Source organism: Streptomyces sp. NPDC048111 (assembly GCF_043202815.1).
Classification (GTDB): Bacteria; Actinomycetota; Actinomycetes; order Streptomycetales; family Streptomycetaceae; genus Streptomyces.
Genome location: NZ_JBIDBD010000004.1, coordinates 44,895 through 92,328, shown reverse-complemented (window position 1 = coordinate 92,328; position 47,434 = coordinate 44,895). Strand labels below are relative to the sequence as shown.

General features: G+C 73.2%; 33 protein-coding genes and 1 pseudogene. 8 read left to right on the top strand and 26 right to left on the bottom strand.

Annotated elements, in window-relative coordinates; genetic code table 11:
• Positions 1-116 precede the first annotated feature (116 nt).
• Complete coding sequence (locus tag ACGF3I_RS10645; protein ID WP_393130281.1) at positions 117-2,234, bottom strand: type IIA DNA topoisomerase subunit B; 2,118 nt, start codon at positions 2,232-2,234, stop codon at positions 117-119.
• Positions 2,235-2,668: 434 nt separating this feature from the next.
• Between ACGF3I_RS10645 and ACGF3I_RS10640 the strand changes: the two genes are divergently transcribed.
• The gene (locus ACGF3I_RS10640) at positions 2,669-2,899 is read left to right on the top strand and encodes a hypothetical protein (RefSeq protein ID WP_053725523.1); all 231 of its coding nucleotides are present in this window, start codon (positions 2,669-2,671) and stop codon (positions 2,897-2,899) included.
• 125 nt (positions 2,900-3,024) lie between these two features.
• Here the strand turns inward: ACGF3I_RS10640 and ACGF3I_RS10635 are convergent, their stop codons facing one another.
• The 7 genes and pseudogenes from ACGF3I_RS10635 to ACGF3I_RS10605 all read right to left on the bottom strand — a co-directional run bounded on the left by ACGF3I_RS10635 (position 3,025) and on the right by ACGF3I_RS10605 (position 14,146).
• The gene (locus ACGF3I_RS10635) at positions 3,025-3,843 is read right to left on the bottom strand and encodes a serine protease (protein WP_393130280.1); all 819 of its coding nucleotides are present in this window, start codon (positions 3,841-3,843) and stop codon (positions 3,025-3,027) included.
• Between the two features lie 131 nt (positions 3,844-3,974).
• A complete protein-coding gene (locus ACGF3I_RS10630; RefSeq protein ID WP_393130279.1) occupies positions 3,975-5,528 on the bottom strand; it encodes an RNA polymerase sigma factor in 1,554 nt (517 codons plus the stop codon).
• Positions 5,529-5,895: 367 nt separating this feature from the next.
• Entirely contained in the window at positions 5,896-6,780 is an 885-nt protein-coding gene (locus ACGF3I_RS10625; protein WP_393130278.1) for a FadR/GntR family transcriptional regulator, read from the bottom strand.
• 160 nt (positions 6,781-6,940) lie between these two features.
• On the bottom strand, positions 6,941-8,710 hold the full coding sequence (locus ACGF3I_RS10620; RefSeq protein WP_393130277.1) for an ATP-binding cassette domain-containing protein: 1,770 nt from the start codon (positions 8,708-8,710) through the stop codon (positions 6,941-6,943).
• Between the two features lie 590 nt (positions 8,711-9,300).
• Positions 9,301-10,065: an NUDIX domain-containing protein gene (locus ACGF3I_RS10615; RefSeq protein ID WP_393130276.1), complete on the bottom strand. Its 765-nt coding sequence runs from the start codon at positions 10,063-10,065 to the stop codon at positions 9,301-9,303.
• 117 nt (positions 10,066-10,182) lie between these two features.
• Positions 10,183-12,213 (bottom strand): glycogen debranching N-terminal domain-containing protein, encoded by a 2,031-nt coding sequence (locus ACGF3I_RS10610; protein ID WP_393130275.1) that lies wholly within the window; start codon positions 12,211-12,213, stop codon positions 10,183-10,185.
• A 206-nt stretch (positions 12,214-12,419) separates the two neighbouring features.
• Positions 12,420-14,146: pseudogene (locus tag ACGF3I_RS10605) on the bottom strand (DUF4192 family protein).
• 260 nt (positions 14,147-14,406) lie between these two features.
• Between ACGF3I_RS10605 and ACGF3I_RS10600 the strand changes: the two are divergent.
• Positions 14,407-16,578: a RecQ family ATP-dependent DNA helicase gene (locus ACGF3I_RS10600; protein WP_393130274.1), complete on the top strand. Its 2,172-nt coding sequence runs from the start codon at positions 14,407-14,409 to the stop codon at positions 16,576-16,578.
• A 255-nt stretch (positions 16,579-16,833) separates the two neighbouring features.
• A complete protein-coding gene (locus ACGF3I_RS10595) occupies positions 16,834-17,472 on the top strand; it encodes a hypothetical protein (RefSeq protein WP_393130273.1) in 639 nt (212 codons plus the stop codon).
• A gap of 157 nt (positions 17,473-17,629) precedes the next feature.
• Here the strand turns inward: ACGF3I_RS10595 and ACGF3I_RS10590 are convergent, their stop codons facing one another.
• From ACGF3I_RS10590 to ACGF3I_RS10570, 5 genes are all read right to left on the bottom strand, one after another.
• A complete protein-coding gene (locus tag ACGF3I_RS10590; RefSeq protein WP_393130272.1) occupies positions 17,630-18,247 on the bottom strand; it encodes a hypothetical protein in 618 nt (205 codons plus the stop codon).
• 223 nt (positions 18,248-18,470) lie between these two features.
• Positions 18,471-19,181: a ribonuclease HII gene (locus tag ACGF3I_RS10585; protein WP_393130271.1), complete on the bottom strand. Its 711-nt coding sequence runs from the start codon at positions 19,179-19,181 to the stop codon at positions 18,471-18,473.
• A 78-nt stretch (positions 19,182-19,259) separates the two neighbouring features.
• A complete protein-coding gene (locus tag ACGF3I_RS10580; RefSeq protein WP_393130270.1) occupies positions 19,260-20,180 on the bottom strand; it encodes an ADP-ribosylglycohydrolase family protein in 921 nt (306 codons plus the stop codon).
• Positions 20,181-20,192: 12 nt separating this feature from the next.
• Entirely contained in the window at positions 20,193-20,852 is a 660-nt protein-coding gene (locus ACGF3I_RS10575) for a histidine phosphatase family protein (RefSeq protein WP_393130269.1), read from the bottom strand.
• An 84-nt stretch (positions 20,853-20,936) separates the two neighbouring features.
• Complete coding sequence (locus ACGF3I_RS10570) at positions 20,937-21,542, bottom strand: YdbC family protein (RefSeq protein ID WP_393130268.1); 606 nt, start codon at positions 21,540-21,542, stop codon at positions 20,937-20,939.
• A 255-nt stretch (positions 21,543-21,797) separates the two neighbouring features.
• On the opposite strand from ACGF3I_RS10570, the gene ACGF3I_RS10565 reads away from it, so the two are divergent.
• On the top strand, positions 21,798-22,331 hold the full coding sequence (locus ACGF3I_RS10565) for a TerD family protein (RefSeq protein ID WP_393130267.1): 534 nt from the start codon (positions 21,798-21,800) through the stop codon (positions 22,329-22,331).
• A 190-nt stretch (positions 22,332-22,521) separates the two neighbouring features.
• Here ACGF3I_RS10565 and ACGF3I_RS10560 read toward each other — a convergent pair whose 3' ends face one another.
• Both ACGF3I_RS10560 and nrdR read right to left on the bottom strand, forming a co-directional pair.
• Positions 22,522-25,416 carry a vitamin B12-dependent ribonucleotide reductase gene (locus ACGF3I_RS10560; protein WP_393130266.1) on the bottom strand — a complete coding sequence of 965 codons (2,895 nt, stop codon included), beginning with the start codon at positions 25,414-25,416 and terminating at the stop codon, positions 22,522-22,524.
• Between the two features lie 153 nt (positions 25,417-25,569).
• Complete coding sequence (gene nrdR, locus ACGF3I_RS10555) at positions 25,570-26,091, bottom strand: transcriptional regulator NrdR (RefSeq protein ID WP_393130265.1); 522 nt, start codon at positions 26,089-26,091, stop codon at positions 25,570-25,572.
• Between the two features lie 556 nt (positions 26,092-26,647).
• On the opposite strand from nrdR, the gene lexA reads away from it, so the two are divergent.
• Positions 26,648-27,439 (top strand): transcriptional repressor LexA, encoded by a 792-nt coding sequence (lexA, locus tag ACGF3I_RS10550; protein ID WP_393130264.1) that lies wholly within the window; start codon positions 26,648-26,650, stop codon positions 27,437-27,439.
• A gap of 105 nt (positions 27,440-27,544) precedes the next feature.
• Here the strand turns inward: lexA and ACGF3I_RS10545 are convergent, their stop codons facing one another.
• From ACGF3I_RS10545 to ACGF3I_RS10525, 5 genes are all read right to left on the bottom strand, one after another.
• Positions 27,545-29,515, bottom strand: a complete 1,971-nt coding sequence (locus ACGF3I_RS10545) for an ATP-dependent DNA helicase (protein ID WP_393130263.1) — start codon at positions 29,513-29,515, stop codon at positions 27,545-27,547.
• Positions 29,516-29,552: 37 nt separating this feature from the next.
• The gene (locus tag ACGF3I_RS10540) at positions 29,553-31,430 is read right to left on the bottom strand and encodes an IucA/IucC family protein (protein ID WP_393130616.1); all 1,878 of its coding nucleotides are present in this window, start codon (positions 31,428-31,430) and stop codon (positions 29,553-29,555) included.
• A gap of 94 nt (positions 31,431-31,524) precedes the next feature.
• Positions 31,525-32,265: a GNAT family N-acetyltransferase gene (locus tag ACGF3I_RS10535; protein WP_393130262.1), complete on the bottom strand. Its 741-nt coding sequence runs from the start codon at positions 32,263-32,265 to the stop codon at positions 31,525-31,527.
• Between the two features lie 30 nt (positions 32,266-32,295).
• Entirely contained in the window at positions 32,296-34,155 is a 1,860-nt protein-coding gene (locus ACGF3I_RS10530; protein ID WP_393130261.1) for an IucA/IucC family protein, read from the bottom strand.
• Between the two features lie 37 nt (positions 34,156-34,192).
• Positions 34,193-35,602, bottom strand: coding sequence for a diaminobutyrate--2-oxoglutarate transaminase family protein (locus ACGF3I_RS10525; RefSeq protein WP_393130260.1), 1,410 nt, complete (start codon positions 35,600-35,602; stop codon positions 34,193-34,195).
• 380 nt (positions 35,603-35,982) lie between these two features.
• Here ACGF3I_RS10525 and ACGF3I_RS10520 point away from each other — a divergent pair, with 380 nt between their 5' ends.
• Both ACGF3I_RS10520 and ACGF3I_RS10515 read left to right on the top strand, forming a co-directional pair.
• Positions 35,983-37,206 (top strand): trypsin-like serine peptidase, encoded by a 1,224-nt coding sequence (locus tag ACGF3I_RS10520; protein ID WP_393130259.1) that lies wholly within the window; start codon positions 35,983-35,985, stop codon positions 37,204-37,206.
• A 174-nt stretch (positions 37,207-37,380) separates the two neighbouring features.
• Positions 37,381-38,544, top strand: coding sequence for a trypsin-like serine peptidase (locus ACGF3I_RS10515; protein ID WP_393130258.1), 1,164 nt, complete (start codon positions 37,381-37,383; stop codon positions 38,542-38,544).
• A gap of 117 nt (positions 38,545-38,661) precedes the next feature.
• On the opposite strand, the gene hflX is transcribed toward ACGF3I_RS10515, so the two are convergent.
• The 6 genes from hflX to miaA form a co-directional block, all read right to left on the bottom strand.
• Complete coding sequence (gene hflX, locus ACGF3I_RS10510; protein ID WP_393130257.1) at positions 38,662-40,164, bottom strand: GTPase HflX; 1,503 nt, start codon at positions 40,162-40,164, stop codon at positions 38,662-38,664.
• 212 nt (positions 40,165-40,376) lie between these two features.
• On the bottom strand, positions 40,377-41,846 hold the full coding sequence (locus tag ACGF3I_RS10505; protein WP_393130256.1) for a M1 family metallopeptidase: 1,470 nt from the start codon (positions 41,844-41,846) through the stop codon (positions 40,377-40,379).
• Between the two features lie 84 nt (positions 41,847-41,930).
• Entirely contained in the window at positions 41,931-44,015 is a 2,085-nt protein-coding gene (locus tag ACGF3I_RS10500) for a RelA/SpoT family protein (protein WP_393130255.1), read from the bottom strand.
• Between the two features lie 220 nt (positions 44,016-44,235).
• A complete protein-coding gene (dapF, locus tag ACGF3I_RS10495; RefSeq protein WP_393130254.1) occupies positions 44,236-45,099 on the bottom strand; it encodes a diaminopimelate epimerase in 864 nt (287 codons plus the stop codon).
• Positions 45,100-45,160: 61 nt separating this feature from the next.
• Positions 45,161-45,748, bottom strand: coding sequence for a hypothetical protein (locus ACGF3I_RS10490; protein WP_393130253.1), 588 nt, complete (start codon positions 45,746-45,748; stop codon positions 45,161-45,163).
• Positions 45,749-45,849: 101 nt separating this feature from the next.
• Positions 45,850-46,788, bottom strand: coding sequence for a tRNA (adenosine(37)-N6)-dimethylallyltransferase MiaA (gene miaA, locus ACGF3I_RS10485; RefSeq protein ID WP_393130252.1), 939 nt, complete (start codon positions 46,786-46,788; stop codon positions 45,850-45,852).
• 197 nt (positions 46,789-46,985) lie between these two features.
• Here miaA and ACGF3I_RS10480 point away from each other — a divergent pair, with 197 nt between their 5' ends.
• Positions 46,986-47,243: a hypothetical protein gene (locus ACGF3I_RS10480; protein WP_393130251.1), complete on the top strand. Its 258-nt coding sequence runs from the start codon at positions 46,986-46,988 to the stop codon at positions 47,241-47,243.
• The last annotated feature ends 191 nt before the right edge of the window (positions 47,244-47,434 follow it).

Below are 47,434 nucleotides of genomic sequence, written 5' to 3'. Positions count from 1 at the left end.
TCTGGGCCTGGGGGCCTGGGGTGCCCCCGGGGGGGTGTTGCCGCCCCCCCGCGGGGGGGGCGCCGCCGGCCGCCGGCCCGCGGACTGTCCGCGGCCCGGCGTCCGTCAGGCCGGCGTCACGCGTCGATGCGCGAGCGGTCCAGGGTGGCGGCGGAGCTGGTGATGAACTCCTTGCGGGGCGCCACCTCGTTGCCCATCAGCAGGTCGAAGACCTGCTCGGAGGCCTCCAGGTCGCCGATGTTGATGCGGCGCAGCGTCCGGAACCGGGGGTCCATCGTGGTCTCGGCCAGCTGGTCGGCGTCCATCTCGCCCAGGCCCTTGTAGCGCTGGATGGTGTCCTTGTAGCGGATGTTCTTGCGCTGGAACTCGAGCAGGGTGCTGCGCAGCTCGTTGTCCGAGTACGTGTACACGTACTTGTCCTGGCCCTTCTTGGGCTGGACCAGCTCGATGCGGTGCAGCGGGGGCACGGCCGCGAAGACCCGGCCCGCCTCGACCATCGGGCGCATGTAGCGCTGGAAGAGGGTCAGCAGCAGGATGCGGATGTGGGCGCCGTCGACATCGGCGTCGACGAGCAGCACGATCTTTCCGTACCGCGCGGCGTCGATGTCGAACGTCCGTCCCGACCCGGCTCCTATGACCTGGATGATCGCGCCGCACTCGGCGTTCTTCAGCATGTCGGAGACCGACGCCTTCTGAACGTTGAGGATCTTGCCGCGGATCGGCAGGAGGGCCTGGAACTCCGAGTTCCGGGCGAGCTTGGCGGTGCCGAGCGCCGAGTCCCCCTCGACGATGAACAGCTCGCTGCGCTCGACGTCGTCACTGCGGCAGTCCGCCAGCTTGGCGGGCAGCGAGGAGGACTCCAGCGCGGTCTTGCGGCGCTGCGCCTCCTTGTGCTGGCGGGCGGCGATGCGGGTGCGGGCGGCGGCCACGATCTTGTCGAGGACCGCGCGGGCCTGCGCCTTGGCGTCCCGCTTGGTGGAGGTCAGGAACTCCTTGAGCTCCTTGGCCACCACGTTCGCGACGATGCGGTTGGCGGCCGAGGTGCCGAGGACCTCCTTGGTCTGGCCCTCGAACTGCGGCTCGGCGAGGCGGACGGTGACGACCGCGGTCAGCCCTTCCAGGGCGTCGTCCTTGACGACGTCGTCCTCGGCGACGCGCAGCATCTTCGTGGCGCGCAGGACCTCGTTGACGGTCTTGGTGACCGAGCGCTCGAAGCCGGTGACATGGGTGCCGCCCTTGGGGGTGGCGATGATGTTGACGAACGACTTCAGGTTGGTGTCGTAGCCGGTGCCCCAGCGCAGCGCGATGTCCACGCCGAGTTCGCGGGTGACCTCGGTCGGCGTCATGTGGCCGCGGTCGTCGAGGACCGGGACGGTCTCCTTGAAGGTGCCCGAGCCGGACAGGCGCAGTACGTCGTTGACGGCCTTGTCCTCGGCCAGGTACTCGCAGAACTCGCTGATCCCGCCGTCGAAGCGGAAGGTCTCCTCGGTCTTGCCCTCGCCGTCGAGACCCCGCTCGTCGCGCACCACGATGGTCAGGCCCGGCACCAGGAAGGCCGTCTGGCGGGCCCGCTGGTAGAGCGTGTCCAGGGAGAGCTTGGCGTCCTTGAGGAAGATCTGCCGGTCGGCCCAGTAGCGGATGCGGGTGCCGGTGCGGCCCTTGGGCACGCGCTTGCCCTTGCGCAGCCCGCTCCCGGGGTCGAAGGGCGCGTCGGGCCCCTGCTCGGTGAAGATGCCGGGCACCCCGCGACGGAAGCTGATCGAGTGGGTGGTGGCGCGGTCGACCTCGACGTCGAGGCGGGCCGAGAGCGCGTTCACCACGGAGGCGCCCACGCCGTGCAGACCGCCGGAGGCGGCGTAGGAGCCGCCGCCGAACTTGCCGCCGGCGTGCAGCTTGGTCATGACGACCTCGACGCCGGAAAGACCCGTCTTGGGCTCGACGTCGACGGGGATGCCCCGCCCGTTGTCACGCACCTCGACGGAGGAGTCGTCGTGCAGGATCACTTCGATGTGGTCGCAGTGGCCGCCCAGGGCCTCGTCGACGGAGTTGTCGATGATCTCCCAGAGGCAGTGCATCAGTCCGCGGCTGTCCGTGGACCCGATGTACATGCCGGGTCGCTTGCGGACGGCCTCCAGGCCTTCGAGCACGAGCAGATGCCGAGCGGTGTAGTTGGAGCCGTCGCGGTCTGCCCCGCTCAGCAGCGCAGTGGACGGAACGGACGTCTCGGCGCTCACGCAGTTCGCTCCTCGCTGAATTTCAATGACGCCCCTGATGGGTAAGGGGCCGGCGTCGGTCGCCGGTCAGAGGGTACCGAGGCCTGGTAGAGCCGTTGTAACGCCACCCTCGCGAAACCTCATGCTAGTCCAGCGTCGCAAACATGTTCGATCCCTCGTGGGGGTGACGCGGATGTCACGTTCCCATTCAGGCATGAACCATTTAGGCTCCGGGCACGTCCTCATGAACAACCGGCAACCCCGCCGGGAGGGCCAAACAAGACAAGCAACGCGAAACCCGTAAAGCTCCGCAATACGGCTCATTCGCCGCCAACCGGCAGCAGACAGCCACCTTGACCAAGAACTTTCGAGGAAAAGCCACGAGCGGGAACGTTTTCGGCCTGGTTGGATGTTGACCCTGGTACGACAGCTCGTCGAGCTAGAGAAGAGGCGACGTGACTACTGTTCTGACCCCCGCGAGCCCCCTGACGGCCGCCGACCGTTGCGACCGCTGCGGCGCACAGGCCTACCTTCGCGTAGTCCTGACCAGCGGCGGCGAACTGCTCTTCTGCGCTCATCACGGACGCAAGTTCGAGCCGGAACTGAAGAAGATCGCCGCTGACATACAGGACGAGACGGACCGCCTCACGGCGGTGCCCGAGTCCGCAGGCGACGAGGATCGCTGAGACCTCGCATCACGACGAGCCAGGGCCGGTCCAGGACCGGCGACGGGCGGCCACTCCCCGTGCAGGGGGAGTGGCCGCCCGTTCTCATGTCCGCGGACCCGGCACGGCCCGGCCCGCGCAGACGCTCAGGCCGTGGCGCCGCCGGGCCGTGCGATGGCCGACACCCGGCTGTAGACCCCCGGGTAGGCGCGCTGTCCGCACCCGTTCCCCCAGGACACCAGGCCGATGAGCCGCCCCTGGAACACCAGCGGCCCGCCACTGTCGCCCTGACAGGCGTCGTGGCCGCCCCTGGGATCGCCCGCGCACAGCATCGTGGCCGCCAGGTAGGGCCCGTCCGAGTTCGGCGGGTAGGCGCGCACACAGGCCTGATCGGAGAGCACGGTGACGGGCGCCGCCCGCAGCGCCGTCGGATAGCTTCCGCCGCCCGAGGTGTCGCCCCAGCCGTAGACCGTGGCCTGGGCGCCGTCCGCGTACCCGGCGTCGCCCGCCCCGGCCACCGGGATGGCGTACGAGGCGGGCAGCGGCCGGGCCAGGGTCAGCTCCGCCAGATCGCCCGCGTTGGTCTTCGGGTCGTAGCCGGGGTTGGTCCAGGCCGCGCTCACCGGGATCTCCTGGCCCTCGTTCGAGACGAGGTCGGTGCGCCCGGCGATGACCACCAGGTCCCGCGCATGGGCCACGTCCGTGCCCAGGACGTCGCTGCGCAGGCAGTGCGCCGCGGTCAGGACCGTGGTCGGCGCGATCACCACGCCCCCGCAGAACTGGCCCGCCCGCGTACCCCCGAACCGGTCACGGCTCGAGAGGGCCACCACCCAGGGACTGTCCGAGATCTTGACGGCGTGCCCACCGATGACGATCTCTTCGGCGGCTGCGGGCAGCGGCGCCCCCAGGGCAACGACCACAAGGGCCGCGGCCCCCGCGGCGGCCAGGGCGATGGAGGGACGCATACGGTCTCCTGACTCTCGGTGACACAGGCACACCCAGCGTCATTCAGCACGTCCTGCACCGCACCCGCGCAACGCGGAAGGGCCCGGCCTCCCCGAAGGAGACCGGGCCCTCGTGCGACGCGGACCGCGACCTAGTCGAGGTAGTCGCGCAGCACCTGCGAACGCGACGGGTGGCGCAGCTTCGACATGGTCTTGGACTCGATCTGGCGGATCCGCTCACGGGTCACGCCATAGACCTTGCCGATCTCGTCCAGCGTCTTGGGCTGGCCGTCGGTGAGGCCGAAGCGCATGGAGACCACGCCCGCCTCGCGCTCCGACAGGGTGTCGAGCACCGAGTGCAGCTGCTCCTGGAGGAGCGTGAAGCTGACCGCGTCGGCCGGGACGACCGCCTCGGAGTCCTCGATGAGGTCACCGAACTCGCTGTCGCCGTCCTCACCGAGGGGGGTGTGCAGCGAGATCGGCTCACGGCCGTACTTCTGGACCTCGATGACCTTCTCCGGGGTCATGTCGAGTTCCTTGGCCAGCTCCTCCGGGGTGGGCTCGCGGCCCAGGTCCTGGAGCATCTGGCGCTGGACGCGCGCGAGCTTGTTGATGACCTCGACCATGTGCACCGGGATACGGATGGTGCGGGCCTGGTCGGCCATGGCGCGGGTGATCGCCTGACGGATCCACCAGGTGGCGTACGTGGAGAACTTGTAGCCCTTGGTGTAGTCGAACTTCTCGACCGCGCGGATCAGACCGAGGTTGCCCTCCTGGATGAGGTCCAGGAAGAGCATGCCGCGGCCGGTGTAACGCTTGGCCAGCGAGACCACCAGACGGAGGTTGGCCTCCAGGAGGTGGTTCTTGGCGCGGCGGCCGTCCTCGGCGATGATCTCCAGCTCGCGCTTGAGCTTCGGCGCCAGCTTGTCCGCGTTGGCCAGCTTGTCCTCGGCGAACAGACCGGCCTCGATGCGCTTGGCGAGCTCGACCTCCTGCTCGGCGTTGAGCAGCGGGACCTTGCCGATCTGCTTGAGGTAGTCCTTGACCGGGTCCGCGGTGGCTCCGGCGACGGCGACCTGCTGGGCCGGAGCGTCGTCCTCGTCCTCGTCGGACAGGACGAAGCCCTTGCTCTCGCCCTCGGGCTCCTCGTCGTCGCCCTTGCCGGGCGCGGCGTCCTCAAGAAGCTCGTCGCCCTCGACGGCCTCGTCGTCGTCGCCCTTCTTGGCGGCGGTCTTCTTCGCCGCGGTCTTCTTGGCCACCGTCTTCTTGGCGGCGGTCTTCTTCACGGCCGCCTTCTTGGCGACGGCCTTCTTTGGGGCGTCGTCGGCCTCATCGGCCGGCACGTCCACGGAGTCGGCCGGGGTCGCGGAGGCGGCGACGGCCCTGGTGGTGGTCACGGTCGTCTTGGCCGCGACCGTCTTGGTGGCGGTGCGCTTCGCCGGGCTCTTCGCTGCGACGCTCTTACGGGTGCGCTTCGGTGATTCCGCGGCACTGACCATCAGCGTCACACCCTCTTCCTCGAGGATCTGGTTGAGGCTGCGCAGAACATTCTTCCACTGGGTCGGCGGAATTTGGTCGGCTTCGAAGGCCCGACGCACGTCGTCGCCGGCGATCTGTCCATCAGCCTTTCCCCGCTCGATGAGCGCCATCACAGACTCGGACTCGGCGATCTCCGGCGGGAGCGTACGGGATGTGCTGGCCGACACGAACAACCTCTCGAAACGATGGAAAACGGCTTCCGGCCCCGCCCAGGATCGGGCCGGAGCCGACGACCACGGCTGGGGATGTGCCGGGGGCGCGGGCTGAACCTCGGAGCTGCACAGCGCCGCACAGGGTCGCTGTATTCCTTCCTCGGCTGTACCTCTTAAGTCATCGCATGGCTCCGAGGAGTGTTACGCGCAATCTTCGTGGCCCGAGTCACACCCCAAAGGCGACCAACGGGTCACAGGGGACAGATACCCCCGTATGGAAGCCCGCCGGACCCGGAGTCGGCCGGACCCGGAGCCGGCCGGAGCCGGAAGCCCGCCGGACCCCTCGCGGGATCCGGCGGCGCGGTGTCGCCGCGGGCTCGCGTCAGTGCTCGCGGGGGGCGGGGACGACCCGCTCCACCTCCGGGTGCACGGTGAGCAGTTGCCGCATGGCCGCCTCGGCCGCCATGGCGTCGCCGCCGGCGAGGGCGTCCACGATCCGCCCGTGGTGCGCGAGGGAGCCGTCCGAGGGGCGGTCACAGCCGGTGATCGGGGAGCCGGAGACCTGGAGGGCGGCCGAGACGATGCCGGAGAGGTGCTCCAGCATCCGGTTGCCGGCGAGCTGGATCAGCAGGGAGTGGAATTCGGCATCGGCGCGGGAGAACGTGATCGAGTCGCCCTGGGCGAGGGCGTGCCCCATGATCTCCACCATGTCGCCGAGGCGCTGCTGGACGTCGTCGCGGCCGTGGCCGGCGGCCAGCCGGGCGGCCAGCGGCTCGATGGTCCAGCGCAGCTCGGCCAGCTCCCGGCGCTGGTCGTCGCGCTGGGGCCCGAAGGCGCGCCATTCGATGATGTCGGGGTCGAGCAGGTTCCAGTCGCTGACCGGACGGACCCGGGTGCCGACGTTCGGCCGCGCACTGACAAGACCCTTGGCTTCGAGCACGCGCAGCGACTCGCGGACGACCGTGCGGGACACCTCGAATCGCTGGCCGATCTCCTCGGGGACGAGCGGACGGTCCGCGCCGAGGTCGCCGGAGACGATCATCTGGCCGAGCTGCTGGACGAGTTGACCGTGCAGCCCCCGGCCGCGGCTGCCCGCCGCGCGCCGGCCCACCCGGCCCAGTTCCGCATCTCCGCCGTCCCAGCCGACGGCGCCGAGCCGGCCGGAGGGGCGCGCCTCCCCGTAGGGGTAGCGGTCGAGTTCGCCCGGAGCCGCGTGGCCGGCGTCGGCGGAGCGGGCGGTCATCATGGTGTGCGCAAGGGTGCTCATGCACCCTTTGTCGGCGGGACTCCGGTGGCCCTTGAGGTCTTTGGTGAAAAGCACACGAAAGGGTGATCACCGCCACCCACGCAATTGACGCTTTATCGGAAAGAAGCGGGCATTCCCAAGGGAGTTGTGGACAGAAGCCCCCTCGCCGCCCGCCGACGCCTCACCAACGGGCCCTGTGGCGCAGCCCGGTGAACAGATAGGCGCAGATCAGGACGGTGAGCGACAGCGCGAGCGCGGCTCCGACCGGTTCGGCGACCAAGTGCAGTGCCGCGACCAGCCAGTGGTCCAGTGCGTGCGGCCAGCGCACCCAGGCCAGGTCGCGCAGCCGGTCGGGCAGCCCGGCCACGGAACGCACCGCGTGCCCGGCCACGGCCTTCCTCAGCAGCGGTACGACGACGACGGGCACGGCGAGCACCGCGGCGAGGCCGGCCGCGGTGGCCCGGAAGATCCCGGCGGCCAGCAGTCCGGCCCAGGCGCACCCGACCGTGAGCCCGGCCCAGCCCGCGCCCAGGCCGAGCCATTCGCGCGGGGGCCCCGTGACGCCGGCTCCGTAGACCAGGCGCAGGCCCTGGAAGTCGACGGCGACCGCCGCGGCCGCGAGCAGCAGGGCCGCCGCTCCGCTCACGAGCAGCTTGGCGAGGAGCAGCCCGAGCCGGCGCGGGACGGTGCCGCGGTCGGCGGCGAGCGCCGGGTAGCGGTACTCGTCGCCGAAGGCGAGCGCGCCGAACAGGCCGGCGCCGAGCGCCGCGGGCGGCAGGGGCAGCAGAGCGGGCCAGGCGGCCAGGAGCCGAGGCGCCGGGACCTGTCCGGAGCGCGCGAGCAGCACGGCGAGCAGGGCCGATGAGGCCACAACTGCCGCCGCCAGCAGGAAGGTTGAGCGTACGCCGAGGAATCTGCGCAGCTCGTAGCGCAGGGGGCGCAGGGGGGTGCGGGCCGGGCGGCGGGCGAGGGGAAGCGGGTGGGAACCCTCGGGCCGGCCGGGCCGTTCCTGGGAGGGGACGGTGGCGATCGGGGCGGTGTCGTCCTCGGCCCGGGCGCCGGGGGCCGCGATGTCCGGGCCGGTGTCGCCGACCTCGTCGGCGAGCCGGTGCAGCAGCACGCCGTTGCGGAAAGCCGTCTCCCCCACCTCCGCACAGCTGCTGCCGTACACGGACAGGTGGTTGCCGTCCTCGGCAACCACCTCCACCGAGCGCTGGGCCGCGCGCGCCTCGCGGCTCACCAGCGCGCCCAGGCGGGCGGCGTGCGGGGTGGCCACGGCGACGCGCGGACGCAGCCGGGTGCGGGCGAACGCGGTGGCGTCCTGGTCGGCGACGAGCCGGCCGCCGTCGATGGTGACCACGCGATCGGCGACGCGGGCCGCCTCCTTGGGGTCGCCGAAGGTGCACAGGACGGTGCCGCCGTGGTCGGCGTAGCCACGCAGGAGCCCGTGGAGCCAGGCGTTCTCGCGGGGAGAGAGCCCCTCGGCCGGTTCGTCGAGCAGGAGGGTGTGCGGGTCGCCGAGCAGGGCAGCCGCGAGGCCCAGCCGCCGGTCCATGCCGAGCGAGAGCGTGCCGAGCCGCTGGTCGGCTACGCCGGAGAGGCCGACCACTTCGAGCATCTCCTGCGCCCGCGACACCGGGACCCCGGCCACCGCGCACATCAGCTTGAGCTGTCCCCGGGTGGTGCGGGCGGGGTGGCCCGGCACGTCGCCGAGCAGGGTGCCCACCTCGCGTGCGGGGTGGGCGAGTTCGTGCAGCGGGCGGCCCCGGAAGTAGGTGATGCCCCGGCCCGGTTCGAGTTCGAGCATGAGGCGCAGGGCCGTCGTACGGCCCGAGCCCGGCTCCCCGAGCAGGGCGGTGAGCTGCCCGGGTCTCGCCTCGAAGGTGAGGTCGTCGACGGCCGGCGGAAGGTCTCCGCGGGGGGCGCTGGTGAGTCCGATTGCCTGGAGCATCGCTTCTCTCGCGGTAGATGAGACCGCTCGGCGGCAGGGGCGGGTGCTCCAGCAAGATAACGCGACATTTAGGACTTTTCTGGCAGCGCGGGTGCGATGTCCGGTCCGGTGTCGGCCTCTTGAAGCACAGGGCGGCTTCACCTGAGGCCACACCCGGGGCGGCCTCGCCGGAGGTCGAGCCGAGGGCCACCCGGCCCAGCTCATGCTCGGCGCGGCCGGCATACGACCTCGGGCACGGCCATCGCGCTCGGGTTCGGCCTCCTGGAGGCGGGCGGTCCGATCCCGCCCTTGTCCGGCCGCGGGCCGCGCTGGGGCGTCGTTCGCCCCCAGGACGTCCGGACGCCAACTCCGCATCGGAGTAAGGCCGTTGGGGCTCGTGCGGCGCCGGGCCCGGGCCGCCGCGCAGGCCCCGCCTTGCCGCGTCAGCCCTCGGGCCATCGCCTCACACCCCGGAACCCATCGCCCCAGGCGCACTGTGGCGGGACGCGGCACGGCCGCACGCGGCACCGCAGGGCAGGGCAGGGCAGGGCAGGGCAGGGCGCGCCGTGGCAGGACGCGGCAGCGCAGGACGCGCCACAGGCCAGAACGCCTCAGACCTCGGGGCGCAGCATCGGCGGGTTCAGCAGGGTCGCGCCGCCGGCGCGGAAGAGCTGGGCGGGGCGGCCGCCCTGGCGGGTCGTGGTGCCGCCGGCCGGGACCAGGAAGCCCGGGGTGCCGGTCACCTTGCGATGGAAGTTGCGCGGGTCGAGGGCGACGCCCCACACCGCCTCGTACACCCGGCGCAGCTCACCGACCGTGAACTCGGCCGGGCAGAAGGCCGTGGCGAGCGAGGAGTACTCGATCTTCGACCGGGCGCGTTCCACGCCGTCCGCCAGGATGCGGGCGTGGTCGAAGGCGAGCGGGGCGGGTGGTTCGCCGTCGCGCCCGAAGCCGCCCTCCTGGCCGAGCAGGTCCTCGACCGGGGCCCAGCGCGCGCTGTGCGCGTCGCCGCCGGCGCGCGGGGCCGGCAGGTCGGGCGCCAGGGCGAGATGGGCGACGCTCACCACGCGCATCCGGGGATCACGCCGCGGGTCGCCGTACGTGGCGAGCTGTTCGAGGTGGGCGCCGTTGGCGGGCGCCGGGGCGGACGGGTCCGACGCGCAGAGCCCCGTCTCCTCACCGAGTTCGCGGGCCGCGGCCATGGAGAGGTCCTCGTCGTCGCGGACGAATCCGCCGGGCAGCGCCCAGCGCCCCTGGAACGGGGGCTCCCCGCGGCGCACCACGAGCGCGCAGAGCGCGTGGCGGCGCACGGTCAGCACGACCAGGTCGACGGTCACGGCGAAGGGCGGAAAGGCCGACGGGTCGTAGGGCGACATGCCGCGATCATAGTCGTCTGCCTGACGATAAACACTCCCTTCGACACCCTCCGGCACTTCTTCTTCTCCCGCCTCCCGGGGCCGCCCGCGCCGCCGTGTCCCGGGCACCCCTCCCGCTCAGCCTCCCAACTGCAGCCCCTCGGCGGCCTGCTCGACCATCGCGACCCCGAGCCTGCTGACCCGCACCGTGAACGGCTCCCCCGCCACGCTCAGCCCCGCGAGCCGGACCGCGCCCAGCGGGGCCGACCGCATCGGGTCGAGCGCCACCGTTCCGGCGGGGGCGTCGGGGCGGATCCCGGCCAGGGCGGTCAGCAGCTGGACACCGGAGGCCGCCGCCACCGCGGCCGGGCGGCACGCGGCCGGGTGCGGCACCGGCACGCTGTCCGCGGTGCGCTGCTCCCCCGCGTACATCTCGGGCAGCCGGTGTCCGAAGGCGTCCGCGGCGGCCAGGACCCCGCGCAGCAGGGCGACAGCCTCCTTCTCGTACCCGGCGGCGGCCAGACCCGCCACGGCCACCGCGCTCTCGTGCACCCGCACCGCCCCGGCCCGGTGCCCGAACGGGTTGTGCCCCGGTTCTTTGACGGCCAGGCCGCGCAGCCCCCACCCGGAGTCCATCGCGGGACTGCCCAGGAGGCGGGCCAGCTGCTCGGTCTGCACCTTGTCGAGCAGTCCCGGAGCGAGGCACCCGCCGCCCAGGAGCCCGGTGTCGAGCAGGTGGGCCGCGCCGGCGCCGAGCAGCGGCACCGGGCGCCCGTCGGCGGTACGGGCGGCGGCGGGCCGGCCACCGCCGAGATCGTCCAGCCAGAACTCCGCGCGGAACCGCTCGCGCAAGGCACCCGCCCGTGCGAGCCACGCCTCGGCGCCGGGCCGGCCGCACTCGCGCAGCAGGTCCGCTCCGAGCAGCGCGGCCCGGTGCACGTGGGCCTGCGTCTCGGCGCGCACGAGCCCCGCGGCCCCGGGGCCGCTCTCGGCGAGGTAGCCGTCCTCGCCCAGGGCCGCCGCCAGCCAGTGCAGACACCGCTCGGCGGCGGGCAGCAGCTCGGCCACCTCCGACTCGGGCAACCCCCACCGCCGGGCCTCCGCCAGGACGACCGGGAAGGCGAGGGTGGCCTCGACCCCCGTACAGCCCGGCGGCAGATAGGGCCCGGCGTCCCGGAAGGGGCCAGGAAGACGCCCCAACTCACCTTCTGGCCCGGCGAGTTGCGTACGGGCCAGGGTGCGCAGGGTGGCGGCCGCGAGCCGGGGCGACAGGGGCAGCGCCATGCGCGCCGCCCAGAGCGCCTCGGCGGGCGCCGGACCGCACCGCCAGGGCACCCCGGCCGCCGCGTACAGATCGGACGGGCGGGCCGGGTCGCGGATCAGCAGGGCCCGCAGGTCGTCGATGCTGCGGTGCAGCAGGGCCGCCACCCTCGGGTCGTCGCCCTCGGCCCTGGCCTCCTGGGGGGTGGGCAGCGGATGTACGCCCTGGCCGGGTGGCCGGACCGGCCGCCCGGCCCTGATGGACAGCTGGATGGTGCACGAGCCGCCCGGCGGCAGCTCCACCGCCCAGCGCAGCACCCCGGCCGAGGCCAATGCGTCGGCGGGCGGAGGCTGGGCGGTCACCGTGCAGTGGGCCCCGCCCGAGGTCCAGCGCATGCCCGAGTCGTGGACGCTGGCGGGCAGTTCGGGCCCCGCGCGCCCCGCGGCGACCGCGCCGAGGTCGGCCAGGTCGGTACCGAGCGCGATCTCCACGGGCACACGCAGCGGCCGGGCCGCCGCGCTGGACAGGGTGATCCGCTCGGTGCCGTCCGCCTGGCGGAGCCGTTCCACGGCGATCTCGGGGTCGGGCCCGTTGTCCGCCGGGGTGCGCACCACGGCGAGGAAGCGGGCTCGGTCGGCCGATATCGACCGGCCCTGCACCGCGATCGGATCGCGGCCCGCCACCTTCAACTGGCAGCGGGAGAGCACCCGTCGACCGTGCTGGTAGAACCCTTCGAGGCCATGCCCGGTGAGCTGGCCGTGTTCCGGCGACACCGCGAGGCCCGGCAGGGCCACACAGATCACCGCCGCGTGCACCGCCGGGAGCTCCCCCGGCGGCCCGGCGGCCCTGGGCGCGACGGGCCCCGGCGGGCTTCCGGGACCGTTGCGGGGCGGGGTGCTGGGCACCATTGCGTATTCCTCCTGCCTGAGCCGGACGGCGGGGACGACGGCGGTCGGGGCGCGGGTGGCGCCGTCCGTGCGGCGCGGTGCCCGGTGCCGCGCCGCCCTCCACGTGAACGCCGCGGGCGTCGGCCGGGTCACGGACCGCCCCCCTCCCGCGCCAGCCCCCTCCCCCCGAAGGCACACACCCCACCTCCCCTGCACACCCGGCCCACTCATGAACCCCCCGGGCCCCACGGCCCCTCGCCGCGCACGGACTCCTCTCCAACGGACTCACCTCCCGCCGATCCAGGGCGCACAGATTCAGGGTGTGCGGATTCGGGCTGTGCGGGTTCAGGCTGTACGGATTCGGGCCGTGCGGATCCGGGCCGTACTGGCTCGGGGCGTGCGGACCCGCGACGGGCGGAGCCCGGGCCGGGCGGCTCCGGACGGACAGCGCCACCCGGAGCCGAACTCCCCTTCCCCCGCTGTCGATTCACCCGCTTGGCGGCCGGCTGCCCCGTCGAACCTCGGGACCCCGGCCGGACGGGCCGGCCCGCCGTGGGGTCGGGGTCAGGGTCGAGGTCCGCAGCGGAGAGGGCGGGCCCGGCGAGGGAGGGGTCGGGCCCGGCCGGAGAGGAGCCGGCCTCGGGCGGGGAGGGGTCGGGCTCGGCCGGAGAGAGGCCGGCCTCGGGCGGGGAGGGGTCGGGCTTTGCCGGAGAGAGGCCGGGCTCCGGCTCTGCCGGACCCGCCAGGCGTGCCGCGCGCTCCTCCCTCAGGCAGATGCGCAGCTCCTCGGGGTCAAGGCCCTGGTTGCAGGCCTCGTGCAGGAGGTTCGCGAAGCGGTAGTCGGGGTCGGCCCGCAGGGCGAGGCCGAAGGCGACCCGGGCGTGCGGCTCGTCACCGGTCGACCAGGACACCCAGCCCGCCAGCGTCAGCAGCGCGGCGGCGTGGTCGCCGTACGGCCCGACGCAGCGGCGTGCCAGTGCACGCCACAGACGCAGGGCCGGGCCCGCTTCCGGTTCTTCCATCCATTCGGCGGCCCAGTCGCGGGTGACCCGGTCCTGCAGGCCCAGGATCACCGCCGCGGCCTCGTCATGGGCGATGAGCCCGTCGTCCAGCTCGTCCAGCGCGTCCGTGCCGAGCGGCAGCGTGCCGGACCCACGGCGGGTGCGGCCCCGGCGCGGCTTCGGCGCATCCGCGATGCGGCGCATGAGCCGGGCCGCCAGGTCCAGCGTCTCGTCGGCCACGGTCCGCCGGTCGCCCTCGCTCAGGATGCGCGGGAACATCTCGGCCGCCGCCGCGTCCAGCGCCCGTTCCTGCTCGATCGCCGCGGCCGTGCTCCACGGCGCCAGCCGCTCCTCCATCTCCCGCAGGGAGCCCCGCACTTGGATGCCCGCATACGCGGCCGCGGCGGCCATCACGGAGGTGCCCGGGGGGCGAGGACACTGCCCTCGGGCGGACAGCAGCGGGCGTCAGGGCAGCAGTAGGACCAGTACCGGCCGTCGGAGACGCACAGCGCCTCGCGGACCGGAACGTCGAGGTTGCCGCACGCGATGCGCAGCCGCTGGGCCAACGGCCGCAGGCGCTGCATCACTTCATATCCGGTACCGCCCGCTCCGCCGGCCCCGGCCGCACCGTTCGCCGACGGATCCTGGCAGAGGAAGACGACGACGCCGTCCGGCCGGGCTCCGCGCCGCTCGCTTCCCGTCACCAGGCAGTCGGCGAGCTGGTCGGCGATGTCGGGCCACTCCTGCGGCGAGGCCGGAAGCCCCACTCTGACCCGGCCGCCGAACCGCCCGCCCGGGCCGTGGAGCGCCAGCAGGACGATCGAGTCGGTCGGATGGAAACCCAGCAAGTACGGCAGTGCGTCGGCCAGTTCGCGTGGGCCGCGCAAGGTGATCCGGGGGTCGTCGGAAGCGGCGTGGGAGCCCGATTCGTGGTGTTCGTTCGTGTCTCGCATGTCCTGAGGGTTTCGCGATCACGGATCTCCCACCACCCCTGTGGACAACCTTGTCCACAGGCCGAATCAGCTGGTCGTACAAACTCGGCCCGGTCCGGAAAACCGCCGCGACGACGGTGGCGGACCGGCGCCGTCAGGCCGGTTCCGGGCACGCGGGCGGTACCGGGACGAGTCCCCGGCGCAAGCCCGTGACCTGTGGGAACGGGCCCGACGCGGGGTGAAGGGCCGCGATTGTCGGACCCGTCCTGTTGTATGGGGGCATGGAGCACACGAGCAACGCGCAGCTGCGCACCGAGGCCGACGCCGTCCTCGCCCGCCTCGTCGGGGGCGCGGGCGCCACGGCGCGGCTGCGCGAGGACCAGTGGCGGGCCATCGAGGCGCTGGTCGCCGACAAGCGCCGGGCGCTGGTGGTGCAGCGCACCGGCTGGGGCAAGTCGGCGGTGTACTTCGTGGCGACCGCGCTGCTCCGGGCCCGCGGGGCCGGGCCCACGGTGATCGTCTCGCCGCTGCTAGCCCTGATGCGCAACCAGGTGGAGGCCGCCGCCCGGGCCGGCATCACGGCCCGGACGATCAACTCGGCCAACCCCGAGGAGTGGGACACCGTCCAGGAGGAGGTCGCGGCCGGCGCCGTCGACGTGCTCCTGGTGTCGCCCGAGCGCCTCAACAATCCGGACTTCCGGGACAATGTGCTGCCGAAGCTGTCGGCGGCCACCGGTCTGCTCGTGGTTGACGAGGCGCACTGCATCTCCGACTGGGGCCACGACTTCCGGCCCGACTACCGACGGCTGCGCACGATGCTGGCCGAACTGCCGCCGGGCGTCCCGGTGTTGGCGACCACGGCGACCGCGAACGCCCGGGTGACGGCGGACGTGGCCGAGCAGCTCGGCACCGGCGGCGGCTCGGACGCGCTGGTGCTGCGCGGCCCGCTGGACCGCGAGAGCCTGAGCCTCAACGTGCTGTCGCTGCCGGACGCGGCGCACCGGCTCGGCTGGCTCGCCGACCACCTCGACGAGCTGCCGGGTTCGGGGATCATCTACACCCTCACGGTCGCGGCGGCCGAGGAGATCACCACGTATCTGCGCCGGCGCGGGCACACCGTCGCCTCGTACACCGGCAAGACGGAGAACGCGGACCGCCAGCAGGCCGAGGACGATCTGCTGGCCAACCGGGTCAAGGCCCTCGTGGCCACGTCCGCGCTGGGCATGGGCTTCGACAAGCCCGACCTGGGCTTCGTCGTCCACCTCGGCTCGCCGTCCTCGCCGATCGCCTACTACCAGCAGGTCGGCCGCGCGGGCCGTGGGGTGGCGCACGCCGAGGTGCTGCTGCTGCCCGGCCGCGAGGACGAGGCGATCTGGAAGTACTTCGCGTCGGTGGCGTTCCCGCCCGAGGAGCAGGTGCGGCGCACCCTGGACGTGCTGGCGCAGAGCGGCCGCCCGATGTCGCTGCCTGCCCTGGAGCCCCTGGTGGAGCTGCGGCGCACCCGCTTGGAGACGATGCTGAAGGTGCTCGACGTGGACGGCGCGGTGCGCCGGGTCAAGGGCGGCTGGACGACGACGGGCGAGCCCTGGGTGTACGACACGGAGCGGTACGCGTGGGTGGCCCGCCAGCGCTCCGCGGAACAGCAGGCGATGCGTGACTACGCCGCGACGACGGGCTGTCGGATGGAATTCCTGCGCCGCCAGCTCGACGACGAGCAGGCCGCGCCGTGCGGGCGCTGCGACAACTGCGCGGGCGCCCGCTTCACCGCCGACGTGTCGGGCACGGCCCTGGACGAGGCGCGCGGCGAGCTCACCAGGCCCGGTGTCGAGGTGGAGCCCCGCAAGATGTGGCCCACTGGCCTCGCGGCGATCGGCATCGACCTGAAGGGCCGTATCCCGGCGGGGGAACTCGCCTTTCCCGGCCGTGCGTTGGGGCGTTTGTCGGACATCGGCTGGGGCAACCGGCTGCGCCCGATGCTCGCGCCGACGGCGGCGGACGGGCCGGTGCCCGACGACGTGGTGCAGGCCGTGGTGAGCGTGCTGGCCGACTGGGCGAAGGGGCCGGGCGGCTGGGCCTCGGGCACCGCGGGCGCGCCGCCCCGGCCCGTGGGCGTGGTGACGGTGCCTTCGCGCACCCGGCCGGCGCTCGTCGCCTCGCTCGGCGCGCGCATCGCGGAGATCGGCCGGATGCCGCTGCTGGGGTCGCTGGAGTACGCCGGAGGTGCGGAGGGCGAGCGCGTCGTCCAGTCCAACAGTGCCCAGCGGGTGCGCGCCCTGCACCACGCCTTCGTGGTGCCCGAGGCGCTGGCGGACGCCCTGGCGTCGGCGGGCGGGCCGGTGCTGCTCGTCGACGACGCGTCCGACACGGGCTGGACGCTGGCGGTCGCGGCCAGGCTGCTGCGCCGCTCCGGGGCCGAGGGGGTGTTCCCGCTGGTGCTCGCCGTCCAGGCGTGAGGGCGGCGGTGGCCGAGGGGAAGGGCCCGGGCCGGTGGGAGAACAGGGATGGCCGGGGGCGCCGCTGGGCAGGGATATCGGTGTCGTATCCCGCCGATTCGGGTCAGCGGTCTCCCTCGCTCGTTGCCGCCGGACCGCGCGGCGGTGAGAATTGGAGCCACCCCGCACGGTCCCCTGTGGTCCTGAAGGGCTGTGCCGTGGTGCGCCTCCACCAGGCCGGCCCGCACGGTGGGCGTCTTCGCGGAAGGGAGGACCGTGACCTTCAGCACCGCTCCGTCCGCCGCCCCGGCGGCCTCCGCACCTCTCGCGGCCGGCTCCGCCCAGCGGTTCGGGCGGATCCTGGAGCCCGCGCAGTGGTCGGCGGCAGGAATCCCGCTGCTGCGCAACCCCCGGGAGATCGTCAACGGGCTGCACGCCCGGCACCGTCCGGCGCTCGCGACCGCGGTCGTGGCGGTCCTCGATCATGAGGAACGGCTCGCGGCCAGCGCGTCGTTCGCCCGCCGTGCCACGCCGGTCGACGGCTGGGAGTTCCGCAACGCGCTGCTCGCGCATCTGCGCCGGGTCATCCCGCACGACCTGCGGCGCCGCGCCCCGGTGCGCACCGCCGTGCTGCTCTACTGCCGGGACGGGGACGAGCGCTGGACGGAGGAGGACGGCGCCTGGATGTGGGGACTGCGCGACGCCTGCACCCTGCACGGGTTGCGCTGCGGCGCGTACATCACGCTGACCCGGGACGGCTGGCAGGTGCTGGGCGAGGGCCGCGGCGGGCGGCGCCCGAGTTCGGCCGCGGGGCCCGGCTCGCTCGCCGACGCCGAGAAGGAACTGGCCGAGCCGCTGACGCTGCGCTCGGCGTCGGGCACGGCGGACATGCTGCGGCGCACCGCCGCCCGGTGAACCGCCCCGCGCGCTGAACCGTTCCGCGCGCTAACCGCCGTGCACGCTGAACCGCCCCGCGCCCCGTGCCGTAAAGCGCACGCGGGCCGAGGACCACCCGCCTCCGGACCGGCCGGACGCGCACACGGGTGCGCGGGGCCGGTACGCGGAGGAGGGCTCAGACTCCGGCGCCCAGCGCCGCGTTGATGTGCTGCGGGTCGCCGCACACGATGAGCAGCGCCTCGGCACGGGCCAGGGCGAGCGGCAGGCCGCGGATGGCCGTGTCGGCGTCGGCGTTGGCCGCGACGACGACCACCGGCCGGGCCGAGGCCCGCTCGGCGTCGGCCGCCGCGGCGTAGAAGACGTCGTCCCGGGCGTCGTGCTGGGCCCAGTAGGCGTCCGCGCCGAAGGACAGCTCGTGCGCCGCCCACGGGTGCGGGTCACCGGTGGTGAGGACCAGGATGTCGCCCGGCGCGCGGCCGGTGTCGAGCAGCAGGTCCACCGCTTCGCCCGCGGCGTCGAGCGCGCCGTCGGCCGGAGCCGGGACGAGCTGGATCTGCGGGCCGGCCGGGGTCGTCGGCAGGGGCGGCGGGGTCGGCGCGGCGGAGGTGTGCGACCGCTGCGCGGGGGGCGTGGGCCGGGCCGGGCCGGGGCCCGGACGTCCGGGACGCGGAACGGCCGCGGGACGCGGACCGGGTACGGGGCGAGGGGTCTGCGCGCTGCGGCCGGCGGCCGGGGTGACGCGGGGACCCTGGGCACTCTCGTGAATCTGAGGCTCCTCGGGGATGAGAGGCATGGGTGGATGTCTATCAAATGCCGGTGAAGTCGTCACCGGCGGGTGGGCACAAAGGTGCGATCGGGGCGGAGTCTCCCCGCAACTGGGCGGGAAAGTCCAGGGATTTCAGGACGCGGCGAGGAACTCGCACCCGCGCCGAAAAGCGGACCGGAAGGCTCCGGGAACGGGGCCGCACCGCGGGGAGAACGGGCCGGGAAGCTCCGGCGCCCGCCCGTCTCACGGGTCAGAAGTCGAAGCCGAGCTGTCCCCCGCTTTCGAGTGCGGCCGCCTCGGCGGACAGCCGCGTCTTCTTCAGGTGCCGCCACCGGGGCAGCCCGTCCAGATACGACCAGGACAGCCGGTGGTAGGGCGTGGGCCCCAGCTCTTCGAGGGCCGCCTTGTGCACGGGAGAGGGGTAGCCGGCATTCTCGGCGAAGCCGAATCCGGTGAACTCCCCCTCCAAGCCCGTCAGTTGGGCCATCATCGCGTCCCGGCGCACTTTGGCGATCACCGAGGCGGCCGAGACCGCGATGCAGGACTGGTCGCCCTTGATCACCGTACGGACCTGCCAGGGCAGTCCGAGGTAGTCGTGCTTGCCGTCGAGGATCACCGCGTCCGGCCGCACCGGCAGCGCCTCCAGGGCGCGCACCGCGGCGAGCCGCAGGGCGGCGGTCATGCCCAGCTCGTCGATCTCCTCGGGTGAGGCGTCTCCGAGCGCGTAGGCGGTGACCCAGCCTTCGAGGACCGCGGCGAGTTCGGTGCGGCGCTTCGGGCTGATCAGCTTGGAGTCGGTGAGCCCGGCGGGCGGGCGGCGCAGTCCGGTGACGGCCGCGCAGACCGTGACGGGACCGGCCCACGCCCCGCGTCCGACTTCGTCGACACCGGCGACGATCCTGGCTCCGGTGGTGGCGCGGATCGAGCGCTCGACGCTGTGGGTGGGTGGTTCGTACGGCATGGCGCCTGCAAGGTTACGCCGCCGCGGGCCGCCCGCGACACCCAGGTCTCCCCGGGCGTCTTCGCGAGCGGCCACGGGTCAGCGGGCGGGGGCCGCCGGGACCCAGTCCGGCAGTGTCTCGGTGCGCTCCAGCCAGCCGGCCGGCGGCGCACCCGCCGGGGCGGCCGCCACGATCCCGCCGACGATCGCGCACGTCGTGTCGACGTCGCCGCCGACCTGCGCGGTGGTCCAGAACGCCCGCTCGTAGTCGCCCAGCGCGCGGGCCGCCGACCACAGCGCGAACGGCACGGTGTCGTGCGCGCTGGTGCGCCGGCCCGAGCCGAGGACCGCCGCGACCGTCGCCGCGTCGTCGTAGTCGAGCATGTCCCGCGCCCGCCGCAGCCCGGCGCCGACCGCGCTGCGCGGCACCAGCGCGATCACCGTGTCGAGCAGCTCACCGGGTGCGGGCGGGCCCGCCGGGGAGGCGGCCAGGGCCGCGGCTGCCGCCACCGCCATGGCGCCCACCACGGCCTCGCGGTGCTGGTGGGTGGTGTACGAGGAGATCTCGGCCTGGTGGGTCGCCTGTTCGGGGTCGTCCGCGTACCAGGCGCCGAGCGGCGCGATCCGCATCGCGGAGCCGTTGCCCCAGGAGCCCTGGCCCTTGAACAGGGCCGACGCCAGCTCCCGCCAGTCGCCGCCCTCCCGCACCAGGCGCAGCATGCGGTTGACCGCCGGGCCGTAGCCGCGGTCGAAGTCGTGCCGGTGGGCGAAGGACAGCGCGAGCGCGTCCTGGTCGATCCGGCCGTGCGAGCCGAGCACGGCCAGCACCGAGCAGGCCATCTCGGTGTCGTCGGTCCACTGCCAGGGGCCTTCGGGCAGGTCCCGGCGTTTGAGCAGGGGATAGTTGACGGGGACGAAGAACTGGGAGCCCAGTGCGTCTCCGACGGACAGGCCGCGCAGGCTGTCGAGGGCGCGGACGAAACGCGTGTCGGGTGATTCGGTGGAGGAGTCGGCGGTCATCGCCCACCCACTCTATCCGGTGATCCCGTACGGCTCGGGGGCGCGCCACCGCTGGAACGGCCGGTCGAGTGCGTACCGCCCGTCCGCCCCGAGCAGCAGGGTCCTGGTCTCGGCGTTCCCCGGATTGGACAGTGACTCGAAGTCGGCGACGCTCCAGTGGAACCAGCGCATGCAGAACAGGCGCATGGTGAGTCCGTGCGTCACCAGGAGCACGTTGGGCGGATGGTCGGGCGCCTCGAAGCTGCGGTAGAGGCTCTCCAGGAACGCCCCGACCCGGTCGTAGACGTCGGCCCCCGACTCGCCCTGGGCGAACCGGTAGAAGAAGTGCCCGTAGGCGTCCCGGTAGGCCTTCTGGAGCTTGACGTCGTCGCGGTCCTGCCAGTTCCCCCAGTCCTGCTCGCGCAGCCTCGGTTCCTCGCGGACGCGCACCCGGGCGGGGTCGAGGCCGAACGCCCGGAACGTCTCGTGGGTGCGCCGGTAGGGCGAGACGTACACGCTGACCCGTTCGTCCCCGAACATCGCGCGCAGCTCCCGCCCGGTCCCCTCGGCCTGGCGCAGCCCGGCCGCGGTGAGCCGCAGCGCATGGTCGGGCTCCCGTTCGTACACGGTGTCGTCGGCATTGCCCTCCGACTCGCCATGCCGGACGAGGACAATGCGCCGTGGTCGTGCCATGCCCAAACACTAGATCGCCCGCGCTCCGGTCGAGCACCTGTCCGGACTCCATCCGGCGTAGGGGCCCGCGGGATCCGGGCGGGCTCAGACCGTCCAGGCCGCGTCGAGCCGGACGACGTCGCCGCTCAGGGCGGCGACATCGGTCTCGGTCTCGGCCCGCAGCGCGAGCCGCTCCAGGCGCTCGGCCCGGTACTTTCCGCGTTCCGCGGCCGCCTGCCACAGCGAGAGCACCAGGAACTCGTGGCCGGGCGCCTCGGCGAAGACGCCGCCCAGCATGCCCGGTGAGCCCGCCATCGCCGGGTTCCACACCCGCTGCTGCATCAGCGCGAAGTGCTCGACCCGCTCCTCGTGCACGGTGCAGTGCGCGACCCGGGCGACGTCCGCCTCCGCGAAGCGGGGCTCGAAGCCGGTCTTCACGTCGAAGCGGTGGTCGAAGAGCCTGACCTCGATGTCCTTGTACGTGCCGGACTGCGCGGCGGCCAGCCGCTCGTGCGCCCGCGCCATGAACGAGTCGTAGAAGGCGCGGCTCTCCCAGAACGCGAAGACGTGGGCCACGTCCGGCCGCCGCCGGCTCCAGCCGCCGCCCTGCCCGCGGAAACCGGGCTCGCCCAGTAACCCCGCCCACGCCCGCTGTCCCCGCTCGAAACCGCGGCGGTCCACCACGGTGCAGCGAATCCACTTGACCAGCACCGCGCCATCGTACGGCGCGGCGCCGCGCCCCGGCCGGGCTCCGGCACAGTACGTCCGCGAATGTGCCCGGCACCTCGCACCCCCGTTCCTCACGGGTACGCAAGAACGGCTCGGCGCGACTCCAACTCCCGTATCCGGACGCCCCGTTGGAAGGCCGGCGGGTGCACCCCGCGGGTCCGGTTCTCGGCACGCGGGGCACACCGCGTGACAGCATGGAGGCTCGCGGGGGGCGACGGACCTGGGGAGGGCTTGGACATGAGCGGTATCGGCAAGGGGCTCGGCACGGTCGAGGTGGCGCTGCGGTGGGACCCGAGCCCGCTCGGCTCCCCCGCCCACGACCTGGACCTGCTGGCGGCGGTCTACACGGCGTCCGACCCGGCCGGGCCGCCCGCCCACTGGGTGTCCTTCGAGCGCCGCTCGCCCGACGGCACGGTCTTCCTCGACCGCGACAGCCGCACCGGCCAGGGCCTCGGCTACGACGAGGTGATGAAGCTCGACCTCGGCCGGATGGCGGAGCGCCACGTCCGGGTGCTGGTCGGCGTGGTGCTCCAACAGGGCGCCGGGCGGCTGGTGTTCGGCGATGTGGCGGGCACGGGCGTACGCGTCCGCGAGGACCGCACCGAACTGTCCCGCCACGGCCTCGCCGAGGTCGCCGACGCCCGGGCCGCGACGGTGGCCGAGTTCACCCGCGACCCGTCCGGTGCCTGGCGCTTCCAGCCCGTACTGCGCGGCTACGACCTGGACCCGGACGCCTTCCTCGCGACGATGGGCGCGGACGGGGCGTCCTGAGCCCCTTGCCGTGACCGGGAACGGGTCGTGACTGAGGACGAGTCGTGACCGGGAGCGGGTCACGGCCGGGGCGCGATTCGTGACCGGGAACGAAGAACGAAGAGGGCGCCGACCGGTGGTCGGCGCCCTCTCAGGTGCCCGTGGGCGGCGTCCTCAGCCGCGGGTGATCAGTGGCGGACGCCTGCCGGGGTCAGCTGCAGCCGCTCGTGGAGCCGCAGCCCTCGCAGATGTAGCAGGAGCCGGCGCGCTGCATCTTCGTACCGCAGGAGAAGCAGAGCGGGGCGTCGGCGCTGACGCCGAGCTGCATCTCGACCAGCTCGGCCGAGTTGTGCGCGACCCGGGGGGCCTCAACCGCGACCGGCTTCGGGGCGGCGACGGCCTTCAGGGGCTCGCTCTGGCGCGGGGCCGACTGGGCCAGGCTCTCGACGTCCAGCTCGTCGTCCTCCAGGGCCGGCTCGTACGAACCGGTGTCCAGGTGGCGCTGGCGCTCCTCGGCGGAGTGGATGCCGAGGGCGGAGCGGGTCTCGAACGGGAGGAAGTCGAGCGCCAGGCGGCGGAAGATGTAGTCGACGATCGACTGCGCCATCCGCACGTCCGGGTCGTCCGTCATGCCGGCCGGCTCGAAGCGCATGTTGGTGAACTTCGAGACGTAGGTCTCCAGCGGCACGCCGTACTGGAGGCCGACCGAGACGGCGATGGAGAAGGCGTCCATCATGCCCGCGAGGGTGGAACCCTGCTTGGACATCTTCAGGAAGACCTCGCCCAGACCGTCGTCCGGGTAGGAGTTGGCCGTCATGTAGCCCTCGGCGCCGCCGACCGTGAACGAGGTGGTGATCCCCGGGCGGCCCTTGGGCAGGCGCTTGCGGACCGGACGGTACTCGACGACCTTCTCGACCGCGGTGCGGATGGTGTCCTCGGCCTTGGCGGTGACCGCCTCCTTCTCCTTCTCCTTGGTCTTCGCGGAGAGGGGCTGGCCGACCTTGCAGTTGTCGCGGTAGATGGCGAGCGCCTTGACGCCCATCTTCCAGGCCTCGAAGTAGACCTCTTCGACGTCCTCGACCGTGGCGGTCTCGGGCAGGTTGACCGTCTTGGACAGGGCGCCCGAGATCCACGGCTGGATGGCCGCCATCATGCGGACGTGGCCCATCGCGGAGATGGAGCGCTCGCCCATCGCGCAGTCGAAGACCTCGTAGTGCTCGGGCTTCAGGCCGGGGGCGTCGATGACGTTCCCGTTCTCGGCGATGTGGGCGACGATCGCCTCGATCGACTCCTCCTGGTAGCCGAGGCGGCGCAGCGCCTGCGGCACGGTGCCGTTGACGATCTGCATCGAGCCGCCGCCGACCAGCTTCTTGAACTTGACCAGGGCGAGGTCGGGCTCAAGGCCGGTGGTGTCGCACGACATGGCGAGGCCGATGGTGCCGGTGGGCGCGATGACCGAGGCCTGCGCGTTGCGGAAACCGTTCTTCGCGCCGAGCCGGATCACGTCCTGCCAGGCCTCGGTGGCCGCGGCCCAGATCGGGTTGTCCAGGTCGTCGACGTGGACGGCCGAGGCGTTGGCGTCGGCGTGCTGCTTCATGACGCGCTGGTGCGGCTCGGCGTTGCGGGCGTAGCCGTCGTACGCGCCGACGACCGCGGCGAGCTCGGCGGAGCGCTTGTAGGAGGTGCCGGTCATCAGGGAGGTGATGGCACCGGCGAGCGCGCGGCCGCCGTCGGAGTCGTAGGCGTGGCCCGTGGCCATCAGGAGCGCGCCGAGGTTGGCGTAGCCGATGCCCAGCTGGCGGTAGGCGCGGGTGTTCTCGCCGATCTTCTGGGTCGGGAAGTCCGCGAAGCAGATCGAGATGTCCATCGCGGTGATGACCAGCTCGACGACCTTGGCGAAGCGCTCGACCTCGAAGGACTGGTTGCCCTTGCCGTCGTCCTTGAGGAACTTCATCAGGTTCAGGGACGCGAGGTTGCAGGACGTGTTGTCCAGGTGCATGTACTCGCTGCACGGGTTCGAGCCGTTGATGCGGCCGGACTCGGGGCAGGTGTGCCAGTGGTTGATGGTGTCGTCGTACTGGATGCCCGGGTCGGCGCAGGCCCAGGCCGCCTCGGCCATCTTGCGGAAGAGCGACTTGGCGTCGACCTCCTCGATGACGTCACCGGTCATGCGGGCGCGCAGGCCGAACTTGCCGCCGGTCTCGACCGCCTTCATGAACGCGTCGTTCACCCGGACCGAGTTGTTGGCGTTCTGGTACTGGACGGACGTGATGTCGTCGCCGCCCAGGTCCATGTCGAAGCCCGCGTCGCGCAGCGCGCGGATCTTCTCCTCCTCCTTCACCTTGGTCTCGATGAAGTTCTCGATGTCGGGGTGGTCGACGTCGAGGATGACCATCTTGGCCGCGCGGCGGGTGGCGCCGCCGGACTTGATGGTGCCGGCCGAGGCGTCGGCGCCGCGCATGAAGGAGACGGGGCCCGAGGCGTTGCCGCCGGAGGAGAGGAGCTCCTTGGAGGAGCGGATGCGGGAGAGGTTCAGGCCGGCGCCGGAGCCGCCCTTGAAGATCATGCCCTCTTCCTTGTACCAGTCGAGGATCGACTCCATGGAGTCGTCGACGGCCAGGATGAAGCAGGCCGAGACCTGCTGCGGCTGGGGCGTGCCGACGTTGAACCACACCGGCGAGTTGAAGCTGAAGATCTGGTGCAGGAGGGCGTAGGCCAGCTCGTGCTCGAAGATCTCGGCGTCGGCGGGCGAGGCGAAGTACCCGTAGTCCTCGCCGGCCTTGGTGTAGGTCTTCACGATCCGGTCGATGAGCTGCTTGAGACCGGTCTCGCGCTGCGGGGTGCCGACGGCCCCGCGGAAGTACTTGCTGGTGACGATGTTGACCGCGTTCACCGACCAGAAGTCGGGGAACTCGACGCCACGCTGCTCGAAGTTGACCGAGCCGTCGCGCCAGTTGGTCATGACGACGTCACGGCGTTCCCAGGTCACCTCGTCGTACGGATGCACGCCGGGGGTGGTGTGGATGCGCTCGATGCGCAGCCCCTTGGTGGCCTTGGACCCCTTGGCTCGGGAGCCTCGTGCCGGGCCGCTCGTCGTCTCTGTCATTGCCGCCTCCCATACGCGGGCAAAAACGCCCAAAAGTGCCTGAATGTTCCCAGGGCACGGTGTGTGTCTGGTGCCACGGGCGCGGCCGAAGCGCACCCCTGGCAGGTCTGGATTGCCGCCGATCGGCGACCGCGGGCCCGCCGGGCCCCTCGGTCAGTCGGCCGCGGTGGCGGGCGCGGGGACCTCGGGGGTCCCTCCGGCCACGCACTCGTCGGGGGAATTCCCCTGAGGCTGCCGCTCGCGCAGTTCCGCGATGGCGGCCTCGAAGTCCTCAAGACTGTCGAACGCCCGGTAGACGGACGCGAAGCGCAGGTACGCGACGAGGTCGAGTTCCTGCAGGGGGCCGAGTATGGCGAGACCCACGTCGTGGGTGGTCAGCTCGGCGCTGCCGGTGGCGCGCACCGCCTCCTCGACCCGCTGGCCGAGCTTGGCGAGGGCGTCCTCGGTGACCGGCCGTCCCTGGCAGGCCTTGCGGACGCCGGAGATGACCTTGGTGCGGCTGAAGGGCTCCGTCACGCCGGAACGCTTGACCACCATGAGCGAACACGTCTCCACCGTGGTGAAGCGGCGGGAGCAGTCGGGGCACTGCCGGCGCCGGCGGATCGACGTGCCGTCGTCGGTCGTACGACTGTCGACGACCCGGCTGTCGGGGTGCCTGCAGAAGGGGCAGTGCATGGTTCCCAACCCTCCTTCACAGCACGACTGAATGGCCTCGCCAGGCCCGGAACCGGCCCTCGAAGCGACCCCAAGCATAGGCGATGGCCACGGTCTTGAAAGACCAGGGACCACAACTTCTGGGCGGCCACACTCATGCAACCACTAGATCTAGGGTTTTGCCGCGAATGCAGCCACTACCCGCGTGTCGCGGACACCGCGCCCTCGAACGGCGATTTCCGGCCGCCCGGGACATTACGGGAAGCGCGTCGCAGCGGGGGACCACGGGGTGCCGGGTGACAGACTGGCGCCGGTACGCCGTCGCCGCACGCGACACGCGGCGGCCGTCGCGAGGGTCCCCGGAAGGGAGGCCCCGGGCGCCCGCCCCGGCGGAGAAGGCTACCGTAATGAACCGAATTGCCGTTCGACGGGCCCCCGGTCGGGACTCGCACATACACCCACTCCACGGGCCGCGGAGCGCGTTCTGCGATTTTTCACTCGAACGTGTGTTTGGCGCAACCTTTCGAAAGCTACTACCGTTGTCCAGCTAGGGAGACCAATTCCGAGAGGGGCCGACGTGACCACCACCGCAGACAGTGCCACCATCACTGCCCAGGACCGCTCCCAGACCCGACTTGAGCCGGTGCATGCCATGAACGACGCAGTCACGAACCAGAGCGCGGAGGCCGCACGGCCCGCCCGCTCGCTGCCAGGCAGGCCCCCAGGGATCAGGGCGGACAGCTCCGGCCTCACGGACCGGCAGCGGCGGGTCATCGAAGTCATCCGGGACTCCGTGCAGCGGCGCGGCTACCCGCCGTCGATGCGGGAGATCGGTCAGGCCGTCGGCCTCTCCAGCACCTCGTCCGTCGCCCATCAGCTGATGGCCCTGGAGCGCAAGGGCTTCCTGCGCCGCGACCCGCACCGGCCGCGCGCGTACGAGGTCCGCGGTTCCGACCAGCCGAGCAGCCAGCCCACCGACACCGCGGGCAAGCCCGCGGCCTCGTACGTGCCGCTGGTCGGCCGGATCGCGGCCGGTGGCCCGATCCTCGCCGAGGAGTCCGTCGAGGACGTCTTCCCGCTCCCCCGCCAGCTCGTCGGCGACGGCGAACTGTTCGTCCTGAAGGTCGTGGGCGACTCCATGATCGAGGCCGCGATCTGTGACGGCGACTGGGTGACCGTCCGCCGCCAGCCGGTGGCCGAGAACGGCGACATCGTGGCCGCGATGCTGGACGGCGAAGCCACCGTCAAGCGCTTCAAGCGCGAGGACAACCACATCTGGCTGCTCCCCCACAACGCCGCCTACCAGCCGATCCCCGGCGACGAAGCGACCATCCTGGGCAAGGTCGTGGCGGTGCTCCGGCGAGTCTGACCCCTCCGCCGGCTCTGACCGGGCCCCGGGACCTCCTGCGCCGGTCCCGGGGCCCTGCCGTGTCCGGACCGCGCCCTAGGCGACCGGCACACGGGCCCGGGCGTCCTACTTGCCGTCCGCCGTGGCCGCCGCGTCGATCGCCGCGAGCGAGCGGCGGGCCTGGTTGCGGTCCGTCGTGTACCAGAAGTCGGGCAGCGAGGCCCGCAGATAGCTGCCGTAGCGGGCGTTGGCCAGCCGGGGGTCGAGCACCGCGACCACGCCACGGTCGCCGGTCGCCCGGACCAGCCGGCCGGCGCCCTGGGCCATCAGGAGCGCGGCATGGGTGGCGGCCACCGCCATGAAGCCATTGCCGCCGCCCTCCTCGACCGCCTTCTGGCGGGCGCTCATCAGCGGGTCGTCCGGGCGCGGGAACGGGATGCGGTCCATGACCACCAGCTGACAGCTCGGCCCCGGCACGTCCACGCCCTGCCACAGCGAGAGCGTGCCGAACAGACAGGTCTTCGGGTCGGCGGCGAACGACTTGATCAGCTCGCCCAGCGTCTCCTCGCCCTGCAGCAGGATCGGGTTGTCGAGGCGGCCGCGCAGCTCCTCGGCGGCGGCCTGGGCGGCCCGCATCGAGGAGAAGAGCCCGAGGGTGCGCCCGCCGGCCGCCTCCACCAGCTCCGCCAGCTCGTCCATCATGTCGCCGCGCGAACCCTCGCGGCCGGGGGTGGCCAGGTGCTTGGCGACGTAGAGGATGCCCTGCCTGGGGTAGTCGAACGGCGAGCCGACGTCCAGGCCCTTCCACTGCGGGACGTCCTCGCCGCCGGTGCCCTCCGGCGACAGGCCGAGCGAGGCGCCCACCCCGTTGAAGTCGCCGCCCAGCTTGAGGGTGGCCGAGGTCAGCACCACCGAGCGGTCGGTGAACAGCTTCTCCCTGAGCAGGCCGGACACCGACAGGGGGGCCACCCGCAGCGACGCGCCGAAGCGGTCGTGGCGCTCGTACCAGACCACGTCCCACTCGGAGCCGTTGGTGATGCGCTCGGCCACGCCGTGCACCGTCTCCAGCATGGCGAGGGCCTGCTTGCGCACCGCGTCCTCGTCCTGGACGGACTTGTCGCGCGTCGAGCCGAGCGCCGAGATCACCTCGCGGGCCGCGTCGCGCAGCGCCATCAGCGCGTACCCGAGGTCCTCCGGGATCTGCTCCAGGCGGCCCGGCAGGGCGAGCTCCATGACCCGCTCGAAACCCTCGGAGGCCGTCTGGAGCTGGTCGGCGACCTTCTCGTTGACCAGCTTGGCGCTGCGCCGCACCGCCCGGCCGACCTGGCCGGGGGTGAGCTCGCCGGTCGCCACGCCGGTGACCCGGGAGACCAGCTCGTGGGCCTCGTCGACGATCAGCACCTCGTGCTGCGGCAGGACCGGGGCGCCCTCGATGGCGTCGATCGCGAGCAGCGCGTGATTGGTGACCACCACGTCCGACAGCTTGGCGCGCTCGCGGGCCGTCTCCGCGAAGCACTCAGCCCCGTACGCGCACTTCGTGGCGCCCAGGCACTCGCGCGAGGACACCGATACCTGGCTCCACGCCCTGTCCGAGACGCCCGGCGTCAGGTCGTCCCGGTCGCCGGTCTCCGTCTCGTCCGCCCAGTCCCGCATCCTGAGCAGGTCCTGGCCCAGTTTGCTGGTGGGGGCCGCCGCCTCGAACTGGTCGAAGAGGCCCTCCTCCTCGTCCTGCGGCGCGCCCTCGTGGAGGCGGTGCAGACACAGGTAGTTGGAACGGCCCTTGAGCATCGCGAACTGCGGGCGGCGGCGCAGCAGCGGGTGCAGCGCTTCCACCGTGCGCGGCAGGTCGCGCTCCACGAGCTGGCGCTGGAGCGCCAGCGTGGCCGTGGCGATCACGACGCGCTCCCCGTGCGCCAGGGCGGGCACCAGGTAGCCGAGGGACTTTCCGGTGCCCGTCCCGGCCTGGACCAGCAGGTGGGAGCTGTCGTCGACCGCGTCGGCGACAGCCGTGGCCATGGAGACCTGACCAGGCCGCTCCACGCCGCCGACGGCGGTGACGGCGGCGTGCAGGAGCTCGGGGAGTGATGGCTTCGTCATAGCCGGACCAGCCTAAGGCTCGCCACTGACAATCCGATCACCGCGCAGGTGACAGGGGGTTCGCCACGGTGCCGTGGACGGTGGCGTGCGGCCGCTCGGGCCGGTCGCGGTAGCCGTCGGTGTGCAGACGGTTGCGGTTCAGACAGAGCCGCTCGATGCGCGGGGCGAGCAGGTCGAACGTCTCGTGGCGTTCCTTCTCGTCCGGGAAGCGCGCCTGGTGGCGCAGTACCTCCTCGCGCACCAGGGCCCAGAACTCGGCCTCGGGTACGCCCAGTTGGTCCTCGCACAGCGGCGCGAGGAAGCGGAAGACGCCGATGAAGAGCCCCGAGTGGATGAACTGGGTGAGGAAGGAGGGCGCCTCGGTGAGCAGGATGGCGCGCACTTCGTCGGGCATCGAGTCGTGCTCGGGCAGGTGCTCGGCGCTCACGTTGATGTCGTCGACGAAGTCCTTGATCGCCAGGCGTACGGGCACGTCCTGGTCGTCGAAGACGACGATGGCGTTCTCGCCGTGCGGTGAGAAGACCGTGCCGTAGCGGTACAGGAAGTGCAGCAGCGGCGGCAGCATCGCCGCGAACAGGCGGCGCAGCCACACCCGGGGGGCGAGTCCCGAGCGGGCGACCAGCTCGGCCGTGAAGGCGCGGCCGTCGGGGTCGGTGTGCAGGAGCGCCGCGAGGGTGCGGGCCCGTTCGCCCGGGGCCAGCCTCGGCGGCAGCGGCTCGCGCCAGATGGCGCCGAGCAACTCCTTGTACTGGTAGGGCACTTCGGCGATCCGGTCGTACACGGGGTGCTCGACGGTGACCGAGGCGACCTCGCCGAGCAGGATCACCCGGCACTCGTCGCGCAGGAACGGGTCCCGTTCGCACAGGCCCTGCACCCAGGCCGTCACGGCGGGGGCGGCCACCGTCCGCTCGGTCGGCAGACCGCGCCAGACCAGGGTGTTGAGGATGGACAGCGGCAGCTTGACGGTGTGCCGCTCGGGCCGTGCCAGGTTGAGGAAGGTGCGGATGGACTGCTGGGGCAGGCGCAGGTCGCCGTCGCTGGGCAGCGGCACGATGGCGTGGTCGGCCACGGCCGGGGCGAACAGCGGGAGGATCATCTCCGTCCACTGCCAGGGGTGGACGGGCAGGTAGAGGTAGGCCGCCGGGTCGAGGCCGCGGGCCCGCAGCGCCGCCGCGAACGCCTCGCGCACCGGTGCGTCCAGCTCGCGTGCGTACAGCCGCTGCGGGGTGGCGAGGGAGGCGACGCCGCGGTAGACGGCGAGGTCGGTGCGTACCGCGATCCAGGGCAGCGCGGCCGGGGCGCGGGCCTCCGGGCTCCAGCGGGCCGCGTCGTCGGCGGAGAAGCCGAGCCGGCCCTTGTTGAGCACGAGCCAGGGGTGGCCGCTCTGGTGGCCTTCCAGCTCGGCGTAGTCGAGGTCGGCGAGCTGGGCGGCGCCGAGCGCGGTGGTGTGCAGACGGGTGTCGGCGGTGAGGGTGGCGGTGAGTTCCCGTACGAGGTGGCCGAAGGTGGCGCCGTCGACACCGAGGGTGCGGCGGGCCAGGGCCAGGAACCGGACGGGGTCGCCGAACGGCTCGGCGGCCGGTGCGGGCGGGCCGCACGGGACGGGGGCTCCCGCGCCGGGGCCGCCGGGGGCCGCCCGGCGCACCGAGGCGGGATCCACCTGCCAGCCGCCGTAGGCGCCGCGCCGGGCGAGGAAGGTCAGGGTGCTGCCGTCGTCCAGGGTGAAGCCGTACGGGCGCGGGCCCCCTTCGGCCGCCGGGCCGCCGGTCGCGGGTTGCGGCGCGGGCCGCACGATCTCCTCGTAGGCGAAGGCGCCGATCATCTTCGCCAGCAGAAGGCGCCCGGCGCGCTCCCACGCTTCGGGGTTCAGCTCCGGCGGGGCCAGCAGGGCGGGCGGGGCGTCGGGGTCCTGCATGCCGCGGGAGTCGTGGGGGAAGGCAGGGTTCGGCACGGGGACTCCTCGGGGTGGGACCGATGCGGGGACGGGGGTATGCGGAGCTGCGGGGCGTTCACAGCAGGTTCCTGAGCGCGCGGTCGCGGACCATCAGGGCGGCCCGCTTGTCGGGCAGGTCGACCTCCGCGTGGAAGCGGAAGCCGGCACCGAGGAACGCGGAGACGGAAGGGGTGTTGCGCAGGTCGGGCTCGGCGATCACCCGGGGGCAGTGCGGACGGTGGTCGAGGACCAGGTCGGCGACGGCCCGCAGCAGCGTGGTGCCGACGCCGCGCCCGCGGTCGGCGGCGCCGCCGATGAGCAGATGGACGCCGGTGTCGTGCGGCCGGGCCCGGTAGTGCCGGGCCAGCGGGTCGAGGTCGGCGCGGTAGACCTCCCAGTAGCTCATCGGTGTGCCGTCGAGGACGCCGAGGCAGGGCACGCTGCGGCCGTCCCCGTCGAGCAGGGACCGCAGATGGGCGGCGGTGACGGAGGCCGGCCCCTCTAGTTCCCAGAAGGCGGCCACGGCGGGGTCGTTCATCCACCGGGTGAGCAGGGCGAGGTCGCGTCCGGGGCGTACGGGCACGAGCCGGAAGGCGCCGAACGGGGTGGCGGCGGGGGCCCACTCCCCAGGCGAGTCGAGCAGGTCCTCGACGCGGTGGTGCGCGCGCCCGGGGCCGGCGCCCCCGGGGTGCGGGACCGGCGCGGTGGGCGGGCCCGGGTCGTCGGGCGGGTCGCGGTCCAGGGTGTCGCCGGCCGCCTCCCCCGGTCGGGGGGCGGGGCCGGCGCCGGCGTCGGTGCTCGCATCGGTGGGGGGCACGGCGACGCTCCTCTCAGCAGGGCGGACGGGTCACGATCCGTTGATGTGGAGGGGGTTGGTGAGGGTGACGTAGACGGACTGGGTGTCGACGGGGCCGACGAGTTCGTCCAGGCCCTGCACACGGGTCAGCAGGTTGGCCTTGCAGCGCAGCGTCGGGCTGTCCAGGAGGTGCGCGGGCAGGGGCGAGCCGAGGCCGGCCGCCCGGGTGAGGAACCGGCGCAGGGCGGCGAGCAGGACGCGTTCGTCGGCGAGGTGCTGGGCGCCGAACGCCCCGATGAGGCCGAGGACGTTGTTGATGCCGAGGTAGTAGGCGAAGCGCTCGTCGGTGACGTCGTCGGGCACGAAGGTGTCGCTGGTGGCGCCGATGCCGGGCAGCCGGCGCTCCAGGGCGGCGCGGTGCGAGGCGCGGAAGTAGTAGCCCTGGTTGTCGCGGTAGCGTCCGCCGGCGGGCCAGCCCTCGGGGTCGAGCAGGACGAGGGTGTTCTGCTGGTGGGCCTCCAGGGCGATGCCGGCCGTGCCGTCCAGCCAGAGCAGCGGGCGGACCACCTGGTCCAGGTAGCGCAGGAACCACTCGGCCGAGACGGCGGTGGTGGGCCGGCCGGTGCGGGCGGCGAGCCCGACGACCAGCTGGGCGAGCCGTGAGTGCATGGTGGTGCGCCCGGGCATGGGGCGCGGCGCGGTGAGCGCGGCGATGCAGACGGCGTCGTCACCGGGGGCGAACGGGTTGTGCCGGATCATCACGTCGAGCCCGGGCAGGGGTGCGCCGTCCGGGGTGTCGACGGCGAGCCAGGCGGGGTCGCGCACGATGTCGAAGCAGGGGTGCGCGGCCTGCCACTCCTCGCCGAGCCCCGCCCGCAGCAGCCGGTGGACCTCGACGCCGCGGTGGAGCTCCTTGCGGAGGTTCTCGCGCCGGGAGTTGGTGATGCGCACGCCGAGCGACAGCTTCAGCATGGCGTCGGCGCCGGGGCGGTGCACGGTGCGGACGGAGGAGGTGGGGTGCCAGTCCTCGCCGTACGGGCCGAGGTCGTGCAGGAGGCCGGCCGCCAGCAGGGCGGCGACGGCGGGGCGCTGCACCACGTCGCGCGCCTGCCAGGGGTGCAGCGGCAACGGGACGGTGCCGGGCGGGAGTTGGAGGCCCTGGGCGAACCGGTGGGCGAGCTGGACGGCGCTCACGGTGCGCCCGCCCTCGGTCCAGGCCGAGTCGCTCGCGAGCACGCCGGGTTCCACCGCCATCCAGTGCAGCGGGAAGGAGCCGTGCAACTCGGGCGAGTAGCGCCGCACTTCGGCCTCGGACAGGCCCTCGCGGCTCTTGGGTGTGGGGTGCAGGGGGTGGCCGAGGAGCAGGGACTGCTCGGCGGTGAGGAAGAGGTCGGCCGCGTCGGCCGGGGCGGGGCGGGCCCGCCGGTCGGCGATGAAGTCGGCGGTGCGGCGCACGGAGTCGGCGACGCGGCCCACCAGGTCGGCGCCCTCGCGGCTGCCCGCCTCGCGGCCGAGCAGGGCGGCGACGGTGACGGCGTCGGCGGGCGGCGCTCCGGCCGTGCCGCCGTGCAGCACGGGCGGGCCGAAGCGGTGCCAGCCGGTCGGCGACCAGTACGGCACGGGCACGAGCAGGGCGGTGCCGCTGGCGGGCAGCGGGATGCGCAGGAGCGGACCGTCGGGGGCGGGCAGGTCGTTCTCGCGGACCCAGCAGCGCAGCAGGTTCTCGACGGCGGCCGCGTCGGCCGCGGCCGCGGCGTCGGCGGCGTCGAGCGGGTCGGGGTCGCTGTGCGCGGTCAGTCGTTCGCCGTGGATCCCGGCCTTCTGGCGCGGCACCGTCGTCGGTTCGGCCACCAGCGGGCCGCGGTGGGGGCCTTCGGCGTCGGGCGCGTCGGGTGGGGGGATCGGGTTCACGGCGGTCTTCCTCGGCGGTTCGTGGGGTGGTCCGGGGTCAGTGGGACGGTGCGGCTCCGGCCCGGTGGGGCGCGTCCGCCCCCGGTTCGGCGCGCGGGTGCGGGGTGCGGGCGGCGGCGGCCACCGCGTCGGCGAGCCGGTCCAGGACGGCCACGGCCTGCTCGTCGGTGAGGGTGAGCGGGGGCAGCAGCCGTACGACGCTGGCGTGCCGGCCGCCGAGTTCGACGATGAGCCCGCGCCGCAGGCACTCCTGCTGCACGGCGGCGGCGAGCGCCGGCGCGGGCGGCGGCGGGTTGCCGGAGCCGAGGTCCTCGCGCTCGGGGTCGACGAGCTCGACGCCGATCATCAGGCCGCGGCCCCGTACGTCTCCGACGCAGGGGTGCTCGGCGGCGAGACCCTGCAACTGGCCCAGCATGCGCGCCCCGAGGACGGCCGCCCGGTCGGCGAGGCGGTTCTCGCGGACGTGGGCGAGGGTGGCGGCGCCGGCCGCCATGGCGAGCTGGTTGCCGCGGAACGTCCCGGCGTGCGCGCCCGGCTGCCAGGTGTCGAGCTCTTCGCGGTACACGATCACGGCGAGCGGCAGTGAGCCGCCGATCGCCTTGGACAGGACCATCACGTCGGGCACCACCCCGCTGTGCTCGACGGCCCAGAACCTGCCGGTGCGGCCGACGCCGGTCTGCACCTCGTCGGCGATCAGCGGGATCGACCGCTCGGCGGTGATCGCGCGCATCCGGCGCAGCCAGGCGTCGGGGGCCGGGTTCACGCCGCCTTCGCCCTGCACCGGTTCGAGGATCATGCCGGCGGGCGCGGGGACACCGCCCTTGGGGTCGTCGAGGAGGTTCTCGGTCCAGCGGGCGGCGATCTCGGCGCCGCGTTCGCCGCCGACCCCGTAGGGGCAGCGGTAGGTGTGCGGGTAGGGCAGCCGGGTCACCCGGACGTCCCGGGCACCGCCGGAGACGGCGAGGGCGCCCGCGGTCATGCCGTGGTAGGCGCCGGTGAACGCGAGCAGGCCCTCGCGGCCGGTGGCGCCGCGGACCAGTTTCAGGGCGGCCTCGACGGCGTCGGTGCCGGCCGGGCCGCAGAACTGGATCCTGCCCCGCTCGGCCAGCTCCCGCGGCAGGGTGGCGAACAGCTCGGTGGTGAAGGCGTCCTTGACCGGGGTCGCGAGGTCCAGGACGTGCAGCGGGGCGCCGGAGTCGAGCACCTTGCGGATCGCTTCGAGGACCACGGGGTGGTTGTGCCCGAGTGCCAGGGTGCCGGCCCCCGAGAGGCAGTCCAGATAGCGCCGGCCGTCCGCGCCCTCGATCGTGAGCCCCCGCGCCCGCACCGGCACGATCGGCAGCGAGCGCGCGTAGGTGCGGGCCGCCGACTCGCGCAGGGCCTGGCGCCGCAGGATGTGCTCGTGCGCGCCGGGCAGTGCCGCCGGAGCTGGTTCGGTCACGGCCACGACTGCTGGTCCTCCCGCTGTGACGGTTCCGTATCGCGTCCGTTGCGCGGCGCGTACGCCCACGCTGAACGCTGTCCTGATGTCCCCCGTACGTACCAACGACGCCGGCGCCACCGGATCACGGCCTGACCCCAACTTCGTTGGCCCGAGGCAAGGTTGCCCTAATCGAGGGGGCCGCGGTTCCCCGGCGGGAACGCAACCGCGGCCCTGCCGCGGGCCGTTCCCACCGGCACCGGCATAGTGGGGGACCGCACGGCGGCACCGTTTTCGGCGCCGCGGTGCGCGGGTGCGAAGGGTTCGACGAGCCGGCGCGCCCGATGAGTCCGACGAGTGCAGAAGACGAAGACGCTGTGAAGACGATGTTCCAGGGGGAATGCGACATGCGACCGACACGCCCGTCCAGCGCCGAGCGCACGGGGAGGCGACCGCGCCGCGGGGCGCCGCCCGTGCTCGCGGCCCTTGGCCTGACGGCCGCGCTCGCGCTGACCGCCACCGCGTGCGGTCCCGGCGATTCCGAGGCCGACGGCAAGCCGACGGCCTCGGCCACCGCCGGCGGCTCCGACACGCTCCAGATACCGGACGACGTGAAGGAGCGGCTCAAGAAGCACGGGATCGACCTGGACAAGTGGCGGGGCGGCGAGTGGAAGAACTGGGACCGGGCCACCTGGCTGCGTGAGGCCAAGGACTATGTGAACCCGATCATCCAGGGCCTGTGGGACCCGGACCGGATGCGCAAGGCGGACAAGCCTCCGGAGAAGAACGTGCCCAACGACATCTCCGGCGACAAGGGCGTCACGGACCCGGTGCCGGCGCCCGTGAGGGCCGCCGCGGTCAGGGCTCCGTACCACCAGAACCTGCCGGAGCTGGGCAAGCTGTTCTTCGACAGCCCCGAGGGCTCCATGGTGTGCTCGGCCACGGTCGTGAAGGACCCGGCGCACCCCGGCAAGTCCAACATGGTGTGGACCGCGGGCCACTGTGTGCACGCCGGCGCCAAGGGCGGCTGGTACCGCAACATCGCCTTCGTGCCCTCGTACAACAACACCAGCCTGCCGACGGCGCAGCTCCAGAAGGCCACCAAGCAGCAGATCGCGCCCTACGGCGTCTACTGGGCGGACTGGGCGCAGACCTCGCAGCAGTGGATCGAGGGCGGCGGCCCGACCGGCGGACAGGGCGCGCCGTACGACTTCGCGGTGCTGCACGTGACGCCGGAGAAGGGCGCCGACGGCAAGTCCCTGGAGGAGACCGTCGGCGGGGCGCTGCCGGTCGACTTCAACGCCCCGGCGGTGCCGAAGATCGCTTCCATGACGGCCAACGGCTACCCGGCGGCGAAGCCGTACGACGGCCAGAAGCTGTACCAGTGCAAGGACCGGCCGGGCCGGCTCTCGCTCGCCGCGAGCCTGCCGACGATGTACCGCATCGGCTGCAGCATGACCGGTGGTTCCTCCGGCGGCGGCTGGATCGCCACGGGCTCCGACGGCAGCCCCTCGCTGGTGTCCAACACCTCGATCGGCCCGGTCACCGCGGGCTGGCTGGCCGGCCCGCGCCTGGGCAAGGAGGCCAAGGGCGTCTACGACTCGGTGAGCACCAAGTACGCCGGACGGTAGGCGCGGTGCGGGGGTCCTGTGAACGCCCGGGCCCCCGTTCGTCGCCCCCGTGCCGAACGGGCATAGTAGGGGCGCGTGGTGGGCGGCCGGGGTCACCCCCGCCCATCGCAATGACACGTACATGGCAAAGCACCACCTGCCCGTCGGGCAGGGACATCAGGGGGAATCGTTCTCATGCGATCCATACGTCCGCTCCTGGCCGCCACCGGCCTGGCCGCGGCTCTCGCACTCACCGCCACCGCGTGCGGCCCGGGCGGCGACGACGCGGACAGCAAGCCGTCGGCCTCCGGCTCCGCACAGGCCAAGGGCGACCCGACCGCCTCGGGCGACCTCGCCGGGACCCTCAAGAAGCACGGGGTCGACCTGGACAAGTACAAGAACGGCGGCTGGAAGAACTGGGACAGGTCCACCTGGCTGCGTAACGCCGAGGACTTCGTCAACCCGGTCATCGCGGGCCTGTGGAAGCCCGACCGGATGAAGTCCGCCAAGGACCCGCAGAAGACCATGGCGACCGGCGACGCGAGCGGCGGGCTCTCCGACCCCGAGCCCGCGCCCGTCAGGGCCGTCCAGGAGAAACTGCCCTACCACAACTACGCGGCCCCGGTCGGCAAGGTCTTCTTCGACTCCCCCGAGGGCCCCATGGTCTGCTCGGGCACCGTCGTCAAGGACCCCGCCCACCCCGGCAGGTCCAACATGGTGTGGACCGCGGGCCACTGCGTCCACCAGGGCGGCACCGGCGGCTGGTACCGCAACATCGCCTTCGTGCCCTCGTACAACGACCAGGGCAAGTCGGCCCGGGCGCTCAACAACGCCCAGCCGCAGGAGATCGCCCCCTACGGCGTGTTCTGGGCCGACTGGGTCTCGACGTCCGGTGAGTGGATCAAGAACGGCGGCCCGACCGGCGGCACCGGCGCCCCGTACGACTACGCGGTGCTCCACGTGCAGCCGGAGAACGGCCACAAGTCCCTGGAAGAGACCGTCGGCAACGCGCTGACCGTCAACTTCTCGGCGCCCAGGGCGCATTCGGTCGGCGCGATGGGCGCCTGGGGCTACCCCGCCGCGCCGCCCTACGACGGCCTGCAGATGTTCAAGTGCGTCGACCGCCCCGGCCAGCTCTCCATCAGCCCGGGCACGCCGCCGATGTACCGCATCGGCTGCACCATGACCGGCGGCTCCTCCGGTGGCGGCTGGTTCATGAACGGGCCCGACGGCAAGTCGCAGCTGGTCTCCAACACCTCCATCGGCCCGGTCACCTCGGGCTGGCTGGCCGGCCCGCAGCTCGGCGCCGGGGCCAAGGCGCTCTTCGACTCGATGAGCGCGAAGTACGGCGGCCGCTAGTCACCCCGCGCCACCGCACACGCCGCAGGGCCCGCCCCCTCGAAGGAGGGGACGGGCCCTGCGTGCTGTACGGACCGTGCGCGCACGCGCGGCCGGCCCGGCGGATGGTGCCTGTGCTCAGTGCGCGGCCGGCACGAACGGCGCCAGCTCGGCGGCCAGCACCTCGTGCACCCGCGCCTTCAGGACGGTGCCCTCCGCCACGTGCTCCTCGGAGATCACCTCTCCCTCGGCGTGCGCCCGGGCCACCAGCTGCCCGTGCGTGTACGGCACGAGCGCCTCGATCTCGATCTCGGGGCGCGGGAGTTCGGCGTCGATGAGCGCGAGCAGCTCCTCGATGCCCTCGCCGGTACGCGCCGAGACCGCGATGGAGTGGCGCTCGATGCGCAGCAGCCGCTGGAGCACCACCGGGTCCGCCGCGTCCGCCTTGTTGATCACCACGATCTCCGGCACGTTCACCGCGCCCACGTCACGGATCACCTCGCGCACCGCGGCCAGCTGCTCCTCCGGGTCCGGATGCGCGCCGTCCACCACGTGCAGGATCAGGTCGGAGTCGCCGACCTCCTCCATCGTGGAGCGGAACGCCTCGACCAGGTGGTGCGGCAGATGGCGGACGAAGCCGACCGTGTCGGCCAGCGTGTACAGCCGCCCGCTGGGCGTCTCGGCCCGGCGCACGGTCGGGTCGAGGGTGGCGAACAGCGCGTTCTCCACCAGGACGCCCGCGCCCGTGAGGCGGTTGAGCAGCGAGGACTTCCCGGCGTTGGTGTACCCGGCGATGGCGACCGAGGGCACCTTGTTGCGCCGGCGTTCCTGACGCTTGATCTCGCGGCCGGTCTTCATCTCCGCGATCTCCCGGCGCATCTTCGCCATCTTCTCGCGGATCCGCCGGCGGTCCGTCTCGATCTTGGTCTCACCCGGACCGCGGGTGGCCATGCCGCCACCGCCGCTGGAACCGCCGCCGCCCATCTGACGCGACAGGGACTGACCCCAGCCGCGCAGCCGCGGCAGCATGTACTGCATCTGCGCGAGCGAGACCTGCGCCTTGCCCTCACGGGACTTGGCGTGCTGGGCGAAGATGTCGAGGATCAGGGCCGTCCGGTCGACGACCTTGACCTTGACGACGTCTTCGAGGTGGATCAGCTGGCCCGGGCTGAGCTCACCGTCGCAGACCACCGTGTCCGCGCCGGTCTCCAGGACGATGTCCCGCAGCTCCTGCGCCTTGCCGGAGCCGATGTAGGTGGCCGGGTCGGGCTTGTCGCGGCGCTGGTAGACGCCGTCGAGCACCAGGGCGCCCGCCGTCTCGGCGAGTGCCGCGAGTTCCGCGAGCGAGTTCTCCGCGTCCCTGAGCGTTCCCGTGGTCCATACGCCGACCAGCACCACGCGCTCCAGGCGCAGCTGCCGGTACTCGACCTCGGTGACGTCCTCGAGTTCGGTGGAGAGGCCCGCCACGCGCCGCAGCGCGGCACGCTCGGAGCGGTCCAGCTGGTCGCCGTCCCGCGCTCCGTCGATCTCGTGGCTCCAGGCGACGTCCTCTTCCATCAGGGCATCGGCCCGAAGGCTCTCGGTGCGGTGCGTGTCCGCGAAGCTCTGCTCGTCCTGGGAAGGGGATGAAGAGGAGGTCATTGGATCCTTTACGTCGTTGGAATTCCGGACCGGATCTCCCCCGAAGGACATCCGGCTGTGTCGGTCACAACGCGTCATGGGCCCCAATGATTCCCGGACGGAATCGACCCCGGCGGCGCCGCCGACGCCCATGATGGTCGCACGGGGCCTCGGCGGGCGTCACCCGGGTTTCCGGTCCCGGCGGGCCGGTGCGGGCCCGCCGGCCCGGGCGGTCAGGCGCGGCGGGGGGCCTGGCTGTGCCAGTCCGGGTGGCCGGGCATCGGCGGGGTCTTCTCTCCGTACAGCCAGGCCTTGAAGAAGCCGGACAGGTCGCGGCCGGCGATCTCGGAGGCCAGCGCGGAGAAGTCGGCCGTCGTCGCGGTCGCGTCTCGGTGGTCGCGCACCCAGCGCCGCTCCAGACGGTCGAACGCCCTGGGGCCGATCTCCTCGCGCAGCGCGTAGAGCACGAGCGCGCTGCCGTCGTACACCACGGGCCGGAAGATCCCGATCTTCTGCCCGGGCGCGGCGGCCCGGGGCGCCGCGGGCGGACCGCCCGCCGCCCGCCAGCCGTCCGACAGGGCGTACGCGCCGCGCATCCGCTGTTCGAGGGACCGCTTCCCGAACTCCTCGGCGTACCTGGCCTCGTACCAGGTGGCGTGCCCCTCGTTCAGCCACAGGTCCGACCAGGAGCGCGGCGAGACGCTGTCGCCGAACCAGTGGTGGGCCAGCTCGTGCACCATGACCGAGTCGACGTACCACGCGGGGAACTCCGGCCGCGCGAACAGCGAACGCTCGAACAGCGAGAGGGTCTGCGTCTCCAGCTCGAAGCCCGTGTCGGCGCCCGCCACGAGCACCCCGTACGTCTCGAACGGGTACCGCCCGACCTGCTGCTCCATCCATGCGATGTGGTCGGGCGTCTTGCGCAGCCACGGTTCGAGGAGGTCCTTGTCCGCCGCCGGGACCACGTCGCGGACCGGCAGCCCGTGCGGCCCCTCGCGGTGCAGCACCGCGGAACGCCCGATGGACACCTGGGCCAGTTCCGTCGCCATGGGGTGAGCGCTGCGATAGGTCGACACGATCCGCCCGCCCCGGCGCTCCCGCGCGACCGGTGTCCCGTTGGCCACGACCGTGACGTCCGCGGGGGCCGTCACGTGGAAGGTGAAGTACGCCTTGTCCGAGGGGTGGTCGTTGCACGGGAACACGCGGTGCGCGGCGTCCGCCTGGTTGGCCATGACCAGGCCGTCGGTGGTGCGCACCCAGCCGCCGTCGAGCGCCGCGTTCGGGTCGCTGGTGTGCCGCACGGTGATCCGCAGCCGCTCGCCGGTGCGGACGGCGTCGCGCGGGGTGATCACCAGGTCCTCGCCCGCGCTCGCGAACCGCGCCGGCTCCCCGTTGACGTCCACGCCGTGCACCGTGCCCCGGGCGAAGTCCAGGTTGATCCGCTCCAGACCGTCGGTGGCGACGGCGTCGATGGTGGTGACGGCCTCCATCGGCTTGCTGTTGCTGCCGAGGTAGGTGAAGCCGATGTCGTACGCGAGGACGTCGTACCCGGGGTTGCCGAGCTGCGGGAACAGCGGGTCCCCGATGCCGAGCGGCACCGGGGCGGGCAGCGTCGCGGCGACCACGGAAGCCGCGGCCGCGGCAAGCAGCACGGCACGCAGACGGCGGGAGCGGGGGCGGGGACGGCGGAGGGTGAGCGGCATGGACTACCGCTACCAGCGCGAGGGGGCTCCGGTCGGCCGACTCGCATGGGGGCCACCCGAACGGGGGGCGGGGGGTGTACGACGTCAGCCCGCCGCAGCCGGGTGCTGGGCGCGGCTGACGTCGTACACCCCCGCCACGTCCCGCATCGCCCGCATGAGGGCCGGAAGCCCTGCCGCGTCCGGGAGTTGGAGGGTGTAGGTGTGGCGGACGCGCTGTTCGGTCGGGGGCTCCACCGTGGCCGAGACGACGGCCACGTCCGCGGCGGCGATGGCCTCGGTGAGGTCGGCGAGCAGGCGGGGGCGGCCGAAGGCCTCGGCGACCAGGGTCACCCGGCACGGCGCGGCCTCGCCCCAGCGCACCTCGACGGGCGCGCGTCCCACCGCCTTCATCCGGGCGACGGCCGGACACTCCTGGCGGTGCACGGTCACCGCGGCTCCGCGCACCGAGAAGCCGGTCACGGTGTCGGGCGGCACCGGGGTGCAGCATCCGGCGAGCCGTACGGTCACATTGGGCAGGTCGGTCTCGGCGTTGGCGGTGGAGCCCCGGTCGGCGGGGACGTTGACCTGGGGGCGCGGGGCCGCGGCCGGGATCTTCACGCCCTCGGGATGGACGGCGAGCCAGCCGCTGATGGCGATGCGGGCGGCCGGGGTCCGGGCGTGGTCGAGCCAGTCGGGCGAGGGGCCCGACGAGGCGTCCTGGGCGAGCAGGAGCTGCACGGTGTCGCCGTCGTTCAGGACCGTACTGAGCGTCGCCAGGCGGCCGTTGACGCGGGCGCCGATGCAGCCGTGGGCCACGTCCGCGTACTGCGCGTACGCGGCGTCCACACAGCTCGCGCCGGCCGGCAGGACCAGCGTGTGGCCGTCGGCGCAGAACACGGTGATCTCGCTGTCCCCGGCGAGTTCCTCGCGCAGGGAGGACCAGAAGGTGTCGGGGTCGGGGGCGTTCTGCTGCCAGTCGAGGAGGCGGGAGAGCCAGCCGGGCCGGGTGGGGTCCTGGCGTTCGTCGCCGCTGTCCCTGGCGCCCTCGCCGGGCCCGCCCGTGTAGGGGTTGCCGAGCGCGATGACGCCCGCCTCGGCGACCTTGTGCATCTGGTGCGTCCGGATGAGGACTTCGGCGACCTCGCCGCCGGGGCCGACCACGGCGGTGTGCAGCGACTGGTACAGGTTGAACTTGGGGGCGGCGATGAAGTCCTTGAACTCGGAGACCACCGGGGTGAAGCAGGTGTGCAGTTCGCCGAGGACGGCGTAGCAGTCGGCGTCCTCGGCGACCAGGACGAGCAGCCGGCCGAAGTCGCTTCCGCGCAGTTCGCCGCGCTTGAGCTGGACGCGGTGCACGGAGACGAAGTGCCGTGGCCGGATGAGGACTTCGGCGCTGATGCCGGCCTCGCGCAGCACGCCGCGCACCCCGTCGGCGATGCCGGTGAGGGGGTCGAGGGTGCCGGAGTTGGCCGCGATGAGGATCCGGGTGTGTTCGTACTCCTCGGGGTGCAGGATCGCGAAGACCAGGTCCTCCAGTTCGGACTTGAGGGCCTGCACGCCGAGGCGTTCGGCGAGCGGGATCAGCACGTCCCGGGTGACCTGGGCGATACGGGCCTGCTTCTCGGGCCGCATCACGCCGAGGGTGCGCATGTTGTGCAGGCGGTCGGCGAGCTTGATGGACATCACGCGGACGTCGTCGCCGGTGGCGACCAGCATCTTGCGGAAGGTCTCGGGTTCGGCGGCGGCCCCGTAGTCGACCTTCTCCAGCTTGGTGACGCCGTCGACCAGATAGCTGACCTCCTCGCCGAACTCGGCGCGTACCTGATCGAGCGTCACCTCGGTGTCCTCGACGGTGTCGTGGAGGAGGGAGGCGGTCAACGTCGTTGTCTCGGCGCCGAGTTCGGCCAGGATCAGGGTCACGGCCAGGGGGTGGGTGATGTAGGGCTCGCCGCTCTTGCGGAACTGGCCGCGGTGGGACGTCTCGGCGAGGACGTAGGCGCGGTGCAGGACGGCCAGGTCGGCGTCGGGGTGGTGGGCGCGGTGGGCGTCGGCGACATGGCCGATGGCGTCGGGCAGCCGGTCGCGGGAGACGGGGCCGAGCAGTGCCGCGCGGCCCAGTCGGCGGAGGTCGATCCGGGGGCGGCCGCGGCGGCGGCTGGCGGCTCCAGGATGTGGGGCCTCTGCGCTCATGGGGGGCACCTCCGGCGGCATCGACCGGTGGTGGAGGGACCGGCTTGCCCCTCTGGACCGGTGCTTGATGCTACCGACCCCACCACGTGGCGCAGTCCCGCTCTCGTCGAGCGTGAAACGGATCACCCATTCGAGCGAAGGTTTCGGCCACCGCCGTTTCGATCCCGACCGGTCCGGTCGGGATCGGGCACGGGTGGGGTTCGCTCCTGGTCGCTCCTGGTCAGGCGGACAGCAGGGCGGGGTCGATGACGCCTTCGGCGACGATCACCGCGGGGCCGGTCATCTCGATCTCGCCGTCCGGGAGTTCGGTGATGACGAGCGTCCCGCCCGGCAGGTCCACGGTGTAGGTGACGGGGGTGCCGGTGACCGCCGGGTCCACTCCGTCCCTGCGGGCGGCGGCGACGGCGACGGCGCAGGCGCCGGTGCCGCAGGACCAGGTCTCGCCCGCGCCGCGCTCGTGGACGCGCATGGCCACGTGGCCGGGGCCGCGGTCCACGACGAACTCGATGTTCACGCCGTCCGGATACACCTCGGCGGGGGTGAACGGGGGTGTCGAGCGCAGCTCTCCGGCGTGGTCGAGGTCGTCCACGAAGGCGACCGCGTGCGGGTTGCCCATGTTCACGTTGCGGGCGGGCCAGCTGCGGCCGTCCACGCTGACCGTGACGCCGCTCTCGGGGAGCAGGGCGCGGCCCATGGAGACGGTGACGTCGCCGCCCTTGGCGAGGTGGACCTTCTTCACTCCGCCGCGGGTGGCGACGGCCAGGTCGCCCTCTTCGGCGAGGCCGGCGCGCCGGAGGTAGCCGGCGAAGACGCGCACGCCGTTGCCGCACATTTCGGCGATCGAGCCGTCGCCGTTGCGGTAGTCCATGAACCACTCGGCTTCGCCGGCCATCGCCCGGGCCTCGGGGTGGGCGGCGCTGCGCACCACGTGGAGCAGGCCGTCGCCGCCGATGCCGGCCCGGCGGTCGCAGAGCCGGGCGACGGCGGACGCGGGCAGGTCCAGGGCGTTGTCCGGGTCGGGAACGATCACGAAGTCGTTCTGGGTCCCGTGACCCTTGAGGAAGGCGATCGGCGCAGTGTTCACGCCTCAATCGTACGGGGGGCCACCGACAGCGGCCCGAAGGGCCGGGGGCGCGGCGGGGGGCTCAGCGCAGCCGGGCGACGCGCCAGACGGCGAGGGCCACGAGCACCGCGCCGAGGCCCACGTACAGGGCGAGCACCCGCCAGTCGGGGCGCTCCTTCGATCCCCTGCCGGGCAGGCCCGGCCAGGTGTGGCCGACGCGGCGGGCGGCCATCATGCCCCAGCCCGCGGCGCAGCAGCTGATGAGGAGGCCGAGCATGGCCACGACCGGCCCGCCGTCGCCGAATTCGAAGGCGAGGGGGAAGGCGAACATGAGCGAGCCGAGGGCGGCGAGCATCACGATGGGGGCGAGCTGCCAGATCCGCAGGCGGCGCTGGGGCCGCAGTTCGACCTCGACCTCCCCGCCGTCGAGGACGGCTCCGACGGTGCCGTCCTCGGGGCCGTCGGGGCTCAGTCCCGCGGCGCCCAGGGCGGCGGGGCCGAGGGCGGGCGGCTGCGGGGCGCGGGCGTCGCCGGTGGCGTCCTCGGCGGATTCCGTTTCCGGTGGCCGCGACGGGTTCGGCACGGCGCCGCCGGGGTTGGTCGAGGCGGCGCGCGCGGTGTTGCCCCGCGGCCCCTGCTCTCTGTCACGAGGGCCGGCCTCCATCGCCACGCGCCCTCCCAACTCGGACTTCACTGGTCGATCGACGTTTGATGATGGCACGTGCGGGAGCACCGCGATGACCGGCGGAGCGTCCCGATGCCATCACGTGATCAGGCTGTGACCGCTCGTTCGACCAACGCCAGCGCCTGGCGCGGGAGTTCCGCCCGGTCGGCCGCCGCGCCGCTCAGCCAGTGGACGCGGGGGTCGCGCCGGAACCAGGAGTCCTGACGTCGTGCGAAGCGCTTGGTGGCGCGGACGGTTTCGGCGCGCGCCTCCTCCTCGGTGCACTCCCCGGCGAAGGCGTCGAGCACCTGCTGGTAGCCGAGCGCCCGGGAGGCGGTGCGTCCTTCGCGCAGTCCGAGCCCTTCGAGGGCGCGTACTTCGTCGGGCAGCCCGGCTTCCCACATCCGGTCGACGCGCAGGGTGATGCGCTCGTCGAGTTCGGGGCGGCCGACGTCGACGCCGATCTGCACGGTGTCGTAGACCGATTCGTGGGTGGGGAGGTTGGCCGTGAAGGGGCGGCCGGTGATCTCGATCACTTCGAGGGCGCGGACGATGCGCCGGCCGTTGCCGGGCAGGATCGCGCGGGCGGCGGCGGGGTCGGCGGCCGCGAGGCGGGCGTGCAGGGCGCCGGGGCCCTCGGCGTCGAGTTCGCCCTCCAGGCGGGCGCGGACCTCGGGGTCGGTGCCGGGGAAATCGAGGACGTCGAGGGCGCCGCGCACATAGAGCCCGGAGCCGCCGACCAGGACGGGGGTGCGGCCCTCGGCGAGCAGCCGGTCGATCTCGGCGCGGGCGAGTTTCTGATAGGTGGCCACATTGGCCGGTTCCGTCACGTCCCAGATGTCGAGGAGGTGATGGGGGACGCCGCCGCGCTCGTCGGGCGTCAGCTTGGCCGTGCCGATGTCCATCCCCCGGTAGAGCTGCATGGAGTCGGCGTTGACGACCTCGCCGCCCAGCTGCTGGGCGAGGTGGACGCCCAGATCGGACTTTCCGGCCGCTGTCGGGCCGACGACGGCGATGACCCGCGGTGCGGGAGGTGCGCTTCTCACGGTCTCAGTCTCGCAAACCTCACGGTCCGTCCTCGAACGAGCTACGTGACGGGGCACGTCCGGCTTCGTTGCCTGTTGCGAGGTTCCGGACGCCGGTTTGTCGACCGGTGCCGCCGGGCGACGCAATGAGGCGCTCCGGCCGGCACGGGATTTCGCCCACACGAGTACGTTTTGGAGTAGATATGGGCGTTTTTTCAATGTTTCGCCGTAAGGCCGCGGAGGCGTCGGCCGAGGAGGCCGGGGCCGTGGCGGTGACGGACGCCCCCGAGGCCCCCGAGGCCCCCGAGGCCGACGGCGAGGCGCCGCGGGCCGGGGCCGGCGAGGACGCGCAGGGCGCGGACGCGGCCGGTGCGGCCGAGGCCGTCGAGCCCGCCGCCGAGGGCGTCGACATCCCCAAGCAGCAGTCGGCGGAGGAGGCGGCGGACAACGAGGCCGGCGAGGGCGCCCGCAAGTAACCCCTGCGCGGGGACGTCCCGCCGGGCCCGGCCGCCGCTCCCCCACGGGCGCGAGCGGCGCGTGGCCCGCGCCGGGGCACGCCACGCGCGCCGGAGGGGGGGGGGGGGGGGCCCCCGCCCCCCCCCGGCGGGGGGGGGCCCGCCGGCGCGCCGCGCCGCCCCGCGGGGGGCGGGCCCAACGGGGGCGCAGT

Excerpts from the sequence above, each read along its gene's own strand:
- nrdR (WP_393130265.1), bottom strand. The coding sequence starts at position 26,091 with ATGCACTGCCCCTTCTGCAGGCACCCCGACAGCCGGGTCGTCGACAGT.
- ACGF3I_RS10615 (WP_393130276.1), bottom strand. The coding sequence starts at position 10,065 with ATGTCGCCCTACGACCCGTCGGCCTTTCCGCCCTTCGCCGTGACCGTC.
- ACGF3I_RS10560 (WP_393130266.1), bottom strand. The coding sequence starts at position 25,416 with ATGACAGAGACGACGAGCGGCCCGGCACGAGGCTCCCGAGCCAAGGGG.
- ACGF3I_RS10635 (WP_393130280.1), bottom strand. The coding sequence starts at position 3,843 with ATGCGTCCCTCCATCGCCCTGGCCGCCGCGGGGGCCGCGGCCCTTGTG.
- ACGF3I_RS10600 (WP_393130274.1), top strand. The coding sequence starts at position 14,407 with ATGGAGCACACGAGCAACGCGCAGCTGCGCACCGAGGCCGACGCCGTC.
- ACGF3I_RS10515 (WP_393130258.1), top strand. The coding sequence starts at position 37,381 with ATGCGATCCATACGTCCGCTCCTGGCCGCCACCGGCCTGGCCGCGGCT.
- ACGF3I_RS10520 (WP_393130259.1), top strand. The coding sequence starts at position 35,983 with ATGCGACCGACACGCCCGTCCAGCGCCGAGCGCACGGGGAGGCGACCG.
- hflX (WP_393130257.1), bottom strand. The coding sequence starts at position 40,164 with ATGACCTCCTCTTCATCCCCTTCCCAGGACGAGCAGAGCTTCGCGGAC.
- ACGF3I_RS10585 (WP_393130271.1), bottom strand. The coding sequence starts at position 19,181 with ATGCCGTACGAACCACCCACCCACAGCGTCGAGCGCTCGATCCGCGCC.
- ACGF3I_RS10565 (WP_393130267.1), top strand. The coding sequence starts at position 21,798 with ATGAGCGGTATCGGCAAGGGGCTCGGCACGGTCGAGGTGGCGCTGCGG.
- ACGF3I_RS10610 (WP_393130275.1), bottom strand. The coding sequence starts at position 12,213 with ATGGTGCCCAGCACCCCGCCCCGCAACGGTCCCGGAAGCCCGCCGGGG.
- ACGF3I_RS10575 (WP_393130269.1), bottom strand. The coding sequence starts at position 20,852 with ATGGCACGACCACGGCGCATTGTCCTCGTCCGGCATGGCGAGTCGGAG.
- ACGF3I_RS10480 (WP_393130251.1), top strand. The coding sequence starts at position 46,986 with ATGTTTCGCCGTAAGGCCGCGGAGGCGTCGGCCGAGGAGGCCGGGGCC.
- ACGF3I_RS10625 (WP_393130278.1), bottom strand. The coding sequence starts at position 6,780 with ATGAGCACCCTTGCGCACACCATGATGACCGCCCGCTCCGCCGACGCC.
- ACGF3I_RS10580 (WP_393130270.1), bottom strand. The coding sequence starts at position 20,180 with ATGACCGCCGACTCCTCCACCGAATCACCCGACACGCGTTTCGTCCGC.
- ACGF3I_RS10590 (WP_393130272.1), bottom strand. The coding sequence starts at position 18,247 with ATGCCTCTCATCCCCGAGGAGCCTCAGATTCACGAGAGTGCCCAGGGT.
- ACGF3I_RS10620 (WP_393130277.1), bottom strand. The coding sequence starts at position 8,710 with ATGCTCCAGGCAATCGGACTCACCAGCGCCCCCCGCGGAGACCTTCCG.
- ACGF3I_RS10545 (WP_393130263.1), bottom strand. The coding sequence starts at position 29,515 with ATGACGAAGCCATCACTCCCCGAGCTCCTGCACGCCGCCGTCACCGCC.
- ACGF3I_RS10540 (WP_393130616.1), bottom strand. The coding sequence starts at position 31,430 with ATGCAGGACCCCGACGCCCCGCCCGCCCTGCTGGCCCCGCCGGAGCTG.
- ACGF3I_RS10500 (WP_393130255.1), bottom strand. The coding sequence starts at position 44,015 with ATGAGCGCAGAGGCCCCACATCCTGGAGCCGCCAGCCGCCGCCGCGGC.
- ACGF3I_RS10505 (WP_393130256.1), bottom strand. The coding sequence starts at position 41,846 with ATGCCGCTCACCCTCCGCCGTCCCCGCCCCCGCTCCCGCCGTCTGCGT.